Source organism: Massilia orientalis (assembly GCF_030411975.2).
GTDB classification, from domain to species: domain Bacteria; phylum Pseudomonadota; class Gammaproteobacteria; order Burkholderiales; family Burkholderiaceae_D; genus Telluria; species Telluria orientalis.
This window is the reverse complement of record NZ_JASNRB020000021.1, coordinates 55,669-112,645: the sequence shown is the minus strand read 5'-3', so window position 1 is coordinate 112,645 and position 56,977 is coordinate 55,669. Positions and strand designations below refer to the sequence as shown.

55 protein-coding genes (2 of these 55 running past the window's edge) are annotated in these 56,977 nt (G+C 61.8%); 42 read left to right on the top strand and 13 right to left on the bottom strand.

What is annotated here, in order from left to right:
- Both QPK29_RS27100 and cadR read right to left on the bottom strand, forming a co-directional pair.
- A protein-coding gene (locus tag QPK29_RS27100) for an AAA family ATPase (RefSeq protein WP_371770512.1) crosses the window boundary here: on the bottom strand, positions 1–1,967 show its 5' portion. 679 nt of this gene lie to the left of the window's left edge; 1,967 of the gene's 2,646 nt are visible here — the first part of the coding sequence; the start codon lies at positions 1,965–1,967; its stop codon lies beyond the left edge, outside the window.
- A gap of 248 nt (positions 1,968–2,215) precedes the next feature.
- Positions 2,216–2,641 (bottom strand): Cd(II)/Pb(II)-responsive transcriptional regulator, encoded by a 426-nt coding sequence (gene cadR, locus QPK29_RS27095; RefSeq protein ID WP_371770511.1) that lies wholly within the window; start codon positions 2,639–2,641, stop codon positions 2,216–2,218.
- 68 nt (positions 2,642–2,709) lie between these two features.
- On the opposite strand from cadR, the gene QPK29_RS27090 reads away from it, so the two are divergent.
- The 8 genes from QPK29_RS27090 to QPK29_RS27055 all read left to right on the top strand — a co-directional run bounded on the left by QPK29_RS27090 (position 2,710) and on the right by QPK29_RS27055 (position 11,871).
- Positions 2,710–3,342, top strand: a complete 633-nt coding sequence (locus QPK29_RS27090; protein ID WP_371770510.1) for a cation transporter — start codon at positions 2,710–2,712, stop codon at positions 3,340–3,342.
- Positions 3,343–3,541: 199 nt separating this feature from the next.
- Entirely contained in the window at positions 3,542–3,949 is a 408-nt protein-coding gene (locus QPK29_RS27085; protein ID WP_371770509.1) for a hypothetical protein, read from the top strand.
- A 71-nt stretch (positions 3,950–4,020) separates the two neighbouring features.
- Positions 4,021–5,352, top strand: a complete 1,332-nt coding sequence (locus tag QPK29_RS27080) for a TolC family protein (RefSeq protein ID WP_371770508.1) — start codon at positions 4,021–4,023, stop codon at positions 5,350–5,352.
- Positions 5,349–6,887 (top strand): efflux RND transporter periplasmic adaptor subunit, encoded by a 1,539-nt coding sequence (locus QPK29_RS27075; protein WP_400189867.1) that lies wholly within the window; start codon positions 5,349–5,351, stop codon positions 6,885–6,887. Before QPK29_RS27080 ends, QPK29_RS27075 begins: the two co-directional genes overlap by 4 nt.
- Positions 6,884–10,066, top strand: coding sequence for an efflux RND transporter permease subunit (locus QPK29_RS27070; protein ID WP_371770507.1), 3,183 nt, complete (start codon positions 6,884–6,886; stop codon positions 10,064–10,066). The genes QPK29_RS27075 and QPK29_RS27070 overlap by 4 nt, the downstream gene beginning before the upstream one ends.
- 76 nt (positions 10,067–10,142) lie before the next feature.
- Entirely contained in the window at positions 10,143–10,586 is a 444-nt protein-coding gene (locus tag QPK29_RS27065; RefSeq protein WP_371770506.1) for a copper-binding protein, read from the top strand.
- A 173-nt stretch (positions 10,587–10,759) separates the two neighbouring features.
- Positions 10,760–11,137 (top strand): four-helix bundle copper-binding protein, encoded by a 378-nt coding sequence (locus QPK29_RS27060; protein ID WP_371770505.1) that lies wholly within the window; start codon positions 10,760–10,762, stop codon positions 11,135–11,137.
- A gap of 233 nt (positions 11,138–11,370) precedes the next feature.
- Complete coding sequence (locus QPK29_RS27055) at positions 11,371–11,871, top strand: DUF488 domain-containing protein (RefSeq protein WP_371770504.1); 501 nt, start codon at positions 11,371–11,373, stop codon at positions 11,869–11,871.
- On the opposite strand, the gene QPK29_RS27050 is transcribed toward QPK29_RS27055, so the two are convergent.
- Together QPK29_RS27050 and glmS are read right to left on the bottom strand one after the other, a co-directional pair.
- A complete protein-coding gene (locus tag QPK29_RS27050) occupies positions 11,810–12,637 on the bottom strand; it encodes a hypothetical protein (RefSeq protein WP_371770503.1) in 828 nt (275 codons plus the stop codon). The two genes, QPK29_RS27055 and QPK29_RS27050, sit on opposite strands and share 62 nt — an antisense overlap.
- A gap of 466 nt (positions 12,638–13,103) precedes the next feature.
- On the bottom strand, positions 13,104–14,933 hold the full coding sequence (glmS, locus tag QPK29_RS27045) for a glutamine--fructose-6-phosphate transaminase (isomerizing) (RefSeq protein ID WP_056133766.1): 1,830 nt from the start codon (positions 14,931–14,933) through the stop codon (positions 13,104–13,106).
- Between the two features lie 146 nt (positions 14,934–15,079).
- Between glmS and QPK29_RS27040 the strand changes: the two genes are divergently transcribed.
- Positions 15,080–15,553, top strand: a complete 474-nt coding sequence (locus tag QPK29_RS27040) for an Lrp/AsnC family transcriptional regulator (protein WP_056133769.1) — start codon at positions 15,080–15,082, stop codon at positions 15,551–15,553.
- Positions 15,554–15,805: 252 nt separating this feature from the next.
- Here QPK29_RS27040 and glmU read toward each other — a convergent pair whose 3' ends face one another.
- Complete coding sequence (glmU, locus tag QPK29_RS27035) at positions 15,806–17,182, bottom strand: bifunctional UDP-N-acetylglucosamine diphosphorylase/glucosamine-1-phosphate N-acetyltransferase GlmU (protein ID WP_056133771.1); 1,377 nt, start codon at positions 17,180–17,182, stop codon at positions 15,806–15,808.
- A 28-nt stretch (positions 17,183–17,210) separates the two neighbouring features.
- On the opposite strand from glmU, the gene QPK29_RS27030 reads away from it, so the two are divergent.
- From QPK29_RS27030 to QPK29_RS27005, 6 genes are all read left to right on the top strand, one after another.
- A complete protein-coding gene (locus QPK29_RS27030) occupies positions 17,211–18,107 on the top strand; it encodes a DUF6279 family lipoprotein (RefSeq protein WP_056133774.1) in 897 nt (298 codons plus the stop codon).
- A gap of 18 nt (positions 18,108–18,125) precedes the next feature.
- Entirely contained in the window at positions 18,126–18,767 is a 642-nt protein-coding gene (rsmD, locus tag QPK29_RS27025; protein WP_371770502.1) for a 16S rRNA (guanine(966)-N(2))-methyltransferase RsmD, read from the top strand.
- Positions 18,768–18,888: 121 nt separating this feature from the next.
- Positions 18,889–19,389 (top strand): pantetheine-phosphate adenylyltransferase, encoded by a 501-nt coding sequence (gene coaD / locus QPK29_RS27020; RefSeq protein ID WP_036237176.1) that lies wholly within the window; start codon positions 18,889–18,891, stop codon positions 19,387–19,389.
- Between the two features lie 14 nt (positions 19,390–19,403).
- Positions 19,404–19,667, top strand: coding sequence for a YfhL family 4Fe-4S dicluster ferredoxin (locus QPK29_RS27015; protein ID WP_371770501.1), 264 nt, complete (start codon positions 19,404–19,406; stop codon positions 19,665–19,667).
- Between the two features lie 336 nt (positions 19,668–20,003).
- Entirely contained in the window at positions 20,004–21,566 is a 1,563-nt protein-coding gene (locus QPK29_RS27010; RefSeq protein WP_371770500.1) for a methyl-accepting chemotaxis protein, read from the top strand.
- Positions 21,567–21,616: 50 nt separating this feature from the next.
- Positions 21,617–22,219, top strand: a complete 603-nt coding sequence (locus tag QPK29_RS27005; protein WP_056133785.1) for a chalcone isomerase family protein — start codon at positions 21,617–21,619, stop codon at positions 22,217–22,219.
- A gap of 557 nt (positions 22,220–22,776) precedes the next feature.
- Here QPK29_RS27005 and QPK29_RS27000 read toward each other — a convergent pair.
- Positions 22,777–23,007, bottom strand: coding sequence for a hypothetical protein (locus QPK29_RS27000; RefSeq protein WP_056133788.1), 231 nt, complete (start codon positions 23,005–23,007; stop codon positions 22,777–22,779).
- Positions 23,008–23,174: 167 nt separating this feature from the next.
- On the opposite strand from QPK29_RS27000, the gene QPK29_RS26995 reads away from it, so the two are divergent.
- Entirely contained in the window at positions 23,175–24,155 is a 981-nt protein-coding gene (locus tag QPK29_RS26995) for a LysR family transcriptional regulator (protein WP_056133791.1), read from the top strand.
- A gap of 31 nt (positions 24,156–24,186) precedes the next feature.
- Here QPK29_RS26995 and QPK29_RS26990 read toward each other — a convergent pair whose 3' ends face one another.
- Positions 24,187–24,642, bottom strand: a complete 456-nt coding sequence (locus QPK29_RS26990) for an Lrp/AsnC ligand binding domain-containing protein (RefSeq protein ID WP_036171419.1) — start codon at positions 24,640–24,642, stop codon at positions 24,187–24,189.
- Positions 24,643–24,823: 181 nt separating this feature from the next.
- Between QPK29_RS26990 and putA the strand changes: the two genes are divergently transcribed.
- Entirely contained in the window at positions 24,824–28,459 is a 3,636-nt protein-coding gene (gene putA, locus QPK29_RS26985) for a trifunctional transcriptional regulator/proline dehydrogenase/L-glutamate gamma-semialdehyde dehydrogenase (RefSeq protein WP_371770499.1), read from the top strand.
- Between the two features lie 103 nt (positions 28,460–28,562).
- Entirely contained in the window at positions 28,563–29,678 is a 1,116-nt protein-coding gene (ald, locus tag QPK29_RS26980) for an alanine dehydrogenase (protein ID WP_371770498.1), read from the top strand.
- On the opposite strand, the gene QPK29_RS26975 is transcribed toward ald, so the two are convergent.
- The 3 genes from QPK29_RS26975 to QPK29_RS26965 form a co-directional block, all read right to left on the bottom strand.
- A complete protein-coding gene (locus tag QPK29_RS26975; RefSeq protein ID WP_449821132.1) occupies positions 29,648–30,496 on the bottom strand; it encodes a 5'-methylthioadenosine/adenosylhomocysteine nucleosidase in 849 nt (282 codons plus the stop codon). The two genes, ald and QPK29_RS26975, sit on opposite strands and share 31 nt — an antisense overlap.
- Before the next feature lie 114 nt (positions 30,497–30,610).
- Positions 30,611–31,045, bottom strand: coding sequence for a hypothetical protein (locus QPK29_RS26970; protein WP_371770497.1), 435 nt, complete (start codon positions 31,043–31,045; stop codon positions 30,611–30,613).
- Between the two features lie 12 nt (positions 31,046–31,057).
- The gene (locus tag QPK29_RS26965; RefSeq protein WP_371770496.1) at positions 31,058–31,357 is read right to left on the bottom strand and encodes a hypothetical protein; all 300 of its coding nucleotides are present in this window, start codon (positions 31,355–31,357) and stop codon (positions 31,058–31,060) included.
- 308 nt (positions 31,358–31,665) lie between these two features.
- Here QPK29_RS26965 and QPK29_RS26960 point away from each other — a divergent pair, with 308 nt between their 5' ends.
- The 8 genes from QPK29_RS26960 to QPK29_RS26925 all read left to right on the top strand — a co-directional run bounded on the left by QPK29_RS26960 (position 31,666) and on the right by QPK29_RS26925 (position 39,687).
- Positions 31,666–33,291 carry a GMC family oxidoreductase gene (locus tag QPK29_RS26960; RefSeq protein WP_371770518.1) on the top strand — a complete coding sequence of 542 codons (1,626 nt, stop codon included), beginning with the start codon at positions 31,666–31,668 and terminating at the stop codon, positions 33,289–33,291.
- Between the two features lie 136 nt (positions 33,292–33,427).
- Entirely contained in the window at positions 33,428–34,201 is a 774-nt protein-coding gene (locus tag QPK29_RS26955) for an ABC transporter ATP-binding protein (RefSeq protein WP_056133808.1), read from the top strand.
- Entirely contained in the window at positions 34,198–34,905 is a 708-nt protein-coding gene (locus QPK29_RS26950; RefSeq protein WP_056133810.1) for an ABC transporter ATP-binding protein, read from the top strand. Before QPK29_RS26955 ends, QPK29_RS26950 begins: the two co-directional genes overlap by 4 nt.
- A 20-nt stretch (positions 34,906–34,925) precedes the next feature.
- Positions 34,926–36,128 (top strand): ABC transporter substrate-binding protein, encoded by a 1,203-nt coding sequence (locus QPK29_RS26945; protein WP_056134765.1) that lies wholly within the window; start codon positions 34,926–34,928, stop codon positions 36,126–36,128.
- Positions 36,129–36,148: 20 nt separating this feature from the next.
- Positions 36,149–37,033, top strand: coding sequence for a branched-chain amino acid ABC transporter permease (locus QPK29_RS26940; protein WP_056133813.1), 885 nt, complete (start codon positions 36,149–36,151; stop codon positions 37,031–37,033).
- Positions 37,034–37,043: 10 nt separating this feature from the next.
- Complete coding sequence (locus QPK29_RS26935) at positions 37,044–38,024, top strand: branched-chain amino acid ABC transporter permease (RefSeq protein WP_371770495.1); 981 nt, start codon at positions 37,044–37,046, stop codon at positions 38,022–38,024.
- On the top strand, positions 38,021–38,857 hold the full coding sequence (locus QPK29_RS26930; protein ID WP_229412302.1) for an alpha/beta fold hydrolase: 837 nt from the start codon (positions 38,021–38,023) through the stop codon (positions 38,855–38,857). The genes QPK29_RS26935 and QPK29_RS26930 overlap by 4 nt, the downstream gene beginning before the upstream one ends.
- 59 nt (positions 38,858–38,916) lie before the next feature.
- Positions 38,917–39,687: a sulfite exporter TauE/SafE family protein gene (locus QPK29_RS26925; RefSeq protein WP_056330320.1), complete on the top strand. Its 771-nt coding sequence runs from the start codon at positions 38,917–38,919 to the stop codon at positions 39,685–39,687.
- An 18-nt stretch (positions 39,688–39,705) separates the two neighbouring features.
- Here QPK29_RS26925 and QPK29_RS26920 read toward each other — a convergent pair whose 3' ends face one another.
- Complete coding sequence (locus QPK29_RS26920) at positions 39,706–40,752, bottom strand: DUF1176 domain-containing protein (RefSeq protein WP_371770494.1); 1,047 nt, start codon at positions 40,750–40,752, stop codon at positions 39,706–39,708.
- A gap of 146 nt (positions 40,753–40,898) precedes the next feature.
- Between QPK29_RS26920 and mnmG the strand changes: the two genes are divergently transcribed.
- From mnmG to QPK29_RS26840, 16 genes are all read left to right on the top strand, one after another.
- Positions 40,899–42,833, top strand: coding sequence for a tRNA uridine-5-carboxymethylaminomethyl(34) synthesis enzyme MnmG (mnmG, locus tag QPK29_RS26915; RefSeq protein WP_371770493.1), 1,935 nt, complete (start codon positions 40,899–40,901; stop codon positions 42,831–42,833).
- On the top strand, positions 42,830–43,477 hold the full coding sequence (gene rsmG, locus QPK29_RS26910; protein WP_371770492.1) for a 16S rRNA (guanine(527)-N(7))-methyltransferase RsmG: 648 nt from the start codon (positions 42,830–42,832) through the stop codon (positions 43,475–43,477). Before mnmG ends, rsmG begins: the two co-directional genes overlap by 4 nt.
- A 128-nt stretch (positions 43,478–43,605) precedes the next feature.
- Positions 43,606–44,376 (top strand): ParA family protein, encoded by a 771-nt coding sequence (locus tag QPK29_RS26905; protein ID WP_371770491.1) that lies wholly within the window; start codon positions 43,606–43,608, stop codon positions 44,374–44,376.
- Positions 44,377–44,394: 18 nt separating this feature from the next.
- Entirely contained in the window at positions 44,395–45,279 is an 885-nt protein-coding gene (locus QPK29_RS26900) for a ParB/RepB/Spo0J family partition protein (protein ID WP_056133832.1), read from the top strand.
- A 413-nt stretch (positions 45,280–45,692) separates the two neighbouring features.
- Complete coding sequence (locus QPK29_RS26895) at positions 45,693–46,037, top strand: ATP synthase subunit I (protein WP_056133835.1); 345 nt, start codon at positions 45,693–45,695, stop codon at positions 46,035–46,037.
- Complete coding sequence (gene atpB / locus QPK29_RS26890; protein ID WP_056133839.1) at positions 46,034–46,870, top strand: F0F1 ATP synthase subunit A; 837 nt, start codon at positions 46,034–46,036, stop codon at positions 46,868–46,870. Before QPK29_RS26895 ends, atpB begins: the two co-directional genes overlap by 4 nt.
- 87 nt (positions 46,871–46,957) lie before the next feature.
- A complete protein-coding gene (gene atpE / locus QPK29_RS26885; protein ID WP_056133842.1) occupies positions 46,958–47,200 on the top strand; it encodes a F0F1 ATP synthase subunit C in 243 nt (80 codons plus the stop codon).
- A 73-nt stretch (positions 47,201–47,273) separates the two neighbouring features.
- Positions 47,274–47,744 carry a F0F1 ATP synthase subunit B gene (locus QPK29_RS26880; RefSeq protein WP_056133845.1) on the top strand — a complete coding sequence of 157 codons (471 nt, stop codon included), beginning with the start codon at positions 47,274–47,276 and terminating at the stop codon, positions 47,742–47,744.
- A 2-nt stretch (positions 47,745–47,746) separates the two neighbouring features.
- Positions 47,747–48,280 (top strand): F0F1 ATP synthase subunit delta, encoded by a 534-nt coding sequence (locus QPK29_RS26875; protein WP_056133848.1) that lies wholly within the window; start codon positions 47,747–47,749, stop codon positions 48,278–48,280.
- 67 nt (positions 48,281–48,347) lie between these two features.
- Positions 48,348–49,883: a F0F1 ATP synthase subunit alpha gene (gene atpA, locus QPK29_RS26870; protein WP_056133851.1), complete on the top strand. Its 1,536-nt coding sequence runs from the start codon at positions 48,348–48,350 to the stop codon at positions 49,881–49,883.
- Between the two features lie 63 nt (positions 49,884–49,946).
- Positions 49,947–50,828 carry a F0F1 ATP synthase subunit gamma gene (gene atpG / locus QPK29_RS26865; RefSeq protein ID WP_056133854.1) on the top strand — a complete coding sequence of 294 codons (882 nt, stop codon included), beginning with the start codon at positions 49,947–49,949 and terminating at the stop codon, positions 50,826–50,828.
- Positions 50,829–50,881: 53 nt separating this feature from the next.
- Positions 50,882–52,285: a F0F1 ATP synthase subunit beta gene (atpD, locus tag QPK29_RS26860; protein WP_056133857.1), complete on the top strand. Its 1,404-nt coding sequence runs from the start codon at positions 50,882–50,884 to the stop codon at positions 52,283–52,285.
- A 25-nt stretch (positions 52,286–52,310) separates the two neighbouring features.
- A complete protein-coding gene (locus QPK29_RS26855) occupies positions 52,311–52,736 on the top strand; it encodes a F0F1 ATP synthase subunit epsilon (RefSeq protein ID WP_056133860.1) in 426 nt (141 codons plus the stop codon).
- A 201-nt stretch (positions 52,737–52,937) separates the two neighbouring features.
- Positions 52,938–53,369: a CoA-binding protein gene (locus tag QPK29_RS26850; protein ID WP_371770490.1), complete on the top strand. Its 432-nt coding sequence runs from the start codon at positions 52,938–52,940 to the stop codon at positions 53,367–53,369.
- Positions 53,366–54,202: a PPK2 family polyphosphate kinase gene (locus QPK29_RS26845; RefSeq protein WP_371764109.1), complete on the top strand. Its 837-nt coding sequence runs from the start codon at positions 53,366–53,368 to the stop codon at positions 54,200–54,202. The genes QPK29_RS26850 and QPK29_RS26845 overlap by 4 nt, the downstream gene beginning before the upstream one ends.
- Positions 54,203–54,276: 74 nt before the next feature.
- Positions 54,277–54,873: a glutathione peroxidase gene (locus QPK29_RS26840; protein WP_371770489.1), complete on the top strand. Its 597-nt coding sequence runs from the start codon at positions 54,277–54,279 to the stop codon at positions 54,871–54,873.
- Positions 54,874–55,081: 208 nt separating this feature from the next.
- Here the strand turns inward: QPK29_RS26840 and QPK29_RS26835 are convergent, their stop codons facing one another.
- Together QPK29_RS26835 and slmA are read right to left on the bottom strand one after the other, a co-directional pair.
- Positions 55,082–56,926, bottom strand: coding sequence for a chorismate-binding protein (locus QPK29_RS26835; protein WP_371770488.1), 1,845 nt, complete (start codon positions 56,924–56,926; stop codon positions 55,082–55,084).
- An 11-nt stretch (positions 56,927–56,937) separates the two neighbouring features.
- Positions 56,938–56,977 carry the 3' end of a nucleoid occlusion factor SlmA gene (slmA, locus tag QPK29_RS26830; RefSeq protein ID WP_056133876.1) on the bottom strand. The gene runs 539 nt beyond the window's last position, so the window shows 40 of its 579 coding nt (coding positions 540–579); the start codon falls outside the window, past its right edge — the gene reads right to left on this strand; its stop codon occupies positions 56,938–56,940.

Here is a 56,977-nt window from a genome sequence, read left to right as displayed (position 1 = left end):
CTGCTCTGGCTCTTCGCTAACAAGATTGCAAGGCCCAAGCATCGGACGTGGCCCTCGCTCAGCACATGCAAAGCGTCCACACGGACCTGAGGATTGCCCCGGAATGAAACCTCGATCTTTTGATCGGCTGTCAACGGCAAATAAAGCGCCGCGAGCTTATCGGAATCCAAATCGTTATGATTGAACTCGTTGTAGAGGTTCATTGCCCTCTCATTAAGACCCGCCATGAGGGTGCTCGGCAGCTGGTTTCGATAGTTCCGGAGCAGGGCCAGAAACTGGTCGTATGCGGCTTTAATTGAGGCGTCGCGCTCGATGTCCCGCGCCTCTTGAATGACCTCGCCAATGAGCGCCGCATTGTCAACATCAAAAGCTGCGATCCGCGCCCTCGCCGCAGCTAGGGCATCCATGAGTTGTTGCCGCTTCAAGTCCTGCGCTTGCAGCAAAAGGCGGAACTCATTCAGCCGATCACGTTCGTCGATGTGCCGCTGACGCTCCTGCGTAGCCAGGAGCGAGGCTGCGTCCTGCGTAGCCACCCGGTCGGCAACGGCTAGAAGATGATCAACAGTCACAGCATCGTCCGGAGTATTTTCCTGTCGCCCTCCCCTAGCAGGATAAACTGCAGCCCACCACTCTCCAACGGGCTCGGCCGCTAAGTCACATAAATATTGCCCCACCGGCGTCTCCTGTTCATCCTGAGCTACGACGAACGCAGCTAAGGTTGCGAGTTGCTGGCGAAGTTCACGGGAAACCGTAGAGACTTTAGCTTGAACGGCTTTTTGTTCTTCCTGGAGCTCGCTGAGTTCCTTCAACTGGGCAAGGCCAGTTGCTGCCTTTTCATAAGGATTTGTAGCGACGCGGATCTCACCAGCAAGAGGCGTGTCGCAAGCCGGGCAGTGGTTGCCTTCGATGGCTTGAAGTGCCAACACTGCGGTGTAGAGGTCTTTGAAGGAAACTTGGCTGCTGCGAGTACCGAGGTTATCGATAATTCTGACGATTTCATCATTGGCATTACGGGCCGCCTCGAAGCTCTTCAACAACCCTTCCCGTGTCAACCCAAGGACCGCAGGAGGGACGGCGTTCAAGATGTCTTCCAGTTCCTGCAGGCGACCGGGGTTTTCGGCATTACCAATTAAGCCCTTGAGGTCCGGATACGTCATGCCTTCTGAGTACGTACGAGCGAGTGCGGCCTCTTCGATTGACAAAGCGAGCAAGGCTTGGGGTTCGGCTTCGACCGTTGCTTGATCAGCGGCTAAGGCGTTACGCCGTGCCGTTAAGAGAAGCTGCTTGGCGCCGTTTAGGACAAGCTGCTGGTCCATTGATTCGTTGAACTGGCCCACAAACTCGTTAAATTTGTCCATGCCAAACAAGGTGGCGATCAGCTCTGTACGTTGCGCCGGCGGTCGGGCAGCAATGCGCGAGAACGCATCGATTCGATTCTTCTCAATGAAGCAGAACCGGTAGGTGTCGGGGTTAGCTGTTACCGGCACGTCCCGGCTTTGGTGGTCAGTCGCCGTCAGTACTGGCGCCTGGAAACGACGCGCATGAACGTTCTCTAGATAAATGCGCTCAGCGATCCGCTTTGTGTCTGCCTCTTCCACCGAACCAAGCAGGGCGTATTCCAAGCCCTCGCATAGGCTAGTTTTTCCGCTGCCGTTTGGTCCGTAAAATAGAATGACCCGCTTTTGCAGATCAAAAGGCTCAGGGGTACGAAAACCGCGAAACGGTCCAAGCGTCAAATGGCGCAGGCGCCGCCACGGCCAAGTTACATCCGCCGCTACGGCTTGCATTTCGGGCGGACCGTCAGGTGTCTGTACAAATGACCTACGGGCAAGATCGACCAAATAGAGAGATCGCTGGCTTCGATGGCGGGAAGTCAGCGCCAATTCGTCGAAGTTGGCAAGCGCTAGATTCGCCAACCGCCGGACGTCTGGCGGAGCTTCAGTTTCCGGCTGGTGCAGCCAGGCCACGAACCGCTCAAAATCTCTTTTCGAAGACACAATATTCCCCTAGATGCAACCGCAAAAGTTAAGGGAATATATTATCAAGCCGACAGCTTTCTTGATAGAAAAAAAGTCCAATGATGGACTATTCATCGCACCGTTAAGGTTGGGCCCCGCTGAGAATAGCGCGTTTGCCACCATGCTCATGTTGCATAGCAATCACCTCAAGAGGAATAGGTGACGGGTTTTGCCAAGATGATTGACTAGTTGAGCTTTCAATGCCCATGTGTGTATGGAAGTCCGGTGGAATCACTGAGCTGCTTCAATATCTCGCAAGAAGCCGCAGGGCGCGTCGAGTCGCATTTCGCCCGCAGCTGTGAAAGCTCCGCACGCAGCGTAGATAGCTCGGCAATCTGCCGGTCGATTTGGCCTATATGCTGGTCGACCAGTTCGTTCACCCCGCCGCAAGGCCGATCCGGCTGGTCGTGAAAATCGAGCAGCATCTGCACTTCGTCCAGCGACATCCCCAAGGCCCGGCAGCGGCGGATGAAGTGCAAACGTTCCGCATGAGTGGCGTCGTAGAGCCGGTAGTTCGCATTTGATCGAACCGGAGGCGGCAACAACCCCTTCTGCTCATAGAACCGGATCGTCTCCGGCTGGCACCCCGTCAGCTTACCCAGCTCACCAATTCGCATGTTCATCCGCACTCCCGCTTGACCTTGTAGTAGCTACAGGGATTCTAATACGATCATTACTTGTAGAGGTTCCTATGTCGTCTTGCTGCTCTGGATCGTGCGGTTCACAATCGTCTCCGCCCGACAATCGTTATCGCAGGGTTCTATGGGTCGCCCTGTTCATCAACATTCTCATGTTTGGCGTCGAACTGGTCAGCAGTATGAAGGCGGGTTCGGTTTCCCTGCTGGCAGACTCGATGGACTTCCTGGGCGACGCCGGCAACTACGCCGTGTCGCTGTTCGTGCTGGGGATGGCCACGATCTGGCGTTCGCGCGCGGCCTACGCGAAAGGCGTGATCATGGGAGCATTCGGGGTGCTCGTGCTGGCCCGGGCGTTGTGGATCGGGCTGGGAAGTCACGTACCGGAAGCGGAAACGATGGGCATCATCAGCATCATCGCTTTCGCAGCGAATGGCGTAGTCGCATTGTTGCTGTATGCCTTCCGTAATGGTGACGCAAACATGCGTTCGGTGTGGCTGTGCACGCGCAACGACATGATTGCCAACCTGGCCGTGCTGCTGGCCGCAATCGGCGTCTTCGGCACGAAAGCAGGTTGGCCCGATATCGCAGTCGCGAGCATTATGGCGTTCCTCGGCCTTTCCGCTGCACGAGACATCATGGGTCGCGCACGTTTGGAATTGGCGAAGACAACTGCGCCCGTTCGCTAACGCGCCGCTTTCCAGCTTACGAGATCGACAAAGCCCTTGACCTTCCCACAACGGGAAGGTTTACGCTGGTCCTTGATTGCTGAAAGACTGTCGCGGCCTGCCATCGGTGACCAGAGCGCTCTTGAGCGCATTACATCACGTCACGCCTTGACACTGGCTCCGGCGCGCTGCCACAATCTTTGTCAAAGTGTCCAGAACCATGAAACCGTCCCGTTCAACCCGCCTTGTTGCCGCCGTAATTGCCGTGATCAGCTTGCTGTTCACCCAACTGGCTTTGGCTTCGTACGCCTGCCCCGGCGCGACTTCGCCGGCGCGCATGTCGATGGCGGCAGCCGACAACGGGATGGCTGGCATGGATCACTGCACGGGCGCAGGCATGGACAAGGCCCAGCCGAGCTTGTGTCATGCGCACACCCACGCCGACCCGCAATCGCTCAACAAGCCGGATCTGCCCTCGGTGCTGCCGTTCCTTGTGGTCGGGCCGGTTCTGTCGATTGTCTTGCTCGATGATGGCGTAGCACCTCCCGGTGCCGTTACGGCCATGCCGTCGCTATCACACGCGACCGAGCCAACAATGGCGATACGCCACTGCTGCTTCCGTATTTGACAACTTCACATGCTTGATTCGCCGCGCGCGCGTTTGCGCACGCGATGTATTTCAACGCTTGTGGAGATCGCATGTCCTTCCTGTTTTCCGCGCGCCGTCACGGGCGCGTCCCCCTGTTTTCGCTGACAGGATGCGTGGCCGTATTGGTCACGTCCCTGACGCTGGCGGCGCCCGCGCTTGCCGCCGATGCATTGACCCTGGTCGCGGCGCAGCGTCTTGCCGTTGAACGCTCCCGGCAGATTACCGCGCAGGATGCTGCCGTGACGGCATCCCGCGAGATGGCGGTGGCAGCCGGCCAGATGCCCGACCCGGTACTCAAGATCGGTGTCGACAACCTGCCGGTCAGCGGCCCCGATCGTGGAAGTCTCACCGCGGATTTCATGACAATGCGGCGCATCGGCGTGATGCAGGAGATCACGCGCTCCGACAAACGCGCCTTTCGGGCCGAGCGGTACCAGCGCGAAGCGGAAAAAGAGCTGGCCGTGAAAGACAAGACGACCGCCGATGTCGAACGCGGGACGGCCATCGCCTGGCTCGATCGCTACTATGCCGAAGCAATGGCTTCCGTGGTCGCCTCACAGCGCGACCAGGCGCAGCTTGAACGTGAGGCCGCCGACGCCGCTTACCGGGCCGGTCGCGGAAGCCAGGCCGATATATTGTCTGCCCGGGCCGCCGTCGCCCAGTTCGACGATCGCGTGGACGATGCCGCGCGCCGGGTGCGCAGCGCAACGATCACGCTCGCACGGTGGATCGGCGACGTTGCCGGCGAGCCGCTGTCCGGCCAGCCAGCAATTGACACCATCCGGCTCGACCCGGCCTCGCTCGATACCCAGCTTGCCCATCATCCTGAGATCGCTGTCCTCAACAAGCAGGCCGATGTCGCCGCGACGGAAGTGAAGCTGGCCGAGGCCGACAAGAAGTCCGACTGGACCGTGGAGGTCGGCTATGCGCAACGCGGCCCGGGCTATTCCAACATGATCTCGGTCGGCGTCTCGGTCCCGCTGCAGTGGGACCAGAAGCACCGGCAAGACCGCGAACTGGCGGCCAAGCTCGCCAGCGCCGACCAGGCGCGTGCCGAGCGCGACGAGATGCTGCGGGCGCATACGGCTGAAACGCGCGTCATGGTGGCCGAGTGGCAGACCAATCGCGAACGATTGGCACGGTATTCCCGGGAACTCATCCCACTGGCGCAAGAGCGCAGCGAAGCCACGTTGGCTGCCTACCGTGGCGGCAAAGCGACGCTTGCCGACGTGCTGGCCGCACGGCGTGGCGAACTCGACGTCCGTCTCGCCGGATTGCAACTCGAAGCCGACACCGCCAGGCTGTGGGCACAACTGAACTTCCTCTTTCCCACTTCGAACGGCGCGATGCCGGCCTCCGCGATCCCCAGGAACACGAAATGATCAAGAAAAAGAACCTCCTCCTCGCGTTGGCCGAGGCTGGTATCCTGATCGCTGCCGGTGGTGGCCTGTATTGGACCGGCATGCAGCATGGCCTGCACGCCGCCATGCCGGCAACGAGCGGCAGGGCCGCGGCCACGAGCGGCGACAAGGTTGATCCTGCGACGGGCAAAAAAGTGCTCTACTGGCACGACCCGATGGTACCCGGCCAAAAATTCGACAAGCCGGGCAAGTCGCCCTTCATGGACATGCAGCTCGTGCCGGTGTATGCCGACGGAGCCGGCGACGACGGCAAAGTCGCAATCAGCCCGCGCGTACAGCAAAACCTCGGCATCCGGACGGCCGAGGTGAAGGAAGGCAGCCTTGCCACTGCGCTCGAATCGGTGGGCAGCGTGGCCTGGAACGAGCGCGATCTCTACCTCGTGCAAGCGCGTGCCAACGGGTATGTCGAGCGCCTTTACGTACGTGCGCCGCTCGACCGTGTCCGCAAGGGCGAGGCGCTGGCCGATATCTACGTCCCCGACTGGGTGGCGGCGCAGGAGGATTACCTCGCCGCGCGCCGCATGTCGGCGGATCTGGCGGACGCGGCACGCCAGCGCATGCGCCTGGCTGGCATGACCGAGGAGCAGATCCGCCAGATTGAGAAAAGTGGCAAGGTTCATCCGCGTTTGACGATCACATCACCAGTGTCCGGCGTGGTGGCCGAGCTTGCCGTGCGCGAGGGCATGACCATCATGTCCGGTGCGTCGCTGTACCGCATCAATGGCCTGTCCACTGTCTGGGTGAATGCCGAGATTCCTGAAGCGGCAGCCGCCCAGGTACGGCCAGGCAGCGCCGTCGAGGCACGCGCCGCCGCCTGGCCGGGGATGACCTTCCAGGGCAAGGTCGGCGCGATCCTGCCGGAAATCAATCCGACCACGCGCACCTTGAAGGCGCGCATCGAGCTGGCCAACCCGCAAGGCCGTCTGGTTCCCGGCATGTTCGCGACCGTGAGCCTGACGCCGGCCGCGCGCAAGGCCGTCTTGCTGGTGCCAAGCGAGGCTGTGATCCAGACCGGCACGCGCAGCGTCGTGTTCGTTGCGAGCGAGGATGGGAAGTTCGCTCCAGTCGAGGTGAAAACGGGGGGCGAGGCCAATGGCCAGACCGAGATCCGCAGCGGCCTGTCGTCCGGCCAGAAGGTCGTCGCGTCCGGGCAGTTCCTGGTCGACTCGGAAGCCAGCCTCAAGGGCGCGATTGCACGCATGGGTGATGCCGGTACCGCCGAGGGCGCCAAACCCGCTGCCGCCCCGACGCACCACGGCCGTGGTCACGTAGAGAAGATCGATCCCGACAGTATCACCCTGTCGCACGAGCCGATCCCGACGCTGCAATGGGGGCCGATGACGATGCCGTTCAAACTGCCGGCGAGTGGTTTGCCGCGCGACATCGCAGTCGGCAACCAGGTCACGTTCGAGATCCGCCAGACCCCCGAGGGCGACTACCAGATCACGTCGATCACACCGGCCAGCAAGCAAACCGGTAGCGGAGATGGCAAATGATCGCCAAGTTGATCCGCTGGTCCATCGTCAACCGCTTCCTGGTCCTGATGGCCACTGTCGGCCTGACAGGCTGGGGTGTCTGGGCTTTGTCGAAGACACCGCTTGACGCCATCCCGGACTTGTCGGATACGCAGGTGATCATCCGCACCACCTACCCGGGCCAGGCGCCGCAGATCGTCGAGAACCAGGTCACGTATCCATTAACGACGACCATGCTGTCCGTGCCGGGAGCGAAGACGGTACGCGGCTATTCCTTTTTCGGCGACTCGTTCGTCTACATCCTATTCGACGACGGCACCGATCCCTACTGGGCGCGTTCGCGGGTGCTCGAATACCTCAACCAGGTGCAGTCGCGCCTGCCGTCGCAAGCGAAACCATCGCTCGGGCCGGACGCTACCGGAGTCGGCTGGGTGTACGAGTACGCACTCGTCGACAAGAGCGGCAAGCTCGACCTGTCACAGTTGCGCGCGCTGCAGGACTGGTTCCTCAAATACGAACTGAAGGCGGTGCCGAACGTATCGGAAGTCGCCAGCATCGGCGGCATGGTCAAGCAGTACCAGATCCAGCTCGATCCTGACAAGATGCGCGCTTTCAATATTTCACACGCCAGAATCATCGACGCCGTGCAGAAGGCGAACCAGGAAACCGGTGGTTCGGTACTGGAGCTGGGCGAAGCCGAATACATGGTGCGCGCCTCCGGCTATCTGCAATCGCTCGACGATTTTCGCAATATCCCGTTGAGGACCAGCGAGGCCGGCGTGCCGGTACGACTCGGCGATGTCGCACGTATCCAGATCGGTCCCGAAATGCGGCGCGGCATCGCGGAACTGAATGGCGAAGGCGAAGTGGCGGGCGGCGTGATCGTCATGCGCTCCGGGAAGAATGCGCTCGAGACGATCGACGCGGTCAAGGCGAAGCTTGAGAAGCTCAAGTCGAGCCTGCCGCCGGGTGTGCAAATCGTGCCAACCTACGACCGGTCGAGCCTCATCAAGCGCGCAGTCGCCAACCTCGAACACAAGCTGATCGAGGAATTCATCGTGGTCGCACTGGTCTGCGCGATCTTCCTGTTCCACATGCGGTCGGCGCTGGTGGCGATCGTGTCACTGCCGATCGGCATCCTCGCGTCTTACCTGGTTATGTACTACCAGGGTGTAAATGCGAACATCATGTCGCTCGGCGGGATTGCGATCGCGATTGGGGCGATGGTCGATGCGGCCGTGGTCATGATCGAGAATGTGCACAAGCATATCGAAGCGTGGAACCATGCCCATCCTGGCAAAAAGCTCGCCGGCGATGACCACTGGCGTGTGATCGGCGATGCGGCGGCCGAAGTCGGTCCGGCCTTGTTCTTCTCGCTGTTGATCATCGTGCTGTCGTTCGTGCCGGTGTTCACTCTCGAAGCGCAGGAAGGCAAGCTGTTCTCGCCGCTGGCGTTCACGAAGACCTATGCCATGGCCGCTGCAGCAGGCCTGGCCGTAACGCTGATTCCGGTGTTGATGGGCTACCTGATCCGCGGCCGCATCCCGGACGAGCAGAGCAATCCGCTCAACCGCGGCCTGATCCGGCTGTATCGCCCGCTGCTCGAACGCGTCTTGCGGCGTCCGAAGACCGTCCTCATTGTCGCGGGCCTGATCGCCGCCGCGACTGTCTGGCCGCTGTCGCGCCTGGGAGGCGAGTTCATGCCGGCGCTCGACGAAGGCGACCTGCTGTACATGCCCTCGGCCCTGCCAGGCCTCGGTGTCGGCAAGGCGGCCGAACTCTTGCAGCAGACCGATCGCCTGATCAAGACCGTTCCGGAAGTGCAGAGCGTATTCGGCAAGGCCGGCCGCGCGGAATCGGCCACCGATCCGGCGCCGCTGGAAATGTTCGAGACGACGATCCAGTTCAAGCCGCGCGACCAGTGGCGCCCCGGCATGACGCCTGACAAGCTGGTCGAGGAACTGGACCGCATCGTCAGGGTCCCGGGCCTGTCGAATGTCTGGGTGCCGCCCATCCGCAACCGCATCGACATGCTCGCCACCGGCATCAAGAGCCCGGTCGGCGTCAAGATCGCCGGCATCGATTTGAAGGTCATCGACCGCATCACCGGTGAGATCGAGCGTGCCGTGAAAAAAGTACCGGGTGTATCGTCCGCACTGGCCGAGCGCCTGAACGGCGGCCGCTACATCGACGTGAAGATCGACCGGGAGACCGCCGCGCGCTACGGCCTGAACATCGCCGACGTGCAAAGCGTCGTGTCGTCCGCGATTGGCGGAGACAACATCGGCGAGACGGTCGAGGGGCTGCAGCGTTTCCCGATCAGCGTGCGTTATCCGCGCGAGGTGCGCGACTCGGTCGAGAAGCTGCGCGAGCTGCCTGTCCTGACCGAACGCGGCGCGCAGATCCGGCTCGGGGATGTCGCGGCAATCCGCATCAAGGATGGACCGCCGATGCTCAAGAGCGAGAACGCGCGCCTGTCGGGCTGGGTCTACGTCGACATTCGCGGCCGGGATCTCAGCTCCGCAGTGCGCGACATGCAGCAGGTCGTCGTGAGCGAAGTCAAGCTGCCGCCCGGCTATTCGGTATCGTGGTCCGGCCAGTTCGAGTATCTGGAGCGCGCGACGGTGAAGCTCAAGGTCGTGGTCCCGGTCACGCTGGCGATAATCTTCGTGCTGCTCTATTTCACGTTCAAACGCTTCGACGAAGCGGCTCTCATCATGGCCACCTTGCCGTTCGCGCTGGCCGGCGGCGTGTGGCTGCTGTGGCTCCTCGGGCACAACCTGTCGGTGCCAAGCGGCGTCGGCTTCATTGCGCTGGCAGGCGTGGCGGCCGAATTCGGCGTGATCATGCTGCTGTACCTGAAGCAAGCCTGGGAAACCCGTGTCCAGGCCGGGCGCGACAGCGAAGCCGACTTGGTCGACGCGATCCGCGAAGGCGCCGTCCTGCGCGTGCGGCCGAAGGCGATGACGGTCGCCGTCATCGTCGCGGGTCTCGTGCCGATCATGATCGGCGCCGGGACCGGTTCCGAAGTCATGCAGCGCATCGCCGCGCCGATGGTCGGCGGCATGGTCACGGCGCCGCTGCTGTCGATGTTCGTGGTGCCCGCGGCCTACCTGCTGCTGCGTCGCCGTCAGACGCGGCGCATGCACGCTCTGCGCCAGGTACCCGCGACCGGGGAGCGAACGATTCATGCGAAATAGCACGGCAGGTAGGCGGTATCGGTGCCGCTGCGCCTGCAAACATTCCCACCTCAACTGAGATATGAAAGGAAATATGATGAAACATCACACCCTGATCGCCACGATGCTCGCCCTTGCCGTGTCCGGCCTGGGCACCGCGCAGGCGCAGTCGAATCAAACCGGCATGAACGCGACGTCGTGCCAGGACATGATGAAAGGCATGAACATGAAGGGCATGGACATGAAAAACATGGATGCCAAGTCGTGTCAGGACATGATGAAGGGCATGGACATGCACCAGGCAAACAAAGGGAGCAAGATGGCCCGCCACGAGGCCGTCGGCACGGTGAAATCCGTCGACCCGGCCGCGGGGACCGTGACGCTCGCACATGGTCCGGTCAAGAGCCTGAACTGGCCGGCCATGACGATGGGCTTTGCGGTCAAGGACAAGGCCCTGTTCGACAAACTTTCGGTCGGCAAGAAAGTCGACGTCGAGATCGTGCAGCAAGACGACAAGTACGTCATCACGGCCGTGAAGTAAGCGTTGCAGGCACGACGGATGATCGGTATGTGGCATCGTCCGTCGCACATGGCTCCGCCGCGGCGCTGTGGCGCCTGCGAACACTATCTACATCGACAAACACGCGACATGCCTAGAGGCGTGCGGAATCCTGGAAGAGGTGACCAGTCTACGAACCTTCAAGGAGAAAGATTATGAACCAAAATCAGTTCCAATCGTGTATCCAGGCCTGTTATGAGTGCGCCCAAGCATGTGACACCTGCGCCGCAGCCTGCCTTCAGGAGCCGGATCCGAAGATGATGGCTCGCTGCATTGAACTGGACAATGAATGTGCAGCAATTTGCCGCCTGGCCGCCCAATTCATGAGCCGGTCTAGCGAGCACGCAACGCAAGTCTGCCAGCTGTGCGCCGAGATCTGCGAGGCTTGTACAGAGGAGTGTGCCCAACATCAGGCGCAGCATTGCCAGGATTGCGCAGCGGCTTGCCGCCGGTGCGCACAGGAGTGCCGGAGTATGGGGCGGTCCGCTTCCGCCGGCCAGATGTCGGCTGGCTCGCAATCCACTTCCCACTAAAGAAAACGGAAGACCGATAAAGGGGAGGACCCAGGATCTGCCGACACTGTTTGAGCTAGGCGGCAATGGCAATGAAGACTTACAACGTCCTCTTCCTTTGCACTCGCAAAATGCAAAAAGCGAGTTCATCGAAAGTACTGTTGTAACCTTCACCTCGCCGCCGCACTAGCCCAACTTATAACTGTTCAGGACGAGAAACGCCGTGTAAACTTCTAAGCTACAAGGAACGACACATGAGCATTCTCACCATCGGCTACGAAGGTCTCGACATTGAAAATTTTCTAACACTGCTCAGACTGGGCAATGTGGAGACTGTAGTCGACATTCGCGAACTGCCGCTTTCTCGCAAAAAGGGTTTCTCGAAGAACGGGCTCCGCGAAATCCTCAACACCAACGGCTTTGCTTATCAGCATATTTCCGAGCTCGGATGCCCAAAATCGATACGCGATCAATACCGTCTGGACGGTGACTGGCAACGCTACAAGAAAGATTTCAAACGCTACCTCGCAAGTCAAAGCGAAGTAATTTCCCAGCTATCGGAGATGGCAGAGAATGCTCACTGCGCACTTTTGTGTTTCGAGGCCAACTACCGCATGTGTCACCGCAGCCTCGTTGCCGATGCCGTTCAACATGCGAGTGGCATTGAAGTAGAACACTTGCAAGCCAGTGCGCTCAAAACAGAGGTACCTGCGATCCGACACATGAAGCCGGCTTTGGCGGGTAGAACAAACTGATAATGAGCCATTGATGCTGGAAACGATGGATGTTTCCCATCATGAACAACAGATCTTTCTTCCCAAACTCCTGCTCGAGTTTCGCACGGAACTGGGCCTCCCATTGCGTCCCGTAGGTCCTCTTGCATGTGCGGTAAAGCATACCGACTTCCCAGTCGACGATCTTATGCTTATACACTTGCTCGCCGTCTGGGGTGTCACAGACATAGTGATAGTAGAAATCGAAGGGCAACTTTTCCAGCAGTTTCAGTTGTTTCCGCTCTTCATCTTGAGAAAACAAGTTTCCCTGGCTTTGCTGTTGAATCAGCTTAGCCATCTCTTCTTCTGTCCAATTCGGGTTATCGACAGGGGAAATTTCCAGTTTGACTAAGCGCTTCGGACGCAACAGTGCGAGGCTAATGTCCTGTAGCTCACGCGCGGTGTCCAAAGTCGTGAAGCTGTCGAACATCGGGAGCATTTCCCACCAAGGGCGACGCGAAGCCCAGCCATTCGCTGTAGGAATCTTGTTGCCGACTTCGATCGTGTCAACGTAGACCTTGTGACTTTCGGGTCTGTGATCGGCCGGTGACTTCTCGATTCGTACAGTAATCCATTGCCATTTTTGAAATTGCTGGTTTTCGGCAACCATACGAAATGGAACAGGGTACAGCCGCCGGGCTTCACCATGCTCATTAATCCCAGCAACGCAGGATGTCTCCGTGTGCTTAGCGCTAGGAGAAGGGTAAGTTTTCGCCAGAATGAGGATGCGTTCGACTTTGGTCGCCATAGCCACAATATCTGAAGTGTTGATCAGAAATCTTCCTTGCCTGTTCGATATCTTAACGCCATTTTTGGACTTATAGCAGAAAAGCAATATTTGTCGCTCCAAAAATCATATTGGAGCCAACAGTCTTCGAAAGGTGGAAACAAAGATGAGGGTCTCACTCAGCGAATGCCGGTGAGCCGGAGCAGCTGTGATCTTGCGTATAGATCAGCAGCAAGGCTTTGTAGAGGGGGGCTTAAACGTAGAGAAAGCCAGGACTGAAGCAGTCTTAACCCACGTCGTTTCCTCAAATAATGCATGAGGACACGGCGCGGGTTGTCAGGATCTTACGCTCTTAGAACAAAAACTTCTCGGACATCAACATTGATCTGTCGAAATTTGACAAACTTGCCGCGCATTTGACAAACATAATCTGACTTTGACAGACATAATTTGATCTTGTCAGGTGCCGGGACCTGCGACGCGCCGCTTATTCCACGGTAACCGACTTCGCCAGATTCCGCGGCTTGTCCACGTCCGTACCACGCGCCAGCGCCGTGTGATACGCCAGCAACTGCAGCGCCGCCACGTGCAGGATCGGCGACAGCAGGCCGTAGTGCTCCGGCAGACGGATCACGTGCAGGCCTTCGCCCGAGATGATCTGGGTATCGACGTCGGCGAATACGTACAGCTGGCCGCCACGGGCGCGCACTTCCTGCATGTTCGACTTCAGCTTTTCCAGCAGCGCGTCGTTCGGGGCGATCGTCACCACCGGCATCTCTTCCGTCACCAGCGCCAGCGGGCCGTGCTTCAGTTCGCCGGCCGGGTAGGCTTCGGCGTGGATGTACGAGATTTCCTTCAGCTTCAGCGCGCCTTCCAGCGCGATCGGGTAGTGGATGCCGCGGCCCAGGAAGAGGGCGTTTTCCTTGCGGGCGAATTCCTCGGCCCATGCGATCACCTGCGGCTCCAGCGCCAGCACGGACGACAGCGCGACCGGCAGGTGACGCATCTGCTTCAGGTAGTTCGCTTCCTGCTCGTCGGTCAGGCGGCCATTCACCTGGGCCAGGGTCAGGGTCAGCAGGAACAGTGCGGCCAGCTGGGTCGTGAAGGCCTTCGTCGACGCGACGCCCACTTCGACGCCGGCGCGGGTGATGTACGCCAGCTTGCACTCGCGCACCATTGCGCTCGTGGAGACGTTGCAGATCGTCAGCGTGTTCGTCATGCCGAGGCTGCGCGCATGCTTCAGCGCGGCCAGCGTGTCGGCCGTTTCGCCGGACTGCGAGATCGTCACGACAAGGGTGTTCGGGTGCGGGACGCTGTCGCGGTAGCGGTATTCGCTGGCGATCTCGACGTTCACCGGCAGCTTGGCCACCGACTCGATCCAGTACTTGGCCGTCAGGCCCGCGTAGTAGCTGGTGCCGCAGGCCAGGATCAGCACGCGGTCGATTTCCTTGAACACGCGGAAGGCCTGGTCGCCGAACAGTTCCGGCATGATGCCCGTCACGCCTTCCAGCGTGTCGCCGACGACGCGCGGCTGTTCGAAGATTTCCTTCTGCATGTAGTGGCGGTACGGGCCCAGCTCGGCGGCGCCGGTGTGGGCGTGCACGGTCTTGACTTCGCGCTCGGCCGGACGGCCTTCGGCATCGACGATCCAGTAGCGGGCCAGTTGCAGGTCGACGACGTCGCCTTCTTCCAGGTAGATGATCTGGTCGGTGGTGCCGGCCAGCGCCATCGCGTCGGAGGCGACGAAGTTTTCGCCTTTGCCCAGGCCGACGATCAGCGGCGAGCCCTGGCGGGCGGCCACGACGCGGTGCGGCTCTTCGCGGCAGAACACGGCGATCGCGTAGGCGCCGTGCAGGCGCTTGACGGCCTGCTGCACGGTGTCGAACAGGTCGCCGTTGTACATGTGGTCGACCAGGTGGGCGATGACCTCGGTGTCGGTCTGGCTCTGGAACACGTAGCCCAGGCCGGTCAGCTCGGCGCGCAGCTCGTCGTGGTTCTCGATGATGCCGTTGTGGACGAGGGCGATGCGCGCGTCGTCGCTGTTCGGCGAGAAGTGCGGGTGCGCGTTCTTGGTGGCCGGCGCGCCGTGCGTCGCCCAGCGGGTGTGGGCGATGCCCGTGAAGCCTTGCAGGTGGGTTTCCTGGATTTGCGCTTCCAGATCGGCCACGCGCGACGTGCTGCGCGAGCGCGCCAGGCGGCCGTCCACGTGCAGCGCCACGCCGCAGGAATCATAGCCGCGGTATTCGAGACGCTTCAGGCCTTCGATGAGCACTGGGGTGATGTTGCGTTGGGCGACTGCGCCGACGATGCCACACATGGGAAACCTCCGAAATCGATTAATCCATGCACTGTAGAGTAGAGGAAACGAAATATGCTTTCTAAGTGCACCTCATTTTGATAGATAATTTCACCGTACATTCGACATGAAATATCCTTTCATTTTTCTCGATATATTTTACTTATATGACACAAGAGGCTCCAAACCTTGACGATCTGGATCGTCGCATCCTGAACATCCTGCAGGTTGATGCCTCGCAGACCAATGCGGAATTGGCGGAATTGGTACACATTTCGCCGCCGACTTGCCTGCGCCGTGTCAAACAGCTCAGGGAGAACGGTGTTATCGAGCGGCAAGTTGCGATCGTCACGCCGGACAAGGTCGGCGCGCGTCTCTCCGCCATCGTCGAGATCACGCTGGACGTGCAGGCCGCCGACCGCATGGCGGAGTTCGAGCGGGTGGTGGCGGACGAGGCTGCCGTGCTGCAGTGCTACCGCGTGTCGCCCGGACCGGATTTCGTGCTCGTCGTGCAGGTGGCCGACATGCCGGCGTATCACGCCCTGGCGCACCGCCTGTTCACCACGCACAGCAATGTGCGTAACGTCAAAGCCTACTTCTCCACATTCCGCAGCAAGTTCGAAACGCGTATCGCCGTCTAACGTCCTGTGGATAACTCTGTGCGCTTATTCCTGGCGCATCGACAAGCCAGTAGCGCCATCTCCCGCCACAGGCGTATTTCACTGGGTTTCTGAAACGATCAGGCCCGCCGGAATAACGCGGCGGGCCTGTGGATGACTTTGTGGATGATATTGTGGACGGGCAGTTGACATCCCTGTGCACAGGCAGTGGACCAGGCTGTGATTACCCTGTGTTTATGCCGTGGATTGCCTGTGCGTATATGGTGGACAAGCTTATTTCTTGACCTTGACCGGACGCGTCCAGTTCTCGATCGTCAACTGCTTCGGACGCGAGATCGTCAGCTTGCCGGCCGGCGCATTCTTGGTCAGCGTGGTGCCGGCGCCGATCGTCGCGCCCTTGCCGACCGTGACCGGGGCCACCAGCTGGCTGTCGCTGCCGATGAAGGCTTCGTCTTCGATGATCGTGCGGAATTTATTGGCACCATCGTAATTGCATGTGATCGCGCCCGCGCCGATGTTTACGCGCGAGCCGACGTCGGCATCGCCCACATAAGCCAGGTGGTTCGCCTTGCTGTGCGCGGCGACCTTGCTGTTCTTGATCTCCACGAAATTGCCCACATGGACGTCCTCGCCCAGCTCGGTGCCCGGACGCAAACGCGCATACGGACCGATGATCGATTTTTCGCCCACGACGGCGTCTTCCAGGTGGCAGAACGGCTTGATCTGGGCGCCTGCGGCGACGGTCGCGTTCACGAACACGCTGTGGGCACCGATCGTCACACCGTCGCCGATGACTACGCGGCCCTCGAACACGCAGCCGACGTCGATGGTGACGTCGCGTCCGCAGACGAGTTCGCCGCGCACGTCGATACGCGCCGGATCCATCAGGGTCACGCCCTTTTCGAGGAGGGCAATGGCGATGTTCAGCTGGTGACGGCGCTCGAGCTCGGCCAGTTGCACCTTGCTGTTCACGCCGGCCACTTCCCATTCGGCCGACGGCTGGGCCGACACGACCGGTACGCCGGCCCCGACGGCCTGGGCGACGATGTCGGTCAGGTAATATTCGCCCTGTGCATTGTTGTTCTTCAGCGAGCCGAGCCAGGACGTCAGGTGACGGGTCGGAATGACCATGATGCCGCTGTTGATTTCCTTGATGGCACGCTCGGCTTCATTCGCATCCTTCTCTTCGACGATGCGCACGATGTTGCCGTTCTCGCGGACGATGCGGCCCAGGCCGAACGGGTTCGCCTGTTCGACCGTGAGGATCGCCAGCTTGTCGTCGCCGGCGGCGTCGACCAGGCGGCGCAGCGAGGCCGCCGTCGTCAGCGGCACGTCGCCGTACAGGACGAGCGTCGGCGCGTTCTCGTCGATCTGCGGCAGGGCCTGCATCACGGCGTGGCCGGTGCCCAGTTGCGGTTCCTGCAGGGCCGTATCGATCGCGACGCCGCCCTGGGCGGACCAGGCTTCAACCGCACTCGGCACCGCTGCGCCGCCGTGCCCGTAAATCACGCATAATTTACTCGGGCTCAGGCTGCGCGCCGTATCGATAACATGTTGCAACAGCGGCTTGCCGGCCAGTGGATGCAAGACTTTCGGCAGTGCGGATTGCATGCGCTTTCCCATGCCGGCGGCGAGGATGACTACGTTCATAGGCCGTTCTCAAAACGAGTTAAAAAAGATGAAAAAGTTTAACACGCCCCCTACCGTGTTCCTGCGGGTACGCATGCTGTTCCTGATCGCCTTCGTGGCGCTGCTGAGTGCGTGCAGCGCCATCCGGTTCACCTATAACCACGGTGACACGCTGCTGTACTGGTGGTTGAACGCGTATCTCGATCTCGACAGCGACCAGTCCGACTGGGTCAAGAAAGATATCGACAAGCTGTTCCAGTGGCACCGCACGACGCAGCTGCGCGATTACGCCGGCCTGCTGACCAAGATGCAGCGCCAGCTCGGCGACGGCAATGTCACGCAGGACGAATTGCTGTCCGACTACCGCGACGTCAAGGCGCGGACGGAATTGCTGGCCTTTAAAGCGCTGCCGGATCTGGCCGACCTGGCGATGTCGATCAAGCCGGACCAGATCGCGCAGATGGAAAAGAAGTTCGCGAAAAATAACGAAGACTTCCGCAAGAAATTCATGAGCGGCAGCGTCGAGGACCAGCATAAAGCCCGCTATAAAAAGGCGATGGAACAGCTCGAATTGTGGTTCGGCAGTTTCAGCCGCGACCAGGAAGCGGCACTCCGCAAGGCGTCCGATGCACGCCCGCTCGACAACGAGGTCTGGCTGCAGGAACGCGTATTACGCCAGAAAAAAATCATCGCGCTGCTGCAGCGTATTCAGCGCGACAAGCTGAACAAGGAACAGACGATGGCGGCGATCCACGACCTGCTGCGCGACTTGTTCGACCGCATGGATGCGCCGGAGCGCAAGGCATTCTTCGACGCCTATGTCGACAACACGTCGAAATTCATCCTGACGGCGATCCGCCTGACGACGCCGGACCAGAAAGCCCATGCGCAGAAACGCATGCAAGGGTGGATCAACGACTTTAACGCTCTCGCGGCCGGGAAATAAGATGCTATATTCCGCGCCATGCAAAAAAAGAAGTCCGCCCCTAACTACGCCCGCCGCCCGGGCCCGCCGCAGCAAGTCCGCATCATCGGCGGCGCCTGGAAGCGCACCCCGCTGCCCGTCCTCGATGCGCTGGGCCTGCGTCCGACCCCCGACCGCGTCCGCGAAACCGTCTTCAACTGGATCAACCACCAGATGACGGGCGACTGGGACCGCGCCGACTGCCTCGACCTGTTCGCCGGCAGCGGCGCCCTCGGCTTCGAGGCGGCCAGCCGCGGCGCGCGGTCCGTCACGATGATCGACACCGTCGGCCCCGTCGTGCGCCAGCTCGAACTGATCAAGGACAAGCTCAAGGCCGATAACGTGCGCGTGCTGCGTGCCGACGCCCTGGCCGTGGCGCGCGACTTCATCCAGCGCGGCCAGCGTGTCGACGTGATCTTCCTCGACCCGCCGTACCAGCAGGATTTCCTGGTCCAGGCCCTGCCGCTCTGCGCGCAACTGCTGAACGAGGGCGGTCTCGTGTATGCCGAATCGGGCGAGCGCCTGCCGTTCGCGGAGACGGATGAGGCGGCCGAGGATGTCCCCGAATGGCTGCAGCCCTGGCAACTGGTCCGCGCCGACAAGGCCGGCATGGTGCACTACCACTTGTTAAAGTTGCGTTAAAACACCGCTTTTCTGCGCAAAACTGCTTAAACAATAAGCAAAAGAGGCCCCACCCCGGGGCGGCTGCCGAAATTTCAGGCATAATGCGCGTCTATTCAGGTGCATTCTCCAGGGAGCCGCAATGGTTGTAGCCGTTTATCCAGGAACTTTCGATCCGCTCACGCGCGGCCACGAGGATTTGGTGCGTCGCGCATCGGGTCTGTTCGACACCCTGGTGGTCGGGGTCGCCGACAGCAAGAACAAGCGCCCCTTCTTCTCGCTCGCCGAGCGCCTGGAAATCGCCAACGAAGTGCTGGGCCATTATCCGAACGTGAAGGTCGAAAGCTTTTCCGGCCTGCTCAAGGATTTCGTTCGCCAGCACGATGCACGGGTGATCGTGCGCGGCCTGCGCGCCGTGTCCGATTTCGAGTACGAGTTCCAGATGGCGGGCATGAATCGCTACCTGTTGCCCGACGTCGAAACCCTGTTCCTGACGCCGTCCGACCAGTACCAGTTCATCTCCGGCACCATCGTGCGCGAGATCGCGATGCTGGGCGGCGACGTATCCAAATTCGTGTTCCCCTCGGTCGACCGCTGGCTGCAAAAGAAAATCGCCGATATGGCGGCCGCACCGAAAGCCTGAGGTCATATTTAGTCATGGCATTACTGATTACCGACGACTGCATCAATTGCGACGTGTGCGAGCCCGAGTGCCCGAATGACGCAATCTCGATGGGCGCGGAGTTCTACCAGATCGATCCGCATAAATGCACGGAATGCGTCGGCCATTTCGATGAGCCGCAATGCCAGCAGGTGTGCCCGGTCGCCTGCATTCCGTTCAATCCCGAATGGCGCGAAACGCGCGAACAGCTCGAGGCGAAATACGAACGCCTGACTGCCGAAAAGGCCAAAGTGGCCTGATCGCACAAGCCGGCCTGCGCCGGCTTTTCTTTTGGCGGTCCGCCATCCGCTACGCCTCATCCAATGATTGCATGCACAATAGATTCATTCATTATGCATACAATCATTATCCACGTTCCAAAACACAACACTTTTCGTGCACTGCATTGGTGCGCAACAACGGCACGTCTTCGTTCGCGGGCCGATGTTGCCCGAGGCCGGGATTGTGCTCTTGCAGCATTGAAATAGTTTTGAGTCTCTAATTTTGCCAAACACATCGGTGCTATATTTATCTTGCAAAATTAGCACGCCCATTCTTTTTTTTGGACGGAGAGACTCACAATAATGATTAGAAATATGAGTATCGGCCAACGTCTGGCCATCGGGTTCGGGGTCGTCATTGCCTTGCTAGTGCTGCTGGCGGGGCTGTCATACGTCAGGATTGCCAGCCTGAACAAGGAAATGGAGACCCTGGTCAAAGTGCGCTATGCGAATACCGTCGCGGCCAACCATATCAAGGAGGACGTGAGTGAAGCGACCCGCAGCATGCTCAACGTCCTCATCATGACCGATCCGGACCAGATCAAGAAAGAGCTGGCGAACACGGAAGCGAGAAGCGCCAGCGCCACGGCCCAGGTCGCCGAGCTGGCCAGGAGCACGGGCGACGCCGAGGCCGCCGACATCCTGAAAGCGCTGGCCACCATCCAGAACAAATTCCTGCCGGCGCAAACGGCATTCATCAAGCTCGTCAACGAAGACCGCAAGGACGAGGCGATGATGAAATTCATGTTCTCGCTGCGCCCCCAGCAAACCCGCTATTTCGAACAACTGGACAAATTCGTCGCCTGGCAAAACGCCGCGATGCACCAGGCCGGCGCCGACACGGCCGCCGTCACGCAGCGCACGCAGATGCTCATTCTGGCGCTGACGACGATCGCGGCCGGGCTGTCGCTAGGCGTCGCATGGTTGGCCACGCGCAGCATCACGCGGCCGCTGGGCCAGGTGGTGGAGATCGCCCGCCGTGTCGCCGACGGCGATCTCACGAGCGCCATCGCCGTCGACAGCCGCGACGAGGCAGGCCAGATGATGGAAGCGCTGCGCCACATGAACGCCAGCCTGATCCGCATCGTCGGCGAAGTGCGCACGAGCACGGAATCGATGTCCTGCGCGTCCGGTGAAATCGCCACCGGCAACCAGGACCTGTCGACGCGCACGGAATCGCAGGCCATGTCCCTGGCGCAAACGTCGAGCTCGATGCGGGCGCTGACCGGCACCGTGCAGCAGAATGCAGACAATGCGCGCCAGGCGAATCAACTGGCGGCCCAGGCGTCGGAGGTGGCGGCGCGCGGCGGTTCCGTCGTCGCGCACGTCATCGAGACGATGGGCTCGATCACGGCGTCGTCGAAAAAGATCGTCGACATCATCGGCGTGATCGACGGTATCGCTTTCCAGACGAATATCCTCGCCCTGAATGCCGCGGTCGAGGCCGCGCGTGCGGGCGAGCAGGGACGCGGCTTTGCCGTCGTGGCCTCCGAAGTGCGCAGCCTGGCACAGCGCTCGGCCGCGGCCGCCAAGGAAATCAAGCTGCTGATCGGCGATTCCGTGGACAAGGTGCAGGAAGGCAGCACGCTCGTCGAGCAGGCCGGTGTGACGATGGCAGAGGTCGTCGAAAGCGTGCGCCGCGTCACCGACATCATGGGTGAAATCAGCGCTGCCAGCCTCGAGCAGAGCGCCGGCATCGCCCAGGTCAGCCAGACGATCGTCGCGATGGACGAGACGACCCAGCAGAACGCTGCCCTCGTCGAGCAGGCCGCAGCCGCCGCCGCATCGATGCAGGAACAGGCGCAGCGCCTGGCGCGCGCCGTCAGCGTGTTCAAGCTGCAGAATGTCCAACCTACCCTGGCGCTGGCCGCGGCCTGAACGGCGGCCACGATGTTGACAACGATAGCTTTCCCACCAAGGAGACAACCATGACTACCCGTAAATTTGCCATCAAGGGCCTGCTCGCAGGCGCCATTCTCACCCTGGCCGCCAGCCTGCCGGCCATCGCCGCCGTCGTCGACGTGAACGGCTACAAGTTCGACGACATGACGAAGGTCGCCGGCAAGGACCTGAAACTGAACGGCGCCGGCATGCGCACCAAATTCATCGTCAAGGTCTACGCGGCCGGCCTGTACCTGCCGGAGAAGAAGAACAACACGGCCGAGATCCTGAAGGAAGAGGGCCCGCGCCGCGTGACCCTGCAGATGGCGCGCGACATCTCGTCCGAGGATTTCGGCAAGGCCTTCATGGATGGCCTGAACGAGAACATCGACAAGGCGGAAAAACAGCGCATCGTGGCCCAGATCAGCAAGATGGGCGAGCTGTTCGCGTCCGTCGACGGCCTCAAGAAGGGCGACGTGCTGCACCTGGACTGGATTCCGGGCACCGGCACCCAGGCCGAGCTGAACGGCAAGAAGCTGGGTGGCCCGATCCCCGACGTCAACTTCTACAACGCGATCCTGCGCATCTGGCTGGGCGACAAGCCCGTCGACCGTTCGCTCAAGCCTGCGCTGCTGGGCGACGCCAAGTAATCCACTCGTTTTTCCCCGAAACGCGGCCCCGGGCAACCGGCGGCCGCGTTTTTTTTCGCCCCTCATTTTTTGACTGCGCATGACCCGGATTTTTGGATGAGGTGGGGTGCCAACCGGCACGTCGATGCCTCTGGCGGCTCGTCCATTCGACAGAATCGAAAGTTACCTTAACTCATCGATATGAACTGACCAATCATGAACTTCGCTTATTTTTCGTTGATATATGCTACAACTACAGTGAATCCATCTATATCTTATCATTAGACACTGTATTTCGAGTGCCACTTGACCAATTCATCGATATTCTTCATCTCTCATCAATATGATTCCTTCCTCTGCGAAATAGTCGCCAACTCATCAATTCATGAATCATCGATTTTTTGATACGACGTTCATTTAGAAACCAATTGTTAAATGAAATGGGCAAAAAGACGCCTGACAACTCGAGCGACCACGAGTTACCGGCGGCGGGTAAGAGTAAGGGCGAAAAAAAAGCGGCGCCCGGTTATCCGGGCGCCGCTTTCGGGAAAGAAGCTGTGTAAACTAGACCGTAAGGATCAGTGCGATCCCACCGCTGCGGCCTGGGCACGCTGCCTGCGTGCCGCCAGTTCGCCCTTCGTCGGGCGCGGGCGCACCACCAGCACCAGCGCGCGGACGATGCCGACCAGCAGCGGGCGGAAGAACATCAACACGCCGCCCAGCAGGGTCAGCTGGACCATGCACAAGAGCAAGTGGGTGAAGGGCAGAGCCAGCACCGGGGTCTGGAAAAGGGTGTCGGAGAAGGACATGGGAAGACTAAGTAACAAGCTGATCTATTCGTTCGATGTCACTATAGTGCAACGCAACATATAAATCTAATTACACTTGGTAATAGCTATTATATTGATCGTGAATGGAAATCGGGTACACTTACCGTACCGATAAACCATTTACTGCCAGTCCTGAACGGAGTCCCATGAGCTTCCTCACGCTTGATCTGAACCTGCTCCGCGTCTTCGACGCCGTCATGACCGAGCAAAACCTGACACGCGCCGCCGGTCACCTCGCGATGACCCAGCCGGCCGTCTCGAACGCCATCAAACGCCTGCGCGAAAGCCTGGGCGACGAATTGCTGATCCGCACGGCCTACGGCGTGAAACCGACGCCGCGCGCGGAGGCGCTGTGGCCCGCCGTGCGCCAGGCGCTGGCCGCGCTGGAAGCGGCCGTGATGCCGGAAACCTTCGACGTTTCCAAGGCCCAGGCGACGTTCCGCATGGCGATGGCCGACGCCACTGCCGCCCTGTGGCTGCCTTCTCTGGTGCGGTCGATCGAAAAAGAGGCGCCGGGCGTCAACATCCGCATGGTGCCGCTGACCACGCGCGAACCGCGGCCGATGCTGCTGCGCGGCGACATCGACCTCGCCGTCGGCTTCTTCCCCGGCGTTGCGGCCCAGCTGTCGTACGAAACGGGTTCGCCGATCCGCCACGAGCGCCTGTATTCGGGAGAATACGTCGTCGTGATGCGCAAGAATCACCCGCTCGCACAGGGCACGCTCTCCCTCGACGATTATTGCAAGGCGAACCACCTGCTGGTGAGCTTCTCGGGCCGCGCCCACGGCCTCGTCGACGAAGCGCTGGCGCAGCTCGGCCGCGAGCGCCGCATCCTGTTGACCGTGAACCAGTTTTTCACGGCCGGCCGCGTGGTCGCGAACTCCGACCTGGTGACGGTGTTGCCGAAGCACCTGATCGCGTCGACCGGTGCGGCCGAACAACTGATCTGGCGCGAGCTGCCGTTCCAGCTGCCGGCCGTGCACCTGGACATGCTGTGGCACGAACGCGACGGCCGCAGTCCAGCCCACCGCTGGCTGCGCAAGAACCTGGAAAACCTGTCCGCCTCGGCGCAAAAGATGCTTCCGCAAAAGTCGGAAACGTCGGAAAAGATGGAAAAGATTGCCTGAAGATACAACGCCCTGCCTGCCAGGGCGTTTTTCATTTGATGGGCAGCTTGGTCGTGTTCTTGACTTCTTCCATTACCGCATACGTGTGCGTCTCGCGCACGCCTTTCTGCAGCAGTGTCTTGCCGAGGAATTCGCGGTAAGCTGCCATATCTTTCACGCGCGCCTTGACGAGGTAATCGAACCCGCCGGCCACCATGTGGCATTCGAGCACTTCGGGAATCAATTGCACGCTCTGCTTGAACGCGTCGAAGACTTCCGGGGTGGTGCGGTCCAGCACCACTTCGATGAACACCAGCAGCGACACATCCAGCAGCTGCGGATTCAACTGGGCCGTATAGCCCATGATGTAGCCGGACTCGTGCAGCTTACGTACGCGCTCGAGGCAGGCGGCGGGCGACAGGTTGACCCGTGCGGCGAGCTCGACGTTGCTGATACGCCCGTCGCTCTGCAGTTCGGCCAGGATTTTCTTGCTGATCTTGTCCAGCATGTGCTCTCTCTCCACTATAAATATTATTTGGTGAAATTCTCTCACCAAAAACTATCTATTGCTAGTCTTCTGTAAAAACAGAATTAATCCAGAAGATTTCCTTCTACAATCGAATCATTGATCCGCACTCCAGACCGGCGTTTGCCGGTGCTCGTCCTCATCCATTTTTTCCTGACCGTTCATGAACATTGCCGCCTTCCCGGCTTCCACCTACGTCCCTTTCGACGCCCTGCAGGCCGAAACCCGCCGCGAACGGACGCCGCTGCGTGCCGCGATCACCGCCGCCTACCGCCGTGACGAGGCCACCGCGGTGGAATGGCTGCTGGCCCAGGGTGCCTGCGCCAACGCCGACGCCTACATGCTGGCGCACCGACTCGTGTCGGCCGTGCGCGAAAAACGTACGCGCTCATCGGGTGTGGATGCACTGATGCACGAATTCTCGCTGTCGTCGGAAGAAGGCGTCGCACTGATGTGCCTGGCCGAAGCGCTGTTGCGCATCCCCGACACGGAAACGGCCGACCGCCTGATCGCCGACAAGATCAGCAAGGGCGACTGGAAAAAACACCTGGGCGAATCGCCGTCGCTGTTCGTGAACGCCGCCACGTGGGGCCTGCTCGTCACCGGCAAGCTCGTGTCGTCCAGCAGCGAGAAGGGTCTCGGCGCCGCGCTGACCCGCATGATCGCCAAGGGCGGCGAGCCGCTGATCCGCAAGGGCGTCGACCTCGCGATGCGCATGCTGGGCAACCAGTTCGTCACCGGCCAGACGATAGCCGAAGCCTTGAAGAACAGCATCGAGAACGAAACCCGTGGCTACCGCTATTCCTATGACATGTTGGGCGAAGCGGCGCTGACGGAATCCGACGCCGACAATTACTATGCCTCGTACGAAGCGGCCATCCACGCGATCGGCAAGGCCTCCAATGGCCGCGGCATCAAGGACGGTCCGGGTATCTCGATCAAGCTGTCGGCCCTGCATCCGCGCTACAGCCGCGCACAGTACGCCCGCGTGATGGGAGAACTGCTGCCGCGCGTGCGTAACCTCGTGCTGCTCGCCAAGGAATACAACATCGGCATCAATATCGACGCCGAGGAAGCGGACCGCCTGGAAATCTCGCTGGACATGCTGGAAGCTCTTGCTTTCGATCCATCTTTGGCCGGCTTCGAAGGCATTGGCCTGGTCGTGCAGGCGTACCAGAAGCGCTGCCCGTTCGTGATCGATTTTGTCGTGGACCTGGCCCGCCGCAGCGGCCGCAAATTCATGGTCCGCCTCGTCAAGGGCGCGTACTGGGATGCAGAAATCAAGCGCGCCCAGGTCGACGGTCTGCCGGGCTATCCGGTGTACACGCGCAAGATCTACACGGACGTGTCTTACCTCGCATGCGCGCGCAAGCTGCTCGCCGCGACGGACGTGATCTACGCCCAGTTCGCCACGCACAATGCACATTCGCTGTCCGTGATCTACACGTGGGCGAAGGCCGACAACGTCACCAATTACGAATTCCAGTGCCTGCACGGCATGGGAGAAACCCTGTACGACCAGGTCGTCGGCAAGGAGAATCTCGGCAAGGCCTGCCGGATCTACGCGCCGGTCGGTTCGCACGAGACGCTGCTCGCCTACCTCGTGCGCCGCCTGCTGGAAAACGGCGCCAATTCCTCGTTCGTGAACCAGATCGTCGACGAGAGCGTGCCCATCGACACCCTGCTGGCCGATCCGTTCGAAGCCGCGCGCGCCGCGCACTGCCTGCCGCACCCGCGCATTCCGCTGCCGTTGACCCTGTTCCCGGACGGCCGCCGCAACTCCGCCGGCCTCGATCTCGCCAATGAACACGTGCTGGCCGAACTGGCCGCCGATCTCGGTACGCCGCGCCATTACGTGGCCGCACCGCTCGTCGACGGTCCCGTCGCCGCGGCCGGTGCGCTGAACATCGTGAATCCCGCGCAGTCGGCGGACATCGTCGGCCAGGTGACGGAGGCGATCACCGCCGACGTCGATACCGCGCTGCAGGCCGCCGTACACGCCGCGCCGGGCTGGGAAGGCGTCGGCAATGCGGCACGCGCCGATATCATCGCCCGCGTCGGCGATCTGTTCGAGCAATATCGCGGCGAACTGATGGCCCTGGCCGTGCGCGAAGCGGGCAAGTCTCTGCCGAACGCGATCGCGGAAGTGCGCGAAGCCGTCGATTTCCTGCGCTACTACGCGGCCGAGATCCGCAATGCACCGGAAGCGCGCGCGATGGGCCCGGTGACGTGCATCAGCCCCTGGAACTTCCCGCTCGCAATCTTCACAGGCCAGGTCGCGGCCGCGCTGGCCGCCGGCAACGTCGTGCTGGCCAAGCCGGCCGAGCAGACGCCTCTGATCGCCCACCGCGCCGTGCAGCTGTTCCACGAAGCGGGTGTGCCAAAAGGCGCGCTGCAACTGCTGCCGGGCCGCGGCGAGACCGTCGGCGCCGCGTTGACCGCCGATGCGCGTGTCAAAGCCGTCATTTTTACGGGCTCGACGGAAGTTGCGCAATTGATCAACCGGACGCTGGCGGCCCGTTCCGCGCAGGAAGGCGCCGACATTCCGCTGATCGCCGAGACGGGCGGCCAGAACGCGCTGATCGTCGATTCGTCCGCATTGCCGGAGCAGGTCGTGCAGGATGTGCTCAGTTCCGCATTCGACAGCGCCGGCCAGCGCTGCTCCGCGCTGCGCGTACTGTTTTTGCAGGAAGATATCGCGGATAAAACGATCAAGATGCTCAAGGGTGCGATGCAGGAATTGCGCGTGGGCGTGCCGGACCGTTTATCCACCGACATCGGCCCCGTCATCGACAAGGAAGCCCAGCAAAACCTGCTCGGCCACATCGAGCGCATGAAGGCGACGGCCAAGCAGCATTTCTCGCTGGTCTTGCCGGACGTGTTGCTGTCGCAGGGGACGTTCGTGCCGCCGACCATGCTCGAGATCGGCTCGATGAGCGAACTGAAGCGCGAAGTCTTCGGCCCCGTGCTGCACATCGTGCGCTGGCGCCGTTCCGAGCTGGGCAAGGTCGTCGACACGATCAACGCCACCGGCTACGGCCTCACGCTGGGCGTGCATTCGCGCATCGACGAGACGATCGAATTCATCACGACGCGTGCCCACGTCGGCAACATCTACGTGAACCGCAACATCGTGGGCGCCGTCGTTGGCGTGCAACCGTTCGGCGGCGAAGGCAAATCCGGCACCGGTCCGAAGGCCGGCGGCCCGCTGTACCTGAAGCGCCTGCAAAAGGATGCGGCGCCGCTGCTGCGTCACGCACGCCGCAGCAATAACGCGCTGGACGGCCTGCTTGCCTGGGCGTGCGCGAACGGCCATGGCGACATCGCGAACCTGGCGCACGGTTACATGGAAACGACCCTGGACGGCGTGCGCATCGACTTGCCGGGCCCGACGGGCGAGCGCAACCAGCTCGATTTCGTTCCGCGCGGCACCGTCCTGTGTGCGCCGAATGGCACGGCGAGCCTGCTGAACCAGCTCGCGGCCGCGTTCGCGACGGGCAACCGCGCGCTCGTGCTGACGGAAACGCTGCCCGCGTTGCCGATCGCCGTCAAGGAACACGTGCGTTTCATTACCGCGCAGGAACTGGATGGCAGCGACTTCGCCATGGCCCTCGTCGAGCAGGGTCTCGCCGGGGATCTGCAGGCGCGGCTGGCGGCCCGTCCGGGCGCGATCGTCGGCATCGTCGACACCCGCTTGGGCGAACCGGTGGCGTTGTGGCGCCTGGTGGCGGAACGCGCCTTGTGCGTCAACACGACCGCGGCAGGAGGTAACGCAAGCCTGATGACGCTCGGTCTGTAATCCGGGTCCTGATGGCTGCGACGCCGCGGTAGTAGGTTCTTGACCTGCGCCGCGGCGTTTTGTTTTTGAAGATGTTTTTTGTAGGTTTAACCTGGAGGCAGACATGTTGATAGGCGTACCAAAAGAAATCAAAAACAATGAATTCCGGGTGGGCCTGACGCCCCCCAGCGTGCATGAACTGGTCGCGCGCGGCCATCGGGTCATCGTGCAGACCGGCGCCGGTGCTGGCATCGGGTTGACGGACGAGCAGTACACGGCCGCCGGCGCCACGCTCGTCCCGTCGGCGCAAGAGATCTTCGCGCAGGCCGACATGGTCGTGAAAGTGAAGGAACCGCAGCCGCAGGAATGCGCGATGCTGCGTCCGGGACAGATCCTGTACACGTATCTGCACCTGGCGCCGGATCCGGAGCAGACGGCGGCCCTGGTGAAGTCCGGTGCCGTGTGCATCGCGTACGAAACCATCACGGGCCCGGGCGGCGGTTTGCCGCTGCTGGCGCCGATGAGCGAGGTGGCGGGGCGGATGTCGATCCAGGCCGGCGCCAGCCACCTGGAAAAATCGAAGGGCGGCGCCGGCATCCTGCTGGGCGGCGTGCCGGGTGTGGCGGCGGGACATATCGTGATCATCGGCGCCGGCGTCGTCGGCACGAATGCATTGCAGATGGCGGTCGGCATAGGCGCGCGCGTCACCGTGCTCGACAAGAACGTCGACCGCCTGCGCCAGCTGGACCTCGTCTACGGCAACCGGATCTCGACCCTGTATTCGAACGCGCACGCGATCGAGGAAGCGGTGTTGTCTGCCGATCTCGTCATCGGCGGCGTGCTCGTGCCCGGTGCCGCGGCGCCGAAGCTCGTCACGCGCGATATGGTGTCAAAAATGAAAAAAGGGGCCGTCATCGTCGACGTGGCAATCGACCAGGGCGGCTGTTTCGCGACGTCGCATCCGACCACGCACGCCGATCCGACCTTTGTCGTGGACGGCGTTGTTCACTATTGCGTGGCGAACATGCCGGGTGCGGTGGCCCGCACGTCGACATTTGCGCTGAACAACGCGACGATAGCCCACGCCGTGGCGCTGGCGAACAAGGGCTGGCGGCAGGCGCTGCGCGATGACGTCCACCTCAAGAATGGCCTGAACGTCTGCGAAGGCAAAGTCACCTACGCGGCCGTCGCGAAGGATCTTGGCTACGACTACGTGCCGGCGGATACCCTGCTGGCCTGAGTGACGCCCGCTTTTTGCCAACCCAGGCAGAACTGCCTGACGATGTGAAAGGCATACCGCGCGGCGACGGATTTCACGAAACGCATGAAATCCGTCGCCGCGTGTTCGTTGGCGTTGTCGGAAATCGTCCGGATCACGCCGAACGGGATACCCAACTCGAAACAGGCTTGCGCGACCGCGGCGCCTTCCATCTCCACCGCCAGCAGACCCGGCAATGCCCCATTCAACGCGTCCAGACGGCCCTTGTCGCTCACGAACTGGTCGGCGCTGGCGATCAGGCCTCGATGCAGCCGCGGCCCGCTGAGCGCGAATACGGCCCTTTCCCCGGGGTCGACGGCAAGCGCGAAGTCGTCTTCCAGGAAGCGGTGCGCCGCATCCGCCAGCTGCAACGCCATGTGGTGGTCGGACAGGAAGTGCGTCAAACCCGTCAGCGGCACTTCGTAGCGGGGGAACAAAGGACTCGCATCCATGTCGTGCTGGACGAGCGATTCGGCCACGACGATGTCGCCGACACGGATCGAAGCGTCTCCAGCGCCAGCCACGCCCGTAAAGAGGATGTGGGTAACACCGAACTTCTCCACAAGCGTGGCGGTCGTCAGTGCCGCTGCAACCTTGCCTATACGCGATAAAACGCACACAGCGTCGATTTCCCACAGTCGTCCGACAAAGTACTCGCGCATGCCGTGCGTGAGCTTGTAGGGCCCTTCCATGGCCTCCACGAGCCCCTGCTGTTCTTCGTGCAGCGCGCTGATGATCCCTAATCGCATGTTTTCAGCCTGTTCTGGATGGTTGACGAACGGTTTTGGCGGCTTGTTCACGCTGTTCCCGCTGTTTTTGTATTAATAAAACAAAGATATATATAAAAAATGGTAGTGATAGTAAACGCGTGCCTAGCTGTGGATAAGACGAAATTTGTCTACAGCGTCAACGGTTTACGTGCTCGCGGAGCGGCTGGACAAGCATTGTATCGATGCTGAACCGATGTTGGACAAAAACCAGGCGAGCAGAAAAACCGGTTGTTCTGCACATCTGCTCCTGTGGATATGCAGGGCTTTTTCCACAGCCGAGCCGATTTTGTCTGCCGCCAGGACGTTCGCGGGTTGCGAACGCTGTTCTGGATGCGACCTGGGCATCACGTTCTTCCTGTAGACAAACGGCAGTCGAGCAGTGGTTGCGTCAGCTTTTTTGGATGCGACGGCGTTCAGGTTCTTTTTTTTTTGGCAGACAAAAGAGCGTTCGCGTCGTGCCTGCTTCACCGTCGATCGCTGCCAGGCGAGTTGTCCTTCTTTAGTTAACTTGGATAGAAAGAAAGGATAGTAATGATAGTAAACGCCGGCCGAACTGTGGATAAACGGGATTTTTTCCACAAGCTCAAGGGTTTACGTGCGCCGAAAGCGGTCGAACAAACCTTGTTTCTGTCGAGGACCAAAACTGGAAAAAAAATTCGAGATCGACTTTCGTGGCAGTTCCACACATTCGATCCTGTGGATATTCAGCAGCTTATCCACAAAAGGCCCGGAAACAGGGAGTTTGGGGGCCGCCGGCAGCTGGCCTGGTCGACGTCGAGCAGGTGTTGTGGTCATGAACGCATCCGGAGTCGGTCGATTTTTTTTGTTGAGCAGAACGATGTCGGGATCGACGACGAAAAATTTTTTTTTCGACAGGGCCGCAGCTTTCAAGGCGGCTCGTCAGGTTTACAACCAAAAGCTTGTATACAGAATAATGGTAATAGTTAACGGTGCCACTCTTCTGTGGATAAGCCGGGTTTTTTCCACAACATCAAACGTTTACGGTTCGCATAAGCCGGTGGGCTGGTCTTGTATGTGCCTTGTGGCAAAACTGGATAAAAATCCGGACCGTGCGAAAAACCGATCTTCCTCACATTTCGTACCTGTGGATATTCATACGCTTATCCACAGTCCAGCGACCCCTTGTTGAGCTTGATCATCTGGTAAGCTTGCTCAACCGAATCACGATGCGAGGGTCCATGGAGTCCGCAGGGGAATTCGATGTCATCATTGTCGGGGCCGGCACCGCCGGCTGCGTACTGGCCAATCGCCTGACACGCAGGCCCGACGTGCAGGTGCTGCTGATCGAGGCCGGCGGCAAGGACGATTACCTGTGGATCCACATCCCCGTCGGCTATCTGTACTGCATCGGCAATCCGCGCACGGACTGGTTGTATAAAACGGAAGCGGATCCCGGTCTCGCGGGGCGAGCGCTGATCTATCCGCGCGGTAAAGTCCTGGGCGGCAGTTCGTCAATCAACGGCATGATCTATATGCGCGGCCAGGCCGAGGACTATGACCGCTGGGCCGCCATCACGGGCGACGCCTCCTGGCGCTGGGATCAGGTCCTGCCCATTTTCAAGGCAAGCGAAGACCATCATGGCGGCGCCAGCCCCACCCACGGCAGCGGTGGCGAATGGCGAGTGGAGCGCCAGCGGCTGTCCTGGGAGATCCTCGACGCGTTCCGCGAAGCGGCCCACCAGACGGGCATCCCGAAAGTCGACGATTTCAACGGCGGCGACAACGCAGGCTGTGCCTATTTCGAAGTCAACCAGCGGCGCGGCATCCGGCTGAACACGGCGAAAGCGTTTCTCCGGCCAGCTTCCACGCGGCCGAACCTGACGATCATGACGGGTTGTCATGTCGAAAAGCTGTTGATCGGGCAGACGGAGCAGGGCGCTGTCTGCCGCGGTGTGCAATTCACCGGCAGCGGTCGGGCATTCACGGCGACGGCGCGGCGCGAAACCCTACTGGCCGCCGGTGCCATTGGCTCGCCGCACATCCTGCAATTGTCCGGCATCGGGCCCGCCGCATTGCTGCATCAGCATGGGATCACCCCCGTCGTCGATGCGCCCGGCGTCGGCGAAAATTTGCAGGATCATTTGCAGTTGCGCATGGTCTACCGCATCACAGGCGCCCGTTCGCTCAACACGAGCGCCGCGTCGTGGTACGGCAAGATGAAAATCGGCGTGCAATATCTGCTGTTCCAGAGCGGGCCGATGTCGATGGCGCCGTCGCAGCTGGGTGCGTTCGCACGGTCCGATCCCGGCCAGGCGACGCCGAACGTCGAATACCACGTGCAGCCGCTGTCCCTGGAAAAATTCGGCGATCCGCTGCACGGTTTTCCGGCTTTTACTGCCAGCGTGTGCAACCTGCGGCCGACGGCGCGGGGGCACGTCCGGCTGGCGGCGAACGATAGTTACGCGCCGCCGAAAATATCGCCGAACTATCTCAGCACGCCGGAAGACCGCAAGGTGGCGGCCGACGCACTGGCGCTGACCCGGCGCATCGTCGCGGCGCCTGCGCTGGCGCAATACCGCCCGGAAGAATTCAAGCCGGGGCCGCACTACCGCACGGAGGAAGAACTGGCGGAAGCAGCCAGCCTCATCGGCACGACGATTTTCCACCCCGTCGGCACCTGCCGCATGGGAAAAATGGACGATCCGCTCGCCGTCGTCGACGGTGAACTGCGGGTCAAAGGCGTCAAAGGGTTACGCGTCGTCGACGCATCGATCATGCCGACGATTACGTCCGGCAATACGAATTCTCCGACCCTGATGATTGCCGAAAAGACGGCGGCCCTGCTCGACCGCACGTGGTCATAGTGCGTTTTTGCACAACGGGTTTGCGCGCCGTCATGACGTAGCGCAGGGCGATCCGCCTGCCGCGTGCTGTATCTTGACGAGTTCCAAAAGTGTGTATGATTTGTAAAGCTTGAATGGACGAAAGCGGGGAGACGCAATGCCGGACGTCATTCTGGAAACACGTGATCTGACGAAGGAATTCAAGGGTTTTACGGCCGTCAACCAGGTGAGTCTGCAGGTGCAGCGCGGCCATATTCACGCGCTCATCGGCCCCAATGGCGCCGGCAAGACGACGTGCTTCAACCTGCTGACGAAATTTCTTTCTCCGTCCGCCGGCCGCATCCTGTTCAACGGCACCGACATCACCTCGCTCAAACCGGCGCAGATCGCGCGCATGGGCATCATCCGCTCGTTCCAGATCTCGGCCGTGTTTCCTCATCTCACCGTGCTGGAAAATGTGCGCGTCGGCCTGCAGCGCGCCCTCGGCACCAGTTTTCACTTCTGGCGCAGCGAAAAGACCCTGAACCAGCTCGACGACCGCGCCATGGCCTTGCTGGCCGAAGTCGACCTGGAACAGTTTGCCGACACCATCACGGCCGACCTGCCGTACGGCCGCAAGCGCGCGCTCGAGATCGCGACGACGCTCGGCATGGAGCCGGAACTCATGCTGCTGGACGAGCCGACGCAAGGCATGGGCCACGAAGACGTGCACCGGGTGACTGCGCTGATCAAGAAAGTGGCGAGCGGCCGCACGATCCTGATGGTGGAACACAACATGAACGTCGTCTCCGGCATCTGCGACCGCATCTCCGTGCTGCAGCGGGGCGCCGTGCTGGCGGAAGGCAGTTACGCGGACGTGTCGCGCAATCCGCAAGTCATCGAAGCGTACATGGGGAGCGCCGACAACAACCTGGCGGGAGCACACGGATGACGCCGGCACTGGAGATCGAGAACCTGCAGGCCTGGTATGGCGAATCGCACATCCTGCACGGCGTCAGCCTGACCGTGCAGCCGGGCGAAGTCGTCACCCTGCTGGGCCGCAACGGCGCGGGCCGTACGACCACCTTGCGCGCGATCATGGGCCTGACGGGCGCGCGCAGCGGGTCGATCAAGGTCAACGGCGTCGAGGCGATCCGCCTGCCCACGCACCGCATCGCCCACCTCGGCATCGGCTATTGCCCGGAAGAGCGCGGCATTTTCGCATCGCTGTCGGCCGAGGAAAACCTGATGTTGCCGCCGCAGCTGGCCGGCCGCGAGCCTGGCATGAGCGTCGCCGAGATCTACGAAATGTTCCCGAACCTGGTCGAACGGCGCCACAGCCAGGGCACGCGGCTGTCCGGCGGCGAGCAGCAGATGCTGGCCGTCGCACGCATCCTGCGCACGGGCGCGCGCCTGCTGCTGCTGGACGAGATCTCGGAAGGGCTGGCCCCCGTGATCGTGCAGGCGCTGGCGAAGATGATCACGACCCTCAAGGCGAAGGGTTACACGATCGTCATGGTGGAACAGAATTTCCGGTTCGCGGCGCCGCTGGCGGACCGGTTTTACGTCATGGAACACGGCCGCATCGTCACGACGATCGCGGCCGCGGAGCTGCAGGCCAGCATGCCGGCATTGACCGAGCTGCTGGGCGTTTGATCATCGACAACGGAGACCACATGAAAACAGCGATTGCCTTTGCCGCCGCCACCTTCGCGGCCGGTTTGTCCATGCCGGCACTGGCCCAGATCTCGGGCGACACCATCAAAATCGGCATGATCACGGATTTATCGGGCGTGTATTCGGACATCGACGGCAATGGTGGCGCCGAAGCCGTGCGCATGGCGATCGCGGATGCAGGCGGCGCCATCAATGGTAAAAAAATCCAGTTCATCGTCGCCGACCACCAGAACAAGCCGGACATCGCCGCCAGCAAGGCGCGTGAATGGTTCGACCAGCAGGGCGTCGACATGCTGATCGGCGGCACCAACTCCGGTGCGGCCCTGGCCATGGCCAAGGTCGCGGCAGAAAAGAAAAAAGTCTTTATCGCCATCGGTTCCGGCAGTGCGCAACTGACCAACGAACAGTGCTCGCCGTACACCGTGCACTATGCGTACGACACGGTCGCGCTCGCCCGCGGCACGGGCGCAACGATCGTGAAGCAGGGCGGCAAGAGCTGGTACTTCCTCACGGCCGACTACGCGTTCGGCCAGTCGCTGGAAAAGGACACGACCGACGTCGTCAAGGCGAATGGCGGCACCGTGCTGGGCAGTGTGAAGCATCCGTTGGGCGCGTCCGACTTTTCGTCGTTCCTGCTGCAGGCGCAGTCGTCGAAAGCGCAGGTGCTGGGACTGGCGAATGCCGGCGGCGACTTCATCAACTCGGTCAAGGCGGCGAAGGAATTCGGCCTGACGAGCAAGATGAAGATCGCGGGCCTGCTCGTGTTCATCAACGACATCCACACCCTCGGGCTGCAGACGACGCAGGGGCTCTACCTGACGGACGCGTGGTACTGGGACATGAACAACGACACCCGTGCGTGGGCGAAAAAATACTTCGCGAAGATGAAGAAGGAGCCGTCGTCGCTGCAGGCGGCCGATTATTCCGCTGCGATGAACTACCTGAACGCCGTCAAGGCGATCGGCACCGACGATGGTGACAAGGTCATGGCCCAGCTGAAAAAGACCAAGATCAACGACATGTTCACGAAGAATGGCGAGATCCGTCCGGACGGCCGCATGGTGCACGACATGTACCTGATGCAGGTGAAAAAGCCGGCCGAGTCGAAGGCGCCATGGGATTACTACAAGGTCGTGGCCACGATCCCGGGCGCCCAGGCGTACACGACCAAGGCCGAGACCAAGTGCGCGGCGTGGAAGTGAACCTGGCGTAAGCACGTCATATGGAAATTTTCGGCGTCCCCCTGCAGGCGATGATGAGCCAGCTGCTGCTCGGCCTGGTGAACGGTTCGTTCTACGCGATGCTGTCGCTGGGCCTGGCCGTCATCTTCGGCCTGCTCAACGTGATCAATTTCTCGCACGGCGCGCTGTACATGATGGGCGCGTTCGCCGCGTACATCGGCGTCACGTCGTTCGGGCTGAACTACTGGGCGATGCTTATATTGGCGCCATTGATCGTTGGCGCGTTCGGCATCCTTTTCGAAAAGACGATGCTGCGCTGGCTCTACAAGTTCGATCACCTGTACGGCCTGCTGCTGACCTTCGGCATCACCTTGCTGCTGGAAGGCGTGTTCCGTTCGTTTTTCGGCGTGTCCGGCCAGACCCTCGACGTGCCGGAAGCGCTGTCCGGCGCCACCGACCTCGGCTTCATGATCCTGCCGAATTATCGCGCGTGGGTCGTGTTCGCCTCTCTCGTCGTGTGCCTGGCGACCTGGTTCACGATCGAAAAAACGCGGCTGGGCGCCTACCTGCGCGCGGGCACGGAGAACCCGAAACTGGTCGAAGCGTTCGGCGTCAACGTCCCGTTGATGGTGACTTTGACCTACGGCTTCGGCGTCGCGCTGGCGGGATTTGCCGGCGTGCTGGCGGCGCCCGTCATCAACGTCACGCCGTTGATGGGGTCCAATCTGATCATCGTCGTGTTCGCCGTCGTCGTGATCGGCGGCATGGGGTCGATCCTCGGTTCCATCGTCACCGGCCTGGCGTTGGGCGTCATCGAGGGGCTGACGCGCGTGTTTTATCCGGAGGCGTCGGAAGTGGTCGTGTTCGTCGTGATGGTGATCGTGCTGCTGCTGCGTCCCGCCGGCCTGTTCGGCAAAGAAAAATGAGGCGATGTCCATGAACAGAACACTCGGCTACGGCCTCGCACTGCTGGTGGCGCTGGCGGCCCCATTCGTGGGCTACCCGATCTTCCTGATGAAGCTGCTGTGCTTCGGGCTGTTCGCCTGCGCCTTCAACCTCCTGATCGGCTACACGGGGTTGCTGTCGTTTGGCCATGCGGCGTTCTTCGGCGGCGCCGGCTACGTCACGGGCCACGCGCTGGCGGTGCTCGGCTTGCCGTTCGAGGCGGTGCTCGTGCTGGGCGTGCTGGCTGCCGCGGCGCTGGGTTTCGTCATGGGGCTGTTGGCCATCCGGCGCCAGGGCATCTATTTTTCGATGATCACCCTGGCGCTCGCGCAGATGGTGTATTTCGCCGCGCTGCGCGCGCCGTTCACGCATGGCGAGGACGGGCTGCAGGGCGTCCCGCGCGGCCGGCTGCTGGGCACCATCGACCTGGGCAACGACCTGACCTTGTACTACGTCGTGCTGGCGATCTGCGTGGCCGGCTTTGCCCTGATCGTGCGCACGGTGCATTCGCCGTTCGGGCAAGTCCTCAAGGCGATCAAGGAAAACGAGGCGCGCGCCATTTCTCTGGGTTACGACGTCGATCGCTACAAGCTCGTCGCCTTCGTGCTGTCGGCCGCGCTGGCCGGCCTGGCGGGCGCGACCAAGACAGTCGTGCTCGGCTTCGAGACGCTGACGGACGTGCACTGGACGATGTCCGGCCTCGTCATCCTGATGACCCTGGTCGGCGGCATGGGCACCCTCGCGGGCCCGATCCTCGGCGCCTTCCTCATCGTCGCGCTGGAAAACAAGCTGGGCGACCTGGGGAACTTCCTGGCCGAGAAGACGCATGTAGAATGGTTCGCATCACTCGGAGAATCGGTGGGCATCGTCACCGGCCTCATCTTTGTTGCCTGCGTGTTGTTGTTCCGCCGGGGTATCGTCGGCGAGATCGCGGCGGTGCTCCACGCTCCGGTTTCAAGGAGACGCACGTGATCGACGAATCCCTCATGCTGGACGTGAACGGCATCCGCATCCACACGACGACGACGGGGCAGGGACCGGCCGTGCTGCTCTTGCACGGTTTTCCCGACACGCACCTCGTCTGGCGCAAGCAGGTTCCCGTCCTGGCCGCCGCGGGCTTCCGCGTGCTGGCGCCCGACCTGCGCGGCTACGGCCGCAGCGACGCGCCGGGCGGCGTCTTCGACTACACGATGGACAAGCTGCGCGGCGACGTGCTGGGCCTGCTCGACGCCCTGCACATCGATAAAGTCTTCCTCGTCGGCCACGACTGGGGCGGCATCATCGGCTGGCAGATCGCTGCGCTGGCACCGGAGCGCGTGCACCGCTACGTGGCGATGTCCACCGGCCATCCGTACGCCATCGCCCGCGCCGGCATCCTGCAGCGCTTGCGCATGACTTATATCCTCGGCTTCATCATGCCGGGCATCGCCGAGCATACGCTGCGCGCCGCCGACTGGTTCATCATGCGCCAGTTCACGGACGAGCCCGGCCAGGCCGACCACTGGAAGCGCGACCTGTCCCCGCCGGGCCGCCTGACGGCCGCCCTGAACTATTACCGCGCCAACCTGAGTCTCGCCCTGCCACGCGGACACCGCCAGGTCAAGGTGCCCGTGATGGGCTTGTGGAGCGACCGTGACCCGGCCCTGGGCGAAAAGCAGATGCGCGACTCTGCCCACTACGTCGACGGCGAATTTCGTTTCGAGCGCATCCGCGGCGCGGATCACTGGCTGCAATTGACGGCAGCCGGCGAGGTCAACCGCCTGCTGCTGCAATTCCTGGAAGAGGGGCGGGCGGCGGCCGGCTGAGTTTGTTGCGTCGCAACAAGGGTGTCGGACTACAATAGCGCTTTTACGCGTGATTCAACATGTTCGATTTTGCCCTGCTGGCCGTCGCGGCCTTCGTTGCCGGTCTCGTGGATGCTGTCGTCGGTGGGGGAGGATTGATCCAGATCCCGGCGATCTTCGCCATGTTCCCTCGTGAGGTACCGGCGACGCTACTGGGTACGAACAAGCTGGCCGCGATGTTTGGCACTTCGGTCGCCGCCGTCAAATATTCGCGGCGCGTGACAGTCGCCTGGAGCACGGCGGCGCCGGCGGCCCTCGCCGCATTCGCGCTGTCGTTCATCGGTGCGTGGACGGTGACCCGCGTGCCGGGCGATTTCGTCAGGAGCCTATTACCGCTGATTCTCATGGCGGTGGCCGTGTACACGTACAAGAAGAAAGACCTGGGCGCCGTGCATGCGCCGGCCCACAGCGGCATGAAGGAGCGGCTGCTGGCGATGGGTATCGGCGCCGCCATCGGTTTCTATGACGGTTTCTTTGGTCCCGGCACCGGCAGCTTCCTGATCTTCCTGTTCGTCCGCTTCTTCGGGTTCGACTTCCTCAGCGCGTCGGCGGCGGCGAAGATCGTCAACGTCGCCTGCAATATCTCGGCGCTGATTTGGTTCGGCTACAGCGGCCATCTGCTGTGGCAGCTTGGCCTGCTGATGGCCGTTTGCCAGATCGCAGGCTCACTGGTCGGGACACGGCTCGCGCTGAAGCATGGCAGCGGCTTCGTGCGCAAGCTGTTCCTCGTCGTCGTCGGGCTGCTGATCGTAAAGACAGCGTTCGACACGTTCAAGCGGCTCGGTTGGTGATTGTTTCACGTGGAACAGTCAACGCGGCTTTCGGACGTTTGTCACGAGCGTCGGTAAGTCCCATGCGCCGCCGGGCGTGAACTGGCGGCACATGCCGGATGTTTTGTCGGAGGTCTGGGCAAACGTGCGGCCGTCCCACGTCCAGGTCGCGGTTGCTACGCAGTCGGCAATGCCACGTCCTTTCTGGAACGAGGTAATGACGCCGTCATCGTAATCCGTGGCGGACGTGGTGACGAGGACGGCCGAGTAGGGCGGTTTCTTATTGACGACCCAGTAGCCGTCGCCCGTGTTGTACGCGGCGATCCAGCAGGTGTGCGACGCGAGCAGTTTGTCCTTCGTGAGCGGACGCACCTCGAGCTGGCCCGCCGTTTCGGACGCCGAGTCCAGCAGTTCGCAATCGCCTTCCTTCACGGTCTTGCGCAATGCGGTTTTGATCTCGCGGGTCTGCGCCGGGGTAAGCTTGATGGGGTTCTTGTCCTGGCTGACCGGCCCTGCCTCGATCTCTGGCGCGCGCAATGGTGGCAGAACATTTGATTCCGGTTTGCTGCCCTTCCGCACCAGCGCGCCAAGCGTATCGAGCCGGCCCTGGAATTCGTCCATCTTGAGCAGCACGGCATTCGCGCCCGCCGTCGAGATAGTCCAGGTCGTGCCCTGACCGGTCCAGGCGATGCGTCCGTCCTTCAGCAGGGCCGGCAGTAGTGCACGCATTTGCGCATCGCTCAGCGTGAGCGTGGACGATTTCGGTTCGATGCGGACGATGCCGACGGCGCGGCCGTCGATGCTCATCGTAAGCTGGTCGGGGGCCGGATGGCGTTCATCTTCCGCCAGCTGTAGCTCGACCTTGACCGGCTGGTGGGGTCCGGCAGCGCGCGTCAACAGGATGGTGGCGTTCGGACCGTCGTCCTCTTCGTTGTAACCGGCTGCGCGACAGGTTCTCGTGTTGTCACAGACAAGTTCCCAGTCCTTGTAGCTGAACGTGGTCGACGGCAGATCCGAGCGTGGATACGCGCTGACGGTGGCGCTGGCGGCGAGCAGGAGACAGGTGAGAGGACGGTGTTTCGGCATGGCGGCAAGGTCGAGTGAGTGTGGCGAAAAGCCTAACACAGCATTGTTTCACGTGAAACAAATCGTCGTTTTCGCGGCCGAGCCGAAGCTGCATGGAAAAAAGAATCTATAATCCCTTCTTAATCCTCCTCGCAACACACTCCATCATGCTATTTCCGACTGAATTCGACGTGATCGTCGTTGGCGGCGGCCATGCCGGCACCGAAGCGGCGCTCGCGTCTGCGCGCATGGGCCAGAAGACCCTGTTGCTCACTCATAACATCGAAACCCTGGGCGCGATGTCTTGCAACCCGTCCATCGGCGGCATCGGTAAGGGCCACCTCGTCAAGGAAGTGGACGCCATGGGCGGCGCGATGGCCATCGCCACCGACGAAGCCGGTATCCAGTTCCGTATCCTGAACTCCTCGAAGGGCCCGGCCGTGCGTGCCACGCGTGCCCAGGCCGACCGCATGCTGTACAAGCAGGCGATCCGCTCGCGCCTGGAAAACCAGCCGAATTTGTGGCTGTTCCAGCAGGCCGTCGACGACCTGATGGTCGAAGGCGACCGCGTCGTCGGCGCCGTCACGCAGATTGGCTTGCGCTTCCGTGCGCGCGCCGTCGTGCTGACGGCGGGTACTTTCCTCGACGGTAAGATCCACGTCGGTTTGCAGAATTACTCGGCCGGCCGTGCGGGCGATCCGCCTGCCGTGTCGCTGTCGTCGCGCCTGAAGGAATTGAAGCTGCCGCAGGGCCGCCTGAAAACGGGCACGCCGCCGCGCATCGATGGCCGCAGCATCGACTTCTCCGTGATGACGGAACAGCCGGGCGACCTCGATCCGGTCCCCGTGTTTTCGTACATGGGGAATGCGGCGATGCACCCCAAGCAGCTGCCGTGCTGGGTCACGCACACGAATGCGCAGACGCACGACATCATCCGTAACGGTCTCGACCGCAGCCCGATGTACACGGGCGTGATCGAGGGCGTCGGCCCACGCTATTGCCCGTCGATCGAAGACAAGATCCACCGCTTCGCGGCCAAGGAATCGCACCAGATCTTCCTCGAGCCGGAAGGTCTCACCACGAACGAGTTCTATCCGAACGGTATCTCGACGAGCCTCCCGTTCGACGTGCAGCTGGCCCTGGTGCGTTCGATGCGCGGCCTGGGAAACGCGTTCATCCTGCGTCCCGGCTATGCGATCGAATACGATTATTTCGACCCGCGTGGCCTGAAGGCGTCGCTGGAAACGAAGGCCGTCCAGGGCCTGTTCTTCGCCGGCCAGATCAACGGCACCACCGGCTACGAAGAAGCGGCCGCCCAGGGCATGCTGGCCGGTATCAATGCGGCGCTGCAGACGCAAGGCCGTGACGCTTGGACCCCGTCCCGCTCGGAAGCCTACCTCGGCGTGCTCGTCGACGACCTCACGACTCAGGGCGTCGCGGAGCCTTACCGCATGTTCACGAGCCGCGCGGAATACCGTCTGTCGCTGCGCGAAGACAATGCGGACATGCGCCTGACGGAGATCGGCCGCAAACTGGGCGTCGTCGGCGATGCGCAGTGGGAAGCGTTCGAGCGCAAACGCGAAGCCGTCGCACGCGAACTGGAACGCCTGCGCGCGACCTGGGTGAATCCGCGCATCCTTGCCGCGGCCGAGTCCGAGCGCGTGATCGGCCAAGCGATCGAGCGCGAATACAACCTGGCGGACCTGCTGCGCCGCCCGGGTGTCGAGTACGACAAGCTGGTCACGCTGCAGGGCGTCGACGGCCAGGCGCTGGGCGGCCCAGGCGTGGCAGATCCGGCCGTGAAGGAGCAGGTCGAGATCCAGCTGAAGTATTCGGGCTATATCGACCGCCAGGCGCGCGAAGTCGAACGCCACGATCATTATGAAAATCTGAAATTGCCCGAGAACCTGAACTATCTCGAGATCGCGGCGCTGTCGATCGAAGTGCGTCAGAAGCTGGATAAACAGCGTCCGGAGACGCTGGGCCAGGCCTCGCGCATTTCTGGTGTGACGCCGGCGGCAATTTCGTTGCTGCTGGTGCACCTGAAAAAACGCGGCGCCAAAGGCTTTACCAGTGTCCCGAGCGAGGAATCGGCCGCATGAAGAATTTCGATCGAGCGGCCTTGTCCGCCGTGCTGGGCGAGGGCATCGCCGCGATGCGTCTCGACGTGAGTCCGGCCCAGCAGGACAAGCTGATGAATTACCTGGCCCTGATGTTCAAGTGGAACGCCGTCTATAACCTGACGTCGCTGCGCGACCCGATGCAGATGGTCACGCACCATCTGCTGGATTCGCTGGCCGCCGTGCCGGCCTTCGCGGCGGCGCGGAACGTGCTGGACGTGGGTTCCGGCGGCGGTCTGCCGGGCATCGTGCTGGCAATCGTACGGACAGACATGAACGTGTCGATGATCGACACGGTCCACAAAAAAACGGCGTTTCTTACGCAGGTGAAGGCGGAACTGGGCCTGGCCAACGTCACGGTGTACACGGCACGAGTGGAGCAACTGCAGGTGAGCGACAAGTTCGACGTCATCACCTCGCGTGCTTTTGCCGACCTGTCGGATTTCGTCAACTGGTCGTCGCACCTGCTGGCAGACGGCGGACGCTATATCGCCCTGAAAGGGGTGGCCCCGAAAGACGAACAGGAACGGTTACCGGCAGAGTGGAAGGTCGACAAGGTGGAACCGCTGGACGTACCGAGACTGGGCGCCGAGCGCCACCTGGTATTCATCGAACGTTCCACGTGAAACAATCGCGCGAACATTACCGTCCCGGCACAAGAATATAAACTGTATAAACAGTTTATACCGTTATTACCATATAAATCGTATAAACCGTTTTAATGGTATTAACCGTATGATAGCTAAAGGCATACATGGCGAAAATTTTTTGCGTAGCAAACCAGAAGGGCGGGGTCGGCAAGACCACCACCAGCGTGAACCTGTCCGCCGGTCTCGCCAGGCTGAACCAGCGCGTGCTGCTGGTCGACCTCGACCCGCAGGGCAATGCCACCATGGGCGCGGGCATCAACAAGGCGGGGCTGACCTCGTCCATCTATGAGGTGTTGCTGGGCGAGGCCGACGTGGCCACGGCGCGCCTGCGCAGCGAAGCAGGGCGCTTCGACGTCCTGCCCGCCAACCGCGAACTGGCCGGTGCCGAAGTGGAGATGGTCGAACTGGAAAACCGCGAGCGCCGCCTGAAGGAAGCGCTGGCCAGGGTCGACGCCGACTACGACTTCATCCTGATCGACTGCCCGCCCGCGCTGTCGATGCTGACCCTGAACGGCCTCGTCTCCGCGCACGGCGTCATCATCCCGATGCAGTGCGAGTATTACGCGCTCGAAGGCCTGTCCGATCTCGTGAACACGATCAAGAAGGTGCATGCGAACCTGAACCATGATCTGCGCATCATCGGCCTGTTGCGTGTGATGTTCGATCCGCGCATGACCCTGTCGCAGCAGGTGTCGGCCCAGCTCGAGCAGCATTTCGGCGACAAGGTGTTCAAGACGATCATCCCGCGCAACGTGCGCCTGGCGGAAGCGCCGTCGTACGGCATCCCGGGCGTCACGTTCGATCCGTCCTCGAAAGGCGCGCAGGCCTACATCGCCTTCGGTGCCGAGATGGTCGAGCGCATCAAGACTATGTAACCAGAACTTATCAACGTCATGGCAACCAAAAAACTCAAAGGACTCGGCCGCGGTCTCGACGCGCTGCTGGGTGGAGACGCTCCCGAGACGCCGGCCGCGCCAAGCGGCGCGCCGTCCCTGCTGCCGGTCGGGCAGATCCAGGCCGGCAAATACCAGCCGCGCACGCGCATGGACGACGGTTCGCTGGCCGAGCTGGCCGCGTCGATCAAATCCCAGGGCATCATGCAGCCGGTGCTCGTGCGGCCCGTCGAGGTGTCGCCGTCCGGCGCGCGCTACGAGATCATCGCCGGCGAACGCCGCTTCCGCGCGGCCCAGTTGGCGGGACTGGACGAGATCCCCGTCCTCGTGCGCGACGTGGACGACCAGAACGCCGCCGCGATGGCGCTGATCGAGAACATCCAGCGCGAAGACCTGAACCCGCTGGAAGAAGCGCAGGGCATCGCGCGCCTGATCTCCGAATTCAGTTTTACCCACGAGCAGGCGGCGCACGCCGTCGGCCGCTCGCGCAGCGCCGTGTCGAACCTGCTGCGTCTCGTGAATCTGGCGCAACCGGTGCAGACGATGCTGATGGCGGGCGACATCGACATGGGGCATGCACGCGCGCTGCTGGCCGTCGACGCGGCCAGCCAGATCGCGCTGGCGAACCAGGTGATCGCCAAGCGCATGTCGGTGCGCGAGACGGAAAAGCTGGTCGCGCGCGCGCTGGAAGAGCAGAACGCACCGCCGGTCGCTGCGCGCCAGAAGGAAAAGTCGGGCGACATCGTGCGCCTCGAGGAAGAACTGTCGGACCGCCTGGCGACGCCCGTCGTGTTCAAGATGGGGCCGAAGGGCAAGGGACAGATGATCATCGACTTCGCCGACCTCGACGTCCTCGACACCGTGCTTGCGCGCCTGCGCGCTTGAGCCGCGACGTTGTCACCGATGCCGGGCACGCGCCCGGCGTTTTTTTTATCCACAACGGATGCACCACGGCGACGCGCCACGCACTCCCAGCGCGCAGCGTCCTCACTGCCGCGGTGCAAATCGAGCAGGGCGGTGAGCATGCCCCTGGTCACGCTACCAGGCTGCGCCGGCCGGTATATGCATGGCCGAAACTATCGGTTTACCCGGCTCGGCAGTCGCAAATACACAACATTTCGCAGGAAATTTAACAGTTTCCAGGTAATTTATTTTGTCGTTTTTACACCCGATATAAGCGGGCGCGCGGAGCGAAGAGTTTGACTATGGCTCCGATAACACCTTATAATCCCGCTGATTCATGTAATTACCATACCGTTACACGGTTCCACTACGGCTGGCGCGAAAAGAACAGAAAAATGCTGCGCTTGGTCTCCCTGCAAATCCTGGCAACACTTGTGGCCGGCGTGATCGCCGGACTGCTTGGGGGGTGGGCTGCGATGTTTTCGGCGGTACTTGGCGGGATGTGTTGTGTCGTGCCCAATGGCATCATGGCGTTTCGCCTGTTCGCCAGTTCACAAAAAATGGGCGGTCCAAACCCTGCCACATTTTTCATCTGGGAATTTGTAAAGATTGCTTTAACGCTCGCGCTGCTGTACGCAACGGCGCGGCTGTACCACGGCCTGAACTGGCTGGCCCTGCTGGGCGGGTTCATCGTGGCGCTAAAAAGTTACATCATTTTATTATTTGGGCATAAACAATGACGAACACGGTAGAAACCGCGGCGGAGCATGCGCCAACCGCAAGTGAATATATCCAGCACCACCTCCACCACCTGACCGCAGGTCACCAGAGCTTCGTCGTCGATTTCCACGTCTGGAATATCGATACCATTTTCTGGTCGATCTTTGCCGGCGTGGTCGGCTGCCTGATCATGTGGCTGGCCGCGCGCAACGCGACCGCGGGTGTGCCGGGCCGCTTCCAGGCCTTCGTCGAAATGATCGTCGAGATGGTCGAAGACCAGTCGAAATCCATCATCCACGGTGACCGCAGCTTCATCGCACCGCTGGCCCTGACCGTGTTCGTCTGGGTTGCCCTGATGAACTCGCTGGACTTCCTCCCGGTCGACCTGTTCTCGACCCTGTTCCGCGTCCTCGGCGTCGAGCACCTGTTCCCGACCCACCGCGTCGTCCCGACCGCCGACCTGAACGGCACCATGGGCATCGCGCTGGGCGTGCTGGCCGTGGTCCTGTACTACAACCTGAAAGTCAAAGGCGTCGGTGGCTGGGTGCATGAGCTGTTCGCTGCACCGTTCGGCATCTACATGGCTCCGTTCAACCTGCTGTTGAACATCATCGAATATGCAGCCCGTACCGTGTCGCTCGCGATGCGACTGTTCGGCAACATGTATGCCGGCGAGCTGTTGTTCCTGTTGATCGCCCTGTTGGGCTCCATGGCAACCGCGTTCGGCTTCGTCGGTCACGTGATTGCAGGTTCGGTCTGGGCGATCTTCCACATCCTGATCGTTGTCCTGCAGGCATTCATTTTCATGATGCTGACGCTGGTCTACATCGGTCAGGCCCACGAGAGCCACTGACAGACGCGATCGCAAGAACGAACAAGATAGTGGTAGTAAAGAAGTTGTAAATTTTTAATTTTTTAACATACTTTTGGAGTAAATCTAATGACTGACTATTCTTACGTTGCGCTGGCTTGCGGTCTGATCATCGGCCTGGGTGCAATCGGTGCCTGTATCGGTATCGCTCTGATGGGCGGCAAATACCTGGAAGCTTCGGCACGTCAGCCTGAACTGATGAACACCCTGCAGACCAAGATGTTCCTGCTGGCTGGCCTGATCGACGCGGCATTCCTGATCGGCGTCGGTATCGCCATGCTGTTCGCTTTCGCAAATCCGTTCCACGCCTAATCGAATCATTATTCGGTTCTGAACAGCCGAACCCCCCAGGTTCGGCATCCGTTTTTGTGAGAAGGAATACACCGTGAACTTGAATGCAACTTTGTTTGCCCAGTTCGTGGTCTTCTTCATCCTGGTTGTTTTCACGATGAAATTCGTGTGGCCGCCGCTGATGAAAGCGCTCGACGAGCGCGCCGAGAGGATCGCGAATGGTCTGGCAGCCGCCGACCGTGGCAAGGCTGAAATGGCCGCCGCAGAAAAGCGCATCGCCGCCGAACTGGCTGCAACGCGTGACGAAAGCACCAAGCGTATCGCCGACGCCGAAAAGCGCGCCGCAGCGATCATCGAAGAAGCCAAGCAGCAGGCATCCGTCGAAGCCGCACGCATCATCGAAGGTGCCAAGGCCGACGCGGAACAGCAGATCACCCGCGCGCGCGAAGAACTGCGTGGCCAGGTGGCCACCCTTGCCGTCGCCGGTGCCGAGCAGATCCTGAAGCGCGAAGTCAATGCAGCGGCCCACGCCGACCTGCTGAACCGCCTGTCGACCGAGCTCTGATCATGGCTGAACTCGCAACCGTCGCCCGCCCTTACGCCGAAGCACTGTTCCGCGTCGCCCAGCAGGGCGACCTGGCCGCCTGGTCGGCCACCGTCGCGGAACTGGCGCAGATCGGTGCCAATCCGGATGTGCAGGCATTTGCTGCCAATCCGAACGTCAAGCAAGCACAGCTGGCCGATACGATTGCGTCCCTGGTCAAGTCGCCGCTGAATGCTGAAGCGAAGAACTTTATCGTGATGCTGGCCGAGAACGGCCGCGTTGCCCTGCTGCCGGAAATCGGTGCCCAGTTTGCTGTGCTCAAGAATGCACAGGAAGGCGCCGCCGACGCGACGATTCACAGCGCGTTTGAACTTTCGGCCGACCAGCTCACCCAGCTGGTTGCCACGCTGGAAAAGAAATTTGGCCGCAAGCTGAACCCCACGGTCGTGGTCGATCCGTCGCTGATCGGTGGCGTGCGCGTGGTCGTCGGCGATGAAGTGCTCGATACCTCGGTCCGCGCGAAGCTGCAGCAGATGCACAACGCGCTGGTCGCCTGAGAAGTCGCACCATCTCCGCGTCCAGGACTTGCCCTACGCATCAAGAAACTATTAGGAGTTAGCACTCATGCAACTTAATTCGTCTGAAATCAGCGAACTGATCAAGAGCCGCATCCAGGGCCTCGAAGGTCAGGCTGATGTTCGTAACCAAGGCACGGTGATCTCCGTCGCCGACGGTATCTGCCGCATCCATGGTCTGTCGGACGTGATGCAGGGCGAGATGCTGGAATTCCCGGGCAACACCTTCGGCCTCGCCATGAACCTCGAGCGCGACTCGGTCGGCGCCGTGATCCTGGGTGCCTACGAGAACATCTCGGAAGGCGACACCGTCAAGACCACGGGCCGCATCCTGGAAGTGCCGGTCGGTCCGGAACTGCGTGGCCGCGTCGTCAACGCACTGGGCCAGCCGATCGACGGCAAGGGTCCGATCGATGCCAAGCTGACCTCGCCGATCGAAAAGATCGCCCCGGGCGTGATCGCCCGCGAATCCGTGTCGCAGCCGCTGCAGACCGGTATCAAGTCGATCGACGCGATGGTGCCGATCGGCCGTGGCCAGCGCGAGCTGATCATCGGCGACCGCCAGACCGGTAAATCGGCTGTCGCTGTCGACGCGATCATCAACCAGAAGGGCCAGGGCGTCACCTGCGTGTACGTCGCAATCGGCCAGAAGGCATCGACCATCAAGAACATCGTGCGCTCGCTGGAAGAGCACGGCGCGATGGAATACACGATCGTCGTCGCCGCTTCGGCGTCCGAATCGGCTGCAATGCAATACATCTCGGCCTACTCGGGCTGCGCGATGGGCGAATACTTCCGCGACCGCGGCGAAGACGCGCTGATCGTGTACGATGACCTGTCGAAGCAGGCCGTTGCATACCGTCAAATTTCGCTGCTGCTGCGCCGCCCGCCGGGCCGCGAAGCATATCCTGGCGACGTGTTCTACCTGCACAGCCGTCTGCTGGAGCGTGCCGCACGCGTGAACGCCGACTACGTCGAGAAGTTCACCAACGGCGCCGTCACCGGCAAGACCGGTTCGCTGACCGCACTGCCGATCATCGAAACGCAAGCGGGCGACGTCTCGGCATTCGTGCCGACCAACGTGATCTCGATTACCGACGGTCAGATCTTCCTGGAAACCTCGCTGTTCAACGCCGGTATCCGTCCGGCGATCAACGCGGGTATCTCGGTGTCGCGCGTCGGTGGCGCAGCCCAGACCAAGATCATCAAGGGCCTGTCCGGCGGTATCCGTACCGACCTGGCACAGTACCGTGAACTGGCCGCGTTCGCGCAGTTCGCATCGGACCTGGACGAGTCGACCCGCAAGCAGCTGGACCGCGGCGCGCGCGTGACCGAACTGCTGAAGCAGAAGCAGTACTCGCCGCTGCCGATCTCGCTGATGGCCGCTTCGCTGTTCGCCGTCAACAAGGGCTACTTCGACAGCATCGACGTCAAGCGCGTGCTGGACTTCGAAGCGGGCCTGCACGGCTTCCTGAAGTCGAGCCACGGCGCGCTGCTGTCGAAGATCGAAGAGACCAAGGCACTGGACAAGGACAGCGAAGCAGCGCTGGCCGCCGCCGTCGCCGATTTCAAGAAGTCGTTCTAAGACCGGCTTATTGATGGATCTCGGGACGGGGTTGGACCCCGTCCACTTAAGGAGTAAGGGCTCATGGCAGCAGGCAAAGAGATACGAGGCAAGATCAAGAGCGTAGAAAATACGAAGAAGATCACCAAGGCGATGGAAATGGTCGCCGCGTCCAAGATGCGCAAGGCGCAGGACCGGATGCGCGCCGCCCGTCCCTACAGCGAGAAGGTCCGTAACATCACGGCCAACCTCGCCACTGCGAACCCGGAGTACACCCACGCGTTCATGGCGCAAGCCAAGGACGTCGAGGCGAAAGCCGTCGGCTTCATCGTCGTCACGACCGACAAGGGTCTGTGCGGCGGCATGAACACCAACGTGCTGCGCCAGGTGACGCAGAAGTCCCGCGAGCTGGAAAGCGCGGGCAAACGCATTGAAGCCGTTGCAATCGGCAATAAAGGTCTGGGTTTCCTGAACCGTGTCGGCGTGAAGGTCGTGTCGAGCGTCACCCAGATCGGCGACACCCCGCACCTGGAAAAGCTGATCGGCCCGATCAAGGTCATGCTCGACGCTTACCAGGATGGTCAGCTGGACGCGGTGTACCTGTGCTACACCAAGTTCATCAACACCATGCGCCAGGAACCGGTCATCGAGCAGCTGCTCCCGCTGCCGGCCGGTCACCTGGAAGCGGACAGCGGCGCCCACTCGTGGGACTACATCTACGAGCCGGACGCGCAAGTCGTGATCGACGAGCTGCTGGTCCGTTACGTGGAAGCGCTGATCTACCAGGCGGTGGCCGAGAACCTGGCGTCCGAGCAATCGGCGCGCATGGTGGCAATGAAGGCCGCGACCGACAACGCGGGTAACGTCATCGGCGAGCTGAAGCTGGTCTACAACAAGACCCGCCAGGCGGCGATTACCAAAGAACTCTCCGAGATCGTGTCGGGCGCAGCTGCGATCAGCAGCTGAGCGACGTAGCGACCTCACGAAACGACATTAAAACTATATCTGAAGGAACGAAAATGGCTGATGGCAAAATCGTTCAGTGTATCGGCGCGGTGGTTGACGTGGAATTCCCGCGCGACGCCATGCCGAAGGTGTATGACGCACTGAAAATGGAAGGCTCCGAACTGACGCTGGAAGTGCAGCAGCAGCTGGGCGACGGCATCGTCCGCACCATCGCGCTGGGCAGCTCGGAAGGCCTGCGTCGCGGCATGACCATCCAGAACACCGGCAACCCGATCATGGTTCCGGTGGGTCCGGCCACGCTGGGCCGCATCATGGACGTGCTGGGCAACCCGATCGACGAGCGCGGTCCGGTCAGCCAGGAACGCACCGCGTCGATCCACCGCACCGCCCCGGCCTACGACGAGCTGTCGCCGTCGCAAGACCTGCTGGAAACCGGCATCAAGGTGATCGACCTGGTCTGCCCGTTCGCCAAAGGCGGTAAGGTCGGCCTGTTCGGCGGCGCCGGCGTCGGCAAGACCGTGAACATGATGGAACTGATCAACAACATCGCCAAGGCGCACTCGGGTCTGTCCGTGTTCGCCGGCGTGGGTGAGCGTACCCGTGAAGGTAACGACTTCTACCACGAAATGGCCGATGCGAAGGTCGTCGATCTGGACAACCTGGGCAACTCGAAGGTCGCGATGGTCTACGGCCAGATGAACGAGCCGCCGGGCAACCGCCTGCGCGTCGCGCTGACCGGCCTGACGATGGCGGAAGCGTTCCGTGACGAAGGCAAGGACGTTCTGTTCTTCGTCGACAACATCTACCGTTACACGCTGGCCGGTACCGAAGTGTCGGCACTGCTGGGCCGTATGCCGTCCGCCGTGGGCTACCAGCCGACGCTGGCCGAAGAAATGGGCCGTCTGCAAGAGCGCATCACGTCGACCAAGACCGGTTCGATCACGTCGATCCAGGCCGTGTACGTCCCTGCGGATGACTTGACCGACCCGTCGCCTGCAACGACCTTCGCCCACCTGGACTCGACCGTCGTTCTGTCGCGTGACATCGCCTCGCTGGGTATCTACCCGGCAGTGGACCCGCTGGACTCGACCTCGCGCCAGCTGGACCCGCTGGTCGTCGGCGAAGAGCACTACGCGACCGCGCGCGCCGTGCAGGGCACCCTGCAGCGCTACAAGGAACTGCGTGACATCATCGCGATTCTGGGCATGGACGAACTGGCACCGGAAGACAAGCTGGTCGTCGCACGTGCACGTAAAATGCAGCGTTTCCTGTCGCAGCCGTTCCACGTCGCCGAAGTGTTCACGGGCGCACCGGGCAAGTACGTCTCGCTGAAAGACACGATCAAGGGCTTCAAGATGATCGCATCGGGCGAGCTGGACCACCTGCCGGAGCAGGCGTTCTACATGGTCGGCACCATCGAAGAAGCGATCGAAAAGGCCAAGAAGCTGGCTGCTTAAGAGCTAGCCTCTTCAAAGGACACTTATGGCAAATACCATTCACGTTGACGTCGTCTCGGCCGAAGAGCAGATCTTTTCGGGCGAAGCGGAATTCGTCGCGTTGCCGGGTGAAGCGGGTGAGCTGGGTATCTACCCGATGCACACCCCCTTGATCACGCGCATCCGCCCGGGTGCCGTACGCATCAAGGTGGCGGGCCGCAGCGACGAAGAGTTCGTGTTCGTTGCCGGCGGCATCCTGGAAGTCCAGCCGAAAGGCGTGACCGTCCTCGCCGACACCGCGATCCGCGGCGCCGACCTGGACGAAGCGAAAGCCCAGGAAGCCAAGCGCAAGGCCGAAGAGCTGATGGTCAACAAGGACTCGGTGATTGACTACGCCAAGGCGCAAGCCGAACTGGCGGCGGCGATCGCCCAGCTGGCGGCCATCGCCAAGCTGCGTCATAAAGGACGCTGATCGCTCGTCTTTTGAGCGCTCAAAAAAAAGGCAGCCCCGGCTGCCTTTTTTATTTCCCAAAACCGGGGTCAGAGCCCGGTTTTGGGAAATTGCTCCCAGGCTGTTGCCAAAAATCGGGCTCTGACCCCGGTGTAAGCGGCGCCGTCTGATGATGCAAACCTGATAAGCTAGTGTCAACGACAAGACAAACTCAGGCTTAGCATGCGAACCATCGAACAAATCCTCCGCGCCGCCCGGACCGTGGCCGTCGTCGGGCTCTCGAACAAGCCCGAACGCGCCAGCCTGGAAGTCGCCAGCTACCTGCAGGAGCAGGGCTACCGCATCATCCCCGTCAACCCAGCCTACGCCGGCCAGGAAATCCTCGGCGAGACCGTCTACGGCACCTTGCAGGAGGCGGCCGACGCGCTGGCGTCGTCCGGCACGCGCATCGACATCGTCGATTGCTTCCGCAAGTCGGAAGAGATTCCGCCGATCGCCAAGGACGCCATCGACGTGCGCGCCAGCTGCTTGTGGATGCAGCTCGGCATCGAGAACCAGGTCGCCGCCGACCTGGCCCGTGCCGCCGGCCTGGACGTGGTCATGAACCACTGCATGCTGATCGAATACCGCAAGCTGGGAGAACAGGCCGCATGAGCATGCTGGAACGCTTCCGCGCGCCGAAAAACCTGGAACTGCGCGACAAGGATGCCGGCGCCACCCCGCTGCGCGACGACAAGAAGGGCAAGCTCAAGAATGGCGAACTCAAGGAGCGCGAGCGAGCGCTTACTGCCGAGCTGACGGCCGAAGTGGCCAAGCTGCAGGAAAAGCTGTACGCCGCGCGCGACCGGAAGTTGCTGCTGATCCTGCAGGGCATGGATACCTCCGGCAAGGATGGCACCGTGCGCGCGCTGTTCTCGCAGATCAATCCGATGGGCCTGCACGCCACCGGCTACGTGGCCCCGACCGAGAAGGAAAAGGCCCACGATTTCCTCTGGCGCGTGCACGCGCGCGTGCCGGCCAAGGGAGAAATCGGCATCTTCAACCGCAGCCATTACGAGGACGTGCTCGTGCCGCGCATTCTCGGCACGCTGGACGGGAAGGACCTCGAGCGCCGCTACGCCCACATCCGCGACTTCGAACGCATGCTGGCGGAGACGGGGACGACGGTCATGAAGGTCTTCCTGCACATCTCGAAGGACGAGCAGCGCGAGCGCCTGCAGGCGCGCCTGGACGACCCGGAGAAGCATTGGAAGTTCGACCCGGCCGACCTCACCGCGCGCGAGAAATGGGACGTCTACCAGGGCGCCTACGCCGATGCGATCAACGCGACGGACTGCGACCACGCGCCGTGGTACATCGTGCCGGCCGATTCGAAGACGCACCGCAACCTGATCATCGCGCACCTGATGCTGGAAACGATGCAGGGCATGAAGCTCGAATGGCCTCAGCCGAAGGCGGACATGTCGAAGGTAAGGATAGACAACTGAGTCGACGGGTGAGCCTGCCGGTCCGCGTCGATTGGCATAGAATGAAGATCCACCAACCCGTGCGATTTCCGACCATGCTCAAGTCCACCGCTTTGCTGCTTTCCCTCGGCGCCGCCGCGACCTTCTCCACGCTGACGGCGGCACCCGCGCTGGCGCAGACCCCGGCCGCCCAGCCTGCGGCCCATCCGGCCAGCTGCCCCGCCGTGCTGAAGCACACCTTCAACCGCCTGCAGGATGAAGCGCCGCAGGACCTGTGCCAGTACAGCGGCAAGGTCGTGCTGGTGGTGAACACGGCCAGCTACTGCGGCTTCACCAAGCAGTACGAGGGCCTGGAAAAGCTGTACGCGAAGTACGCGCCGCGCGGCCTCGTCGTGCTGGGCTTCCCGTCGAACGATTTCAAGCAGGAAGACGCCGACGCGAAGAAGATCGCCGACCTTTGCTACAACACGTACGGCGTGAAGTTCCCGATGTTCACGAGCACCGTCGTCTCCGGCGATAAAGCCAATCCGTTGTATTCGGAGCTGATCAAGGCGACCGGCAACCAGCCCAAGTGGAACTTCAACAAATACCTGATCGACCGCAACGGCAAAGTCATCGACTACTTCCCGAGCAAGGTGACGCCGGAAGATCCTGCCCTCGTCGGCAAGATCGAGCAGGCACTCAAAGGCTGAGTCCGCCAATCATCCCATCGTGGGCATTTTGATGCACATCAACGATTTTGTTGAGGTGGCTCAATAGACTGTCTTCATCGAATCCAAATGAAGAAGAGTCCCACGATGCACCTCCCCGCCTGAACGCCCGCAGCACCGAATCCCCGCTTCCTCCAAAAGCGTGCCGGCCGTAACTGGCCGGTTTTGGCCGGCCTCGTGCTGGCCCTTTTTACTTGCGCAGCACGGCGCGCAGCGGTCCGCGCAGCGCGTTGCAGACGACGATCTCCTGCGCACGCGCGAGGCTCTCGCGCGTGAGCGGGCATTCGATCGCACCCCAGGCCGGATCGTCCAGCAGCACGCCGCGCATCACGCCGGGCAGCACGCCGGACGACAGCGGCGGCGTGTACCAGCGACCGCCGATTTTCACGAACACATTGCTGCGGCCGCCCTCCGTCAACTCGCCGCGCTCGTTGAAGAACAGGGTATCGAAGGCGCCCGCGCTTTCCGCCGCGCGCCAGGCGGCGTCGTAGCGGTTGCGGATGCTCGTTTTATGGCGCAGGAAGACGTCGTGCGCGCGCGTGGGAGAGTCCGCCAACAGCACGGCGACCGGTTCCTGCAGCGGCGCCAGCGCGCCCGTCTGCACGACGAGCTCGCCGTCGGGACGCAGCGCGAGCCGCACGCGGTGCGGGGCGTCGTCCGGCAGCGCGGCACACGCTTCCACCACGGCTGCACACGCCAGGTCCGGCTTGAACGGATGGCCGAAATACGCGGCCGATGCACCCAGGCGCGCAAGGTGGCGTTCCAGGTGACGGCCCCCGTCCGCGCGCGTGGCGTGGATGGTCTCGAAGATCTCGAAGTCGTTCGCCAGGCCCGTGAGGAAGCCGGCCTTGAGCCGGCATTCGGCAAACTCGGCGCCCGCGTCGCTGTCGTACACGATGCCCGCACCGACACCCAGTTCGCCGTGCCGCACGCCATTCTGTTCCGGCAGCAGGGTCAGCGTGCGGATCGGGACGGATAAACAGAAATCGCCGAAGCGCGCATGCTGCAGCGTCCCGAACCCGCTGCCCGCCAGCGGATCGATCCAGCCGACCGCGCCCGTGTAGATGCCGCGCGCGGCCGGTTCCAGTTCGCGGATGATTTCCATCGTGCGGCGCTTGGGCGCGCCCGTGATCGAACCGCAGGGATACAAGGCGGCGAAGATGTCCTGCAACGTGGTGCCGGGCGCGAGCTGGGCCTGCACGGTGGACGTCATCTGCAGCACGCTGCTGTAGCGCTTCACCTCGAACAGCGCCGGCACGCCCACGCTGCCGGTGCGCGCGATGCGTCCCAGGTCGTTGCGCAGCAGGTCGACGATCATGAGGTTCTCGGCGCGGTTCTTCGGATCCGCGGCAAGCTGCTGCGCGCGCACGGCGTTCACGACATCGTCGTGCAGGTCCGCGGGCGCCGTGCCCTTCATCGGACGCGCCAGCAGGCGGCCCGCGTCATGGCGCACGAACAGTTCCGGCGACAGCGACAGCACCGCGCGGCCATCCGGCAGGGAGACGAGCGCGCCGTAGGGCACCGGCTGGCGTGCGCGCAGGCGCGCGTACAGCTGTTTGATGGCGCCGAAGGCGTCGAAGCGGAGACGGTACGTGTAGTTGACCTGGTACGTGTCGCCGGCCGCGATGTAGTCGCGGATGCGGTCGATGGCCCGCGCGAACGTGGCCTCGTCGACGTTGGCGCGCACGGCGCCGATGCCGGCCGGGCCACTGGCTTCGTCCGCGGCGAGCCAGGTGTCGACCTGGGCCGCGTCCAGCATCGTGTGGCGTTCGAACAGCAGCACCTGGGCCAGCGGCGCGTGCAGCTCGCGCGGTGCTGCGATGCCGAGCAACTGCTCGCCCAGTTCATAGGTGAGCACCGGCACGGCGTGCAGGCCGCGCGCGAGGGCGTCCTGCACGCCGTCCAGCAGGCGCGGCCAGTCTTCCACGTGCTGGCATGCCAGCACGCCCGCATAGCCCTCGTACAGGCGCGAGCGCGCCTGCGCATGGCCTTCGGGACTCGCGTCGTCGAGCAGGGCGAACACGGTAGCGTCCATGGCGATCGATATCAGGCGGCGAGGAGGAGGGCCAGCTGCAGCGGGCTGTTC

Coding starts and splice junctions, on each gene's coding strand:
- QPK29_RS26955 (WP_056133808.1), top strand. CDS start 33,428: ATGCCGGACGTCATTCTGGAAACACGTGATCTGACGAAGGAATTCAAG.
- QPK29_RS27080 (WP_371770508.1), top strand. CDS start 4,021: ATGTCCTTCCTGTTTTCCGCGCGCCGTCACGGGCGCGTCCCCCTGTTT.
- QPK29_RS26895 (WP_056133835.1), top strand. CDS start 45,693: ATGCTGCGCTTGGTCTCCCTGCAAATCCTGGCAACACTTGTGGCCGGC.
- QPK29_RS26995 (WP_056133791.1), top strand. CDS start 23,175: ATGAGCTTCCTCACGCTTGATCTGAACCTGCTCCGCGTCTTCGACGCC.
- atpE (WP_056133842.1), top strand. CDS start 46,958: ATGACTGACTATTCTTACGTTGCGCTGGCTTGCGGTCTGATCATCGGC.
- QPK29_RS26850 (WP_371770490.1), top strand. CDS start 52,938: ATGCGAACCATCGAACAAATCCTCCGCGCCGCCCGGACCGTGGCCGTC.
- QPK29_RS27010 (WP_371770500.1), top strand. CDS start 20,004: ATGAGTATCGGCCAACGTCTGGCCATCGGGTTCGGGGTCGTCATTGCC.
- atpG (WP_056133854.1), top strand. CDS start 49,947: ATGGCAGCAGGCAAAGAGATACGAGGCAAGATCAAGAGCGTAGAAAAT.
- QPK29_RS27040 (WP_056133769.1), top strand. CDS start 15,080: ATGACACAAGAGGCTCCAAACCTTGACGATCTGGATCGTCGCATCCTG.
- ald (WP_371770498.1), top strand. CDS start 28,563: ATGTTGATAGGCGTACCAAAAGAAATCAAAAACAATGAATTCCGGGTG.
- QPK29_RS27015 (WP_371770501.1), top strand. CDS start 19,404: ATGGCATTACTGATTACCGACGACTGCATCAATTGCGACGTGTGCGAG.
- QPK29_RS27065 (WP_371770506.1), top strand. CDS start 10,143: ATGAAACATCACACCCTGATCGCCACGATGCTCGCCCTTGCCGTGTCC.
- QPK29_RS27030 (WP_056133774.1), top strand. CDS start 17,211: ATGAAAAAGTTTAACACGCCCCCTACCGTGTTCCTGCGGGTACGCATG.
- QPK29_RS26875 (WP_056133848.1), top strand. CDS start 47,747: ATGGCTGAACTCGCAACCGTCGCCCGCCCTTACGCCGAAGCACTGTTC.
- QPK29_RS26920 (WP_371770494.1), bottom strand. CDS start 40,752: ATGCCGAAACACCGTCCTCTCACCTGTCTCCTGCTCGCCGCCAGCGCC.
- QPK29_RS26840 (WP_371770489.1), top strand. CDS start 54,277: ATGCTCAAGTCCACCGCTTTGCTGCTTTCCCTCGGCGCCGCCGCGACC.
- putA (WP_371770499.1), top strand. CDS start 24,824: ATGAACATTGCCGCCTTCCCGGCTTCCACCTACGTCCCTTTCGACGCC.
- QPK29_RS26925 (WP_056330320.1), top strand. CDS start 38,917: ATGTTCGATTTTGCCCTGCTGGCCGTCGCGGCCTTCGTTGCCGGTCTC.
- QPK29_RS27090 (WP_371770510.1), top strand. CDS start 2,710: ATGTCGTCTTGCTGCTCTGGATCGTGCGGTTCACAATCGTCTCCGCCC.
- QPK29_RS26960 (WP_371770518.1), top strand. CDS start 31,666: ATGGAGTCCGCAGGGGAATTCGATGTCATCATTGTCGGGGCCGGCACC.
- rsmD (WP_371770502.1), top strand. CDS start 18,126: ATGCAAAAAAAGAAGTCCGCCCCTAACTACGCCCGCCGCCCGGGCCCG.
- QPK29_RS27060 (WP_371770505.1), top strand. CDS start 10,760: ATGAACCAAAATCAGTTCCAATCGTGTATCCAGGCCTGTTATGAGTGC.
- mnmG (WP_371770493.1), top strand. CDS start 40,899: ATGCTATTTCCGACTGAATTCGACGTGATCGTCGTTGGCGGCGGCCAT.
- QPK29_RS26845 (WP_371764109.1), top strand. CDS start 53,366: ATGAGCATGCTGGAACGCTTCCGCGCGCCGAAAAACCTGGAACTGCGC.
- atpB (WP_056133839.1), top strand. CDS start 46,034: ATGACGAACACGGTAGAAACCGCGGCGGAGCATGCGCCAACCGCAAGT.
- QPK29_RS27050 (WP_371770503.1), bottom strand. CDS start 12,637: ATGGCGACCAAAGTCGAACGCATCCTCATTCTGGCGAAAACTTACCCT.
- QPK29_RS27005 (WP_056133785.1), top strand. CDS start 21,617: ATGACTACCCGTAAATTTGCCATCAAGGGCCTGCTCGCAGGCGCCATT.
- QPK29_RS27055 (WP_371770504.1), top strand. CDS start 11,371: ATGAGCATTCTCACCATCGGCTACGAAGGTCTCGACATTGAAAATTTT.
- QPK29_RS26990 (WP_036171419.1), bottom strand. CDS start 24,642: ATGCTGGACAAGATCAGCAAGAAAATCCTGGCCGAACTGCAGAGCGAC.
- QPK29_RS26835 (WP_371770488.1), bottom strand. CDS start 56,926: ATGGACGCTACCGTGTTCGCCCTGCTCGACGACGCGAGTCCCGAAGGC.
- atpA (WP_056133851.1), top strand. CDS start 48,348: ATGCAACTTAATTCGTCTGAAATCAGCGAACTGATCAAGAGCCGCATC.
- glmU (WP_056133771.1), bottom strand. CDS start 17,182: ATGAACGTAGTCATCCTCGCCGCCGGCATGGGAAAGCGCATGCAATCC.
- QPK29_RS26900 (WP_056133832.1), top strand. CDS start 44,395: ATGGCAACCAAAAAACTCAAAGGACTCGGCCGCGGTCTCGACGCGCTG.
- QPK29_RS27000 (WP_056133788.1), bottom strand. CDS start 23,007: ATGTCCTTCTCCGACACCCTTTTCCAGACCCCGGTGCTGGCTCTGCCC.
- QPK29_RS26950 (WP_056133810.1), top strand. CDS start 34,198: ATGACGCCGGCACTGGAGATCGAGAACCTGCAGGCCTGGTATGGCGAA.
- QPK29_RS26940 (WP_056133813.1), top strand. CDS start 36,149: ATGGAAATTTTCGGCGTCCCCCTGCAGGCGATGATGAGCCAGCTGCTG.
- QPK29_RS26905 (WP_371770491.1), top strand. CDS start 43,606: ATGGCGAAAATTTTTTGCGTAGCAAACCAGAAGGGCGGGGTCGGCAAG.
- cadR (WP_371770511.1), bottom strand. CDS start 2,641: ATGAACATGCGAATTGGTGAGCTGGGTAAGCTGACGGGGTGCCAGCCG.
- coaD (WP_036237176.1), top strand. CDS start 18,889: ATGGTTGTAGCCGTTTATCCAGGAACTTTCGATCCGCTCACGCGCGGC.
- glmS (WP_056133766.1), bottom strand. CDS start 14,933: ATGTGTGGCATCGTCGGCGCAGTCGCCCAACGCAACATCACCCCAGTG.
- QPK29_RS26935 (WP_371770495.1), top strand. CDS start 37,044: ATGAACAGAACACTCGGCTACGGCCTCGCACTGCTGGTGGCGCTGGCG.
- QPK29_RS26855 (WP_056133860.1), top strand. CDS start 52,311: ATGGCAAATACCATTCACGTTGACGTCGTCTCGGCCGAAGAGCAGATC.
- QPK29_RS27075 (WP_400189867.1), top strand. CDS start 5,349: ATGATCAAGAAAAAGAACCTCCTCCTCGCGTTGGCCGAGGCTGGTATC.
- atpD (WP_056133857.1), top strand. CDS start 50,882: ATGGCTGATGGCAAAATCGTTCAGTGTATCGGCGCGGTGGTTGACGTG.
- QPK29_RS26945 (WP_056134765.1), top strand. CDS start 34,926: ATGAAAACAGCGATTGCCTTTGCCGCCGCCACCTTCGCGGCCGGTTTG.
- QPK29_RS27085 (WP_371770509.1), top strand. CDS start 3,542: ATGAAACCGTCCCGTTCAACCCGCCTTGTTGCCGCCGTAATTGCCGTG.
- QPK29_RS27070 (WP_371770507.1), top strand. CDS start 6,884: ATGATCGCCAAGTTGATCCGCTGGTCCATCGTCAACCGCTTCCTGGTC.
- rsmG (WP_371770492.1), top strand. CDS start 42,830: ATGAAGAATTTCGATCGAGCGGCCTTGTCCGCCGTGCTGGGCGAGGGC.